The sequence below is a fragment of the Pseudosulfitobacter pseudonitzschiae genome (assembly GCF_002222635.1).
GTDB classification, from domain to species: Bacteria; Pseudomonadota; Alphaproteobacteria; order Rhodobacterales; family Rhodobacteraceae; genus Pseudosulfitobacter; species Pseudosulfitobacter pseudonitzschiae_A.
Genome location: NZ_CP022416.1, coordinates 57672 through 113391 on the forward strand (window position 1 = coordinate 57672; position 55720 = coordinate 113391).

Sequence of the window (55720 nt, forward strand, 5' to 3'; positions counted from 1 at the left end):
ACCGATTGTGGCAAGTTCGACGCCATGACGCAGTTGCGCCCAAAGGCAAAGGCCTGTTCGCCCGCCTGAGTCACGCAGCCGACGATCACGTCGTCCACCGCGGCGGGGTCTATTCCCGAGCGGTCGATCAACGCATTGATAACTTCGCCGCCCATGTCAGCGGGATGCCAGCCTGCCAGCGCGCCATTGCGGCGTCCCCCTGCGGTGCGTGCGGTTGTGACAATATATGCTTCAGCCATTTGGTGTCTCCTGAGAATCCGGTGATGGGGCTCATCTACAAGCGTCCATCGCCTCTTGCGCCAGTGTCAGCAAGCGCGGATAGGCAACAAGTCGCTCCGCCGCATGTGCGGACGAGGCCTGTCCGCGCGCGACGCGCCCCTTAATGCCGTGAAAGATCGCCGCCATCCGGAAAAAGTTGAAGGCGATGTAAAAGTCGTAATTCGGAATGCCCGTGCGCCCGGTGTTGGCGCAATATTCCGCGATGTACTCTGCCTCGGTCGGCAGCGACAGGATCGTGGGGTCCACCCCGCCCAGACCGGCCACGATCTCGGGTGGCATCCGGTACATCAGCGCATGATAGGCGAAATCCGCCAGCGGATGCCCCAGCGTCGAGAGCTCCCAGTCCAGCACCGCCAAAACCCGCGGTTCCGTTGGGTGGAAGATCAGGTTGTCACAGCGGAAATCCCCGTGAACGATAGTGTTTTCGTCACCTTCGGGGATCGCCGCAGGCAACCATTCAATCAGCCGGTCCATGATCGCGTCACGGCCCGCGTCGGTGTCAGCCAGATAGCTTTTCGTCCAGCGCCCGATCTGGCGTTCAAAATAATTGCCCCGACGGCCATAGTCGCCCAAACCAATCGCCTCGGGGTCGTAGGAGTGCAGCTGCGCCAGCACCCGGTTCATTTCCGAGAAATAGGCCGCGCGCTTTGGCGCGGGCACATCGCGGAACCCGGCATCCCAGAAAATCCGCCCCTCGACCATGTCCATGACAAAAAACATCGATCCCACAATGCTTTCGTCAGTACACAGCCCATGCACCTTAGCCACCGGATACCCCTGCGCATGCAACGCGCTCAGCACCCGTGCCTCACGATCCACCGCATGGGCACCCTTGGCCAGTTGCCCCGGCGGTTTGCGCCGCAGGACATAGTCGCCGCTGTCGGCCACCAGCTTGAAGGTCGGGTTGGATTGCCCACCCTTGAACTTGAATAGCTTCACAGGTCCACGGAACCCGGCCACGTTATCCTGAAGCCATTCGGTCAGCCGGTCCATATCAAAGCCATGGTCCGGACCGACCGGATCGACTCCGGCATTGGCGTCTGCGCTTAGGGCATCACTGGAGGCGTCGCTCATGCTTCGTTTGCCTTTCGCCAATCGCGCTTGATCTTTTTCGCCAGGCTCCATTTGTGAACCTCGGTCGGGCCGTCGTAGATGCGGAAGGCGCGGATTTCGCGGAACACCTGTTCGACAATGGTGTCCTGCGTGACCCCCTGCCCGCCCATGACCTGCACACAACGGTCGGCCACACGCATCAGCGCCTCGGAGACGGCCACCTTGGTCATCGAGCTTTCGGCGGTGCCCAGAACGCCGGTGTCCAGGATATCGGCACACCAATAGATCATCAGTTCGGCCTGTTTGAGGTCGATCAGGTTCTCGGCCAGCATAAAGCCGACACCTTCGTGATCGACCAGCGGTTTGCCGAATGCCATGCGACGGTTGGCATAATCGCTGGCGATTTCATTGGCGCGGATGCAGGCCCCCAGCCAGCGCATGCAATGGGTCAGGCGGGCGGGCGACAGGCGCACCTGAGCGTAGTGGAATCCCTCGCCGCTTTGACCCAGCATCTGGCTGGCGGGCACCCGCAGGTTGTCGATGCTGATTACCGCATGACCGCCGGGCATAGAGCTGTCGATGGTGTCCATCACCCGTTCAATGCGGATTGCGGGATCGGGCAGATCGACCAGAAACATGCAGGCCCCATCGTCCGACTTGGCCATGACAATGCCCAAACCGGCCCCTTCCGCCCCGGTGATATAGGTTTTGCGTCCGTTGATGACCCAGTGGTTGCCATCCATCTTGCAGGTGGTCTGCATCATCATCGGATCGGACCCTGCCCCGCCGTCGTCGGCCGGTTCGGTCATGAAAAACGCCGACCGCATTTCGCCGCGCACCATCGGGTCAAGGAACCGTTCTTTCAACTCGGGCGAGGCTTCCTTGCCCAGCAGATACATGTTCCCCTCGTCGGGGGCGGCGACGTTGCAGGCCACCGGCCCCAGCGGCGACAACCCCGACCGGATCAGCACGGCAGCGGTTTCCAGATGGGTCAGGTGGTCGCCGCCCTCAAGGATATGCGGCGTCAACACACCGGCCTCGCGCGCCTTGGCCTTCATCTCGTTGGCCAGTGCGTCGGTGGGGCCGTGCGACGTCTTGCGCGGGTCTTTCTCGTAGGGCGCGATCGTTTCGCGCACAAAGTTCTCCACGCGGTCGGCAATCTCCAGCGCGCGGTCAGTCATGCGGGTGTTGTCGAGGGTAAAGCTCATTTCGGTGCCATTCTGATTGCGCCGTCCAGGCGGATCGTCTCGCCATTCAGCATGATGTTGGTCACGATGCTTTGCACCATGGCAGCAAATTCGGTCGGGTTGCCCAGACGCGGCGGGAACGGCACCTGACGGCCAAGGCTGTCTTGTGCCTCTTGCGGCAGCGACGCCATCAGCGGGGTCAGGAACAGACCCGGTGCGATGGTCATGACACGGATGCCATAACGGGCCAGCTCGCGCGCGACAGGCAGGGTCATTCCGACGATGCCGCCCTTGGACGCAGCATAGGCCGCCTGCCCGATCTGCCCGTCAAATGCCGCGACAGACGCCGTGTTGATAATCACGCCGCGCTCTTCCCCGATGAGGTCGGCGGTGTGCAGGCTGGCTGCAAATTTCGACAGCACATTAAACGACCCGAACAGGTTCACATTCACGATGGACGTGAAATCCTTCAGCGGAATAGCATTCCCCTCGCGGTCGATCACCTTTTTGGGCGGCCCGATGCCCGCGCAGTTCACCAGAATCCGCGCCTTGCCATGCACACCTTCGGCCTCGGCGATGGCCGCTTCAACGTTGCTTTCATCGGTGACATTCACCTTGATAAAAGTGCCGCCGATCTCGGCGGCCTTCGCCTTGCCCAGCTCCTCGTTCAGATCGAAAATCGCGACCTTGGCGCCGACCTGTGCCAGCATGTCGGCGGTTGCACCGCCCAGCCCCGATGCGCCGCCCGTTACGATTGCGGCCTGCCCTTTGATGTCCATATTTTATCCTTTGTCGTTCATGCTGTTGACCGATTGTCTGGCCAACACGCGTCGTTCAATTTGCGTTTGATCAGGTCCGGGGGGAACGCCCCGTGGTTTCAGTCATCTGCGATCGCCCAGCCCCAGCTTGCGCCCGATGATCTCCTTCATGATCTCGGACGTACCCGCATAAATGCGGCTGACCCGTGCCGCACAGTACATCCGCCCGATCTCGTATTCCTCCATAAATCCCGCGCCGCCGTGCAGTTGCAAACAAGCGTCAACGACCTCTCCCTCGATCTCGGAACACAACAGTTTGGCCTGCGCGGCCATATCGGCGGTCAACGCACCTTCCAAATGTTCCTGCGCGCAATGATCGACAAAGGCCCAACCTGCGTCGATCCTGGTTTTCAGTGCCGCCATCTGGAAACGCGAGTTCTGGAAGGTGCCAATCGCCTGCCCAAAGGCCTTGCGTTCGCGGATATAGTCCAGCGTGATGTCAAAAGCGCGCTGCGCATGGGCGATAAACTGGTTAGACCCCACCAGCCGCTCTTCGGCCAGATTCTGCATCATCATGCCAAAGCCCCCCGCAGGTTCGCCCAGCACCGCATCTTTGGGCAGCTTCACGTTGTCGAAATGCAGCTCGGCTGTGTCTTGCGATTTCAGGCCGATCTTTTCCAGCCGACGGCCACGGGTGAACCCCGCTGTGCCGTCCGGCACCAGAAACAGCCCGATGTCGTGGCTGCCCGTTCCGGTGCGCGCCGCGACAATCACCAACCCCGCCAGAATACCATTCGAGATATAGGTTTTCGACCCGTTCAACAGCCAGTGGTCGCCACGATCCTCCGCGCGGGTACGCATACTGGCCAGGTCCGATCCGATATCGGGTTCCGTCATCGCAATCGCCAAAATGGTGTCGCCCGACACCACACCCGGCAGATACCGGCGCTTTTGCGCGTCGGTGCCAAAGCGGTGGATATAGGGGCCGACGATGCGATTGTGCAACGGAATGTACAGACCGTTTTCACGCGCCGCCAACTCCTCAGTCAGCACCATGTCGAACCGGAAATCATCCAGCCCCAGCCCGCCATAAACGGGATCGGCATACATCGCCAAAAACCCTTGCTTGCCTGCCGACGCCCAGACATCGCGCCCGACCATACCGTCACGGCGGAACTCTTCGCTGCGCGGGTACACCTCGGCCTCGGCCCATTTGCGAACCGTGTTGCGGAACATCTCGTGTTCCGGCTCGAATATCCGTCTGCGGATCATGGCATGTCCCCTATCCCTGCCCCGATGCATCCTGGGAAGGGCCTTGTTTCAGTCATTTGCGAACACATCGTCATACTGCTGGCGCAAATCCCGTTTCAGGATCTTGCCGCTGGCGTTCTTGGGCAACTGGTCTGTGATCGCCACGTGTTTGGGCGCCTTGTAGTGGGTTAGGGTCTCGCGGCAGTAGGCGTTTATATCCTCGACCGTGGCCGACGCGCCCGCCTTGAGCACGACAATCGCCGTCACTGCCTCGATCCACTTTGGGTGCGGCACGCCGAACACGGCCACTTCGGCCACGTCAGGGTGACGAAAGATCGCTTCCTCAACCTCGCGGCTGGCGACGTTTTCGCCGCCCGTCTTGATCATGTCTTTCTTGCGGTCGACGATATAAAGATACCCCTCTTCGTCATACCGCCCCAGATCACCGCTGTGGAACCAGCCGTTGCGAAAGGCGGCGGCGGTCTTGTCGGTGTCGTTGTAGTATTCGGAAATCAAATGCGGGCTGCGGTGTACGACTTCGCCCACTTCACCCACGGCGACAGGATGGTCGTTGTCGTCAACCACTCGGGTTTCCACATTCAGCGCAGGACGCCCCGCCGACCCCAGCTTGCGCACCTGATCCTCGGGCCGCAGGATTGTGGCGACGGGGGCCATTTCCGTCTGACCGTAAAAGTTGAACAACCGCATGTTCGGCAGACGCTGCATCAGCTCTTCGATCACTGCGGTCGGCATGATCGACGCACCGTAATAGCCCACGTTCAAACTGCTTAGGTCGCGTTTGTCGAAATCGGGATGGCGCAGCAGCGCAATCCACACGGTAGGCGGGCAGAACAGTTTGGTCACACTATGTTCTTCGATGGCCACCAGCATATCGGCGGGGTCGGCCTTTTCGTGCAGAATAGACGTAACGCCCAAGTACAGATCAGGGCTGAGGAAACAGTCAAGCTGCGCACAGTGAAACAGCGGCAGGCAATGCAGCGACACGGCGTCGCCCGTCATCTCGCCGTCGACGATACAGCTGACATATTGCGCATACAGCGCATCCGACGACAAAAGCGCGCCTTTGGGGCGGGATTCCGTGCCGCTGGTGTACATCATCTGCACAGGATCATCGCCCGCAAGATCGGTCCAGGCTTCGGACGTATCATCATGGTCCAGAATGGCCGCAACCGGTTCCCATCCTTCTGTGACATCAGCGCCCGCGTGGGGAATGACCAGCTTGGGCATATCGCTGTTCATGGACACCAGCGCCGCATCTGCCACAGGGCACAGCGCGTCCTCGGCAATCAGCATCTGCGCGCCGGAGTGGCCAAGGATATAGGCAAAGTCTTCGGCGTTCAGCATGAAGTTCACCGGCGTCGCAATCGCACCCAGCCGCGCCAGCGCAAAGCGCAGAACGACAAAGCTACGGTTGTTGTGAGTGAACAGCGCCACGCGGTCGCCCTTGGCGATGCCGCGCACCTTCAATGCGTTTGCCGCGCGGTCCACAGCTTTGTCCAGTTCGGCAAAGGTGTCGCTTCGGTCGCGAAACACCAGCGCCGTTTTGTTGGGTACGCGCGCAGCCGAGCGCCGCAACAAATCGCCCAGTTGCTGGCTTCGGGCACGACGAACAAGACGTTCATTTCCCATATCAAGGGTCCTTTTATCTGAGGCCACCCGGAGTTTATCCCGCCGGGCTACTACTCTATTGCATCATTTCGGGAAGGGTCAGGATCAGCGCGGGGAACGCGCACAAGATGGCAACCAGAACCAGATCCATGACAAAGAACCACGCCACGCCACGGAAAATGGCCGTCGTGGAGACGAGGTTGCCGACCACGCTTTTGATCACGAACACGTTCATCCCGATGGGCGGCGTAATCATCCCGATCTCAAGCAGCTTGGTCAGCACGATGCCGAACCACAAAAGGCTCCAGCCCGACGCGTCGACCACCGGCAGGATGATCGGCAACGTTAGCAGCATCGCCCCGATCGGCTCAAGAAACATGCCGATCAACAGATAAACACAGACAATACCAAGCATCAAAAGCACCGGGCTGTCTGCGATCGACAGGATGCCCGAAGACAGATAGTTGCCCGCCCCCGACAGCGCCAGAAACCGCGTCAGCAAGCTGGCACCAACTGCAATGATCAGCAGTGCCGCTGTGGTCATCAATGTTTCGCGTGCAGCGGTCAGGAACCTGGACAACGTCATTTCGCCAGTCACCAAAGCCACGATGCAGGCAAGAAACGCGCCTACGGCACCTGCTTCGGTGGGGGTGAATACGCCTCCGAACAGACCTCCAAAAATGCCCAGCATGATCAACAACAGCGGCCATGTTTCGCGCAGCGCAATTATCTTTTCGCGCATCGTGACGCTGGCATCTCGGACCGGTGCCAATTCCGGGTTCAGCTTGACCCGTATCAGCACCACAATCACATATCCCAACGCCGTCAGCAGACCTGCCGACACACCGCCAAGAAACAGGTCGGTAATCGAGATTTGCGCAATCACGCCGTAGAGGATCAGAATAATAGACGGTGGAATCAACGCCCCGATTGTACCGGCCACCGCAACCGTGCCGGTGGCCAGTTCGGGGTGATACTTGTGTTTCATCATCTCCGGAATCGCGATCCGACCCATGGCCGCCGAACACGCGATGGACGACCCCGACACCGCCGCAAAACCGGCCGAGCCAAAGATCGACGCAATTGCCAGACCACCGGGCAAGCCTGCCATCCAGATTCGAGCGGCATTGAACATGCCTTTGGTCAGCTGCGTGTGATAGCTGATAAAGCCCAAGAACAGGAACATCGGGATCGAGGACAAGATCCAACTCGAGGTGAATTGATAGGGCACCAGTCCCATCGCACCCCACGCCACGCGCGGCCCCATAAGTACCCAAAGCCCCCCAAACGAAACTCCGATCAGTGCTATGCCGATCGGCACCCGCGCTGCGATAAGGGCGATCAGCGTCGCCAGGCCGGTCAGGCCAATTCCAACATCACTCATTGATTAATTCAGCGTCCATAACAGTTTCGTTTAGCCCGCTGCGCAGGCCTGTGACGGTCGTGATGACACGGTAGGCGGCAATCAGAACCATCAGGCCCGTGCCGACCGGAATGGCCCAATAGCTTTGCCAGACCTCGATCATCTGCGACCCTTGTTCCATCGTGGCCCCGATATTCGTTTTCTTCACAGCCTCGGTATATCCTGCAATCATCAACGCCGTGATCACGATGACGGTCAGTACGCCCGAAAATACGGAAAATCCGGTCTGGACCCGTTTGGGCATCATATCCGTGACAAATTCCACCGATATATGCGCCTGCTTTTCTTCGGCCACGCCAATGGCGATGAACACAAGGACGATCATGTAATAGTTCGCCACCACCACAATCGTGCCGGGCAGTGGTGCGTTGAAGAAATAGCGTCCGATCACGTCGGCGGTGACGTGCAGCATCATCAGGATAACGCAGATCGTCCCGATCAAGGATGATGCCTTGGCAAGGGACGACAGAAATCTGCCGATCAGAAACATGGATGGACCTCCCGTAGTTGCAGGTTTCGGGCACCGGAACGCTGTCCGGTGCCCGATCTTGTGTCGTTTTGCTGTCGTGGATTACTTGCCGTAGCTGGCGACATCGACTTTCGAGAATATCTCGTCGTAATACAGTTTGGTCAGCGCCTCGCCGCCCTCAACGCCTTTGGTCAGGTCGGACCACTTGACCAGCAGCGTATTCAGCGCATCGGCCGCTTCTGCGCCAGTTTCCAGACCGAACCGCTCTTTGTAGATCGAGGCGATTGCGTCTTTGTCCTTGCTGATGAATTCGCGGTTCATCTGCACCATGTCAGCAGCCGCATCAGTGTATTCGATGCCCATATCCGGGGCGCGTTCCTTACCGGCCCGACCCTCTTCGATATAGACCCAGGTGATATCCGCCATCAGCTTGGCGTTAGCCCGCAGAACCTGGCCTTTGGACTCGTCCGACAGGCTGTTCCATGTCTCCATATTCATGGTGAACGGCACGTTGAACTGCGCCCCCGGCAAACCAACGTAAAGATATTTCACAACGTCAATAAAGCCAAAGTTCACAAAGTCTGCCGTGTTGCTGGCGGTACAGTCCACAACGCCCTGGTTCAGACCCTCAAGCGTTTCATTAACCGACATAGACACAGGCACCGCGCCCACAGTTTCTGCCCACCGCGCCCAATAGGCACCCGCAGCACGAATACGCTTACCCTGAAGATCGGCCACCGATGTTAGCGGCACAACGCACTGCAACACGTAGGAGGTGGTCGAACCCGCGCCCAGATAAACCTGGTTCTGTGCTGCGACCTCGGTCTGGCAGTCCTCACAGTTCAGCATGACGTACTCAGTGATCGCACCGGCAAAAGCGGTCGAGCTCAGCTCGCCTGCGAATTCCTCAAGCTCGACCAGTTCCGAAAACTCGGACAGCATGTTCAGATTGGGATATTCCGCAGGGAAATATGCCGTCAGGTTGGCCGCAGCGTCAGCGATTCCGTCGCGCACACCTGCGTTGACTTCGGCAAAGCTGAGCAGCGACAGCGGGAACACACGCATAGTCACGTCGCCGTTTGTGTATTCCTCTACGGCCTTGGCGTACTCTTCCAACATTTTGGTCGGCGCCGAGTTGGGCGGCCAGCCGCCGGCAAATGTCAGGTCCTGAGCATAAGATGCCCCGGCCATAGCCAACATGGATGCGCTGGTAAGAATTCCTTTGATCGCAGTTTTCATAGTCTCTTTTCCTCCGATTGAGACGTTTCTCTTTCCCGCTTCACCGGCTGGTGAATTGGGCCTCCCTTAACCGAGTGCGCGGGCCTTTTCCCGTCAGGCCGACGCACCCGCCTATGTGTTGAACCGTGGCGCGCGCTTCTCCAGAAACGCCGCCAGCCCTTCGGCAAAATCGGACGTTTCCCCCGCCTGTTTCTGCCAGTCACGCTCGTGCCCAAGCGTGGATTCAAAATCGCTATCGGCGGCGCTCCATGCCGCGCGACGGATCAATGCCAGACTGGAAGAGGGCCCATCGGCAAGACGCTGCGCAATCTCGATTGCCGTGGCTTCAACCGTGCCGTTGTCCACCAACCGCGTGATCAATCCCCAGTCAAACGCTTGTGACGCCGGGATTTTTTCAGCCAGTAACATCATCTCCATAGCCCGCACCCGGCCCACCGCACGGGTAAGCAACCACGTGGCGCCGCCGTCAGGGATCAGTCCGATCCGTGCAAAAGCTTCCAGAAAATACGCGTCCCGCCCTGCGACGATGATATCGCACAACAATGCAATCGACGCGCCCACGCCTGCCGCCGCCCCGCTGACAGCCGACACCAGCGGCACCGGCGAATCACGGATCGCCAGCATCAGCGGATTGTAATCCTGCTCCAGTGTCTCCCCGACATCAAAGTTGGCAATGTCCTCGGGCATGGCAGCCTTCAGATTAGCCCCCGTCGAAAACGCGCGGGCGCTGCCCGCCAACACGATGGCGCGGGCGGTCTTGGCCTCTTGGACCAGCAACTCGTGCAGTTCGCGCGCCATCGCGGGCGTCAGGCTGTTCATCGTTGCGGGATCATTCAGGCGCAGCGTTGTCACAGCACCTGCACGCTCGATCAAAATCTTGTCGGTCATGTTGTGGCCCCCCTGCCCCGCGCCATCTCCCATTCCGGCTCGTCCCACCACGGGAAGTACCCCGGCATGTCGGTCGACACTTTGTCAGGAAACGCAGGCGCGCGTTTTTCCATGAAGCTGGCGACACCTTCCGCCGCGTCCCCCGACCCACCGCGCGCGGCAATCCCGCGACTGTCGATCTGATGCGCCTGCATCGGGTGGGCAGCCCCAGCCATCCGCCACATCATCTGGCGGGTCAGGGCTATTGAAACGGGTGCGGTGTTGTCCGCAATCTCGTGCGCGATCCGGTACGCTTCGGCCAGCAGGTCCTCGGGCTCATGCACCGACCGGACCAGCCCGCCAGCCAATGCCTCGTCCGCACCGAACACCCGACCGGAATAACACCACTCCAACGCTTGCGACATGCCGACAAGACGCGGCAAAAACCACGACGACGCCGCTTCGGGCACGATTCCGCGACGCGCAAAGACAAAGCCAAAGCGCGCCTTGGTCGATGTAATGCGAAGGTCCATCGGCAACTGCATCGTCATCCCGATCCCCACGGCCGGACCATTCACCGCAGCAATCACCGGTTTCAGACAGTTGAACAGGCGCAGCGCCAGAACACCGCCCATGTCGCGGTTGGTCGGATCGTTCCACACCGCAGGGTCGGTCGAGGTAATATCAGGCCGTGCCGAGGTGAACGCATCCGGATCATCCAGATCGACGCCCGCGCAGAACCCGCGCCCCGCACCGGTCACAATGATCGCCCGCACCGCATCATCGGCATCGGCCACATCCAGCGCCGCGATCATCTCTTGCATCATCAGCAGCGTAAAGGCGTTCAGCCGATCGGGCCGGTTCAACGTCAGCAACATGATGCCATCCGCCGTTTCGGTCTTCAGTGTCTGATAGGTCATCTTATCTCCTCCCCCTTCGGTTCGGCGCTACGACAGCGCGCGCGGGTTTAGGGCAATCTCGTCTTCAAGTCCCGCAATCTGTGCCCCGCGCCAAAAGTCCTCAGTGTGCATCCGCATCCATTTCTCTGCGCGGTCGGCATCGCGGTCGCGCATGGCCGCGATGATGTTGGAATGGGCTTCAATCTGGCGTTTGTAGAATTTGGGCGCGTAGGGCGCGATCTGGGCAAAGCCGCGGAATAGCAACAGTGCAATCGGCTCTCGTGCCAGACCCAGCACACGGTTGCGCCCCATATCAGCCAGACGGGTGTGAAAGTCCTCATCAAGGCTGATGGTCCGCTCCATCATACCTTCTGCTGCGATAAACTCGGCGTGCAGCGCCTGCATCCCGTTGATCTCATCCTCGGTCCCGTGTTCTGCCGCGAGACGGGCGGCCAACGGTTCTGTCATCATAGTAACCTCCCACAGCTCGCGGAACGTCACTTTCATCAGCGCCATGGCCCGCCCCGATCGCGTGGTCAGCGGGCCCGCTTGCGGCACAGCAACCTCCAGACGGCGCGGCGACGGACGATGCACCAGCCCGTCACTTTCAAGCTGGCGCAATCCTTCGCGCAACGTCGAGCGTGTCACCCCGAACTGCACTGCCAGCTCTGCCTCGCCGGGCAACTGATCGCCGGGGTTAAGATCACCGCGCATTATTTGCGCCTCTATTTCATCAGCAATCTGCTGATAGGCAAAATGCACCTGAGCGGTTTTCTGTACCTCTTTCATAGCAGCACCCGTCCAGCCGCAAAAACTGAGCTGCCGGGCTTAAAGCCGCGTTGAAGCAAGGAACGAGGTACATTGCAGGTCATGAAAGCCCCATAGTCAGACACTAAGGCACTCTGGTGGTGAAGTATCAAAACTGTCAACTGCTGTAATTTTTGCGTGCAGAAATCAATATATAGTATTGTATTTGCATAAATTGACTATATATTGTTATTCTGACGTAGAGTTTTCAAAATACTTAAGCCGAGAACATTCCGTCCCGTATAGTTTAGCGTCCGACATAAAGCTCGCGACGCAACGGCATTTCATCTTTAGTGCAACAATAGCGGCTTAATCCGATCCGAAACTACAAAGCCTTCTGTCTTCATCGAAAGCAAAGCCTGACGGATTCGCACGCCGACCTGATGTCAGACGACAATCACCACATCCGTTAGGTCCGCATCCACCGCCTGACCGGCGGCCAACACCCGTCGGGCCAGATGTGTCTGCACGGCTTTGTCATGTTGTTGACGCGCCCCATCTGCACGCATAGCCATCTCTCATGATCAGCCAAGTTTCACAGCCTCGCCTGAAGGGATTCCGGTTCCCTCGGTCCATCATTTCCTATGCCATCTGGGCGTACCATCGGTTTGGCCTGAGCCTGCGCGATGTCGAGGATCTGTTGGCCGAACGGGGCGTAATCGTCTCGTATAAAAGCATCCGAGTTTGGTGCCAGCGGTTTGGAACACAGATAGCGGCCAAGATCCGTCGCGATCGCCCGGTTCCTGCCGACAAATGGCATCTGGACGAAGTCGTAATTTCAATTCGAGGGCGAAAACATTGGCTTTGGCGAGCGGTCGACGCAAACGGAGACGTGCTGGAGATACTGCTGCAAAGCCGCAGAAATGCCAACGCCGCCAAGCGTTTTCTGATAGCGATGGGCTGTGCCACGCGTCCTCGTGACGGACAAACTGCGCAGCTATGGCGTGGCTGTCCGTGACCTTTGCCGAAGTGTCGATTATCGCTCGCACAAGGGTTGAACAACCGATCAGAGGCGTCGCATCGACGCACACGACGAAGAGAAAAAATCTTGGGTCGCTTCAAATCCCCACGCCAGGCGCAGCGTTTTCTATCCGTCCACGATCAGTCCGCGACCATCTTCCGTCCAAAGCGCCACCGCCTTTCCGCAGTACCCTACGCCAATCTCGGGCTGACGCGTTCAGCCTGTGGAATAACTATGCGGCTGAAATGGTTGCCTGATCAGGACGCGAATCTTCGTTGCGTGGCGACATAACAACCTGACAAAGCCTGATTTGATGCTGTTCAACCAAAAGCTTGGTCAGACCAATGTCACGTCGCTCGTTGAACGCGTCAGCCGCTTTACAGTGATCCTGAAAAATCCGAACAAACGCACCAAACCGGTGATGGGCAAGATCATGAAAGCGATTAAGGACCTGCCCCTTGCCGCACGCAGGTCCATCACATTTGACCGTGGCACGGAGTTCGTCAGTTGGCCGTATCTACAGTCCGAGACCGGCACGCAAACCTGGTTTTGTGACCCCTCCTCGCCTTGGCAAAAAGGCACGGTCGAGAATACCAATCGTCGCGCCAGACGATGGTTGCCCCGCAAACGCGACATCAGGCTAATGACGGATCACGATATGAAGGTGTTCTGCGACCGCCTCAACAACACGCCCCGAAAGTGCCTCGGATGGAAGACGCCAGCCGAGGTCTTCCGCGAAAAGATATTGGAGGAATTACGATGACACCCCTAACCTGACCCCGACAAGAGCCGCGCTTCAGGTATCGCTCGCAGGAGGTTGTGTGCATCAAAAAAAAACTTGCTACACATTGCCGACTGCGTGTATCAATCTTATTTTTGATGCACACAAACAACACACAGGACAACAGATGGATCCGAAATCGCACTCCCGCGCAGCCCAAGTCGCTTATCAGGACTTGCTGCGCATGCATCTCGACGAGGCGGCCTCGGAGATCGTGGGCAGCATAGAGGAGCGTCATCGTAACGGTCGGATCTACCTCTACGACCGGTTCCGGATCGGAACCGAGATGAAGAGTCGCTACCTCGGCGAGGATAGCCCCCACTTGCGCGATCGCCTGACGCGCGCGGCCGATCTAAAGGCGGAAGCTCAGGAGCGAAAGAAGCGCATGTCGCGCCTCGCCCGCGTCCTGAGGTCTGAAGGGATGATCGGAACCGACCGGGAAACAGGTTCGCTGCTTCTGGCCTTCGCCCGCGCCGGCGTCTTCCGGCTGGGCGGCACGTTAATCGGGACCGGAGCCTACGCGCTCTATCAGGGGGAGCTTGGCGTTCGCTTCGATTCTGACGAGCTTGCCCAGACGGGAGATATCGATTTCGCGAGCTTCGAGCGGCTCTCAGTGGCCCTGGGCGACCGCGTCGAGGAAAAGCCTGGGGATATTCTTCAGACGATGAAATTCGTGCCTGTCCCGGGGGTTTTTGACCGGCAGGTGTGGAAGTGGCGTCAAAGCGGGGGCGAGGCCATGGTCGAGTTCCTGACGCCGGCTTTCGGCGAGGAAGACGTCAAGCCGCTTCCGGCACTGGGCGTAAGCGCTCAATCGCTAAACTACCTCAACTTCCTGATTGCGGAGCCGATGCACGCACTGGCACTCTACCGCTCCGGCGTCCTTGTCCAGATCCCGCGCCCCGAGCGGTACGGGATCCACAAGCTGATCGTGGCCAGTAGGCGGCTTGGCGGCCCGGACGAGGCGAAGGCGCGCAAAGACCGGGCCCAAGCTGAGTTTCTCATCCGCATCCTCGCGGAAGATCGGCCCGACGATCTTGCCGAGGCCTACGAGCACGCGCTGTCTCAGGGCCCCCGATGGCGCGAACGGATCGCCTCAAGCCTCGGACGCATGCCTGCGACAAAGGACCTCCTGCGCGGGCTCTCGTGAGATGTCGGTGAGGGGTGTTGTCACGTTAACTTCCGACCCAGGAAGGTATCCTGATGCTCGGGTGTCAAGCTGCTCGGGTGGCGGCATTCCAGGCGTCAAATGCTTCGAGGCGGTGATATCGGATTGTGAGGGCCGAGCGACGGCTTACAGGAACACAAAAGCAATTCCGAATGGCTGAATGAGTAGCCACGAACCGCTGCAAGCCTCCTGGAGACCGATGTCCTTGCATCGTCCGTTCCCGCTTTCGGAATGGGAGATGGCTGTTTTCGGCACGGTTGTTCAGCCCTTTATGCGACCAATGATCCAGGCCCGGCGCAACCTCTCGCTTGGCAGCACCATACGACCGCAGCTTGTCCGTGATGATCCGCTTGGGAATGAAACCAAGACGCTTTATCAGGCTGCGCAACAGCCGTTTTGCGGCCCGTTTGTCCCGTTTCGGTTGGAGTATTTCGTCCAGCACGACGCCATGCTGATCGACCGCGCGCCAAAGCCAATATTTGCGACCAGAGATTTTCACAACGACTTCATCGAGATGCCAGAAATCACCTGGACGATCCTGGCTTAGTCGCAGGTTTCGAGCGATGACCGGCCCGAACTTAATGACCCAACGCCGGATAGTCTCGTAAGAAACGTCGATCCCGCGCGCAAGCAGCATCTCTCCCACTTCGCGAAGGCTCAAATTGAATCGGACATACAGCCACACCGCGTGGGCAATGATTTGAGGAGGGAATCGGTGACGCTTGTAGCTGATGGAGAATGAATTCATCCCTGCGACCTACGCTCAAACCCAGATACGAGCAACCGATCGAGGGTTAACGTGACAACACCTCAAAGAGGCCTTTGGCCGTGATCGTGTGGTGGTGATCCTGACACCGGCAGAACCGCAATCAGCGGTCGAGGATCTGCGCTTTCTTGGTCAGGCCGCGGTCGAGGTGATGCGGGGGCCGACGCGGGCGCAAGTAGCTTTGCCGCGTCATTGAGCAATGCCGGATTTGGTCAGGCCACGCGCGGCGCTGTAGCACTGGATGACAACAGCGGACCGGCGCCTGCGATCCTGCAATTTGACATTGATACGGTTGCGGGAAACTAGGCGGGCAGGGGCGGAATGGAAAAGTTGCCCATGGGCAATTTCCGCCCTGTTACCCTCAAAATGAAAAAGTTGCCCATGGGCAACTTTTTCTGAACTCAGCTTTTTGTGCGGTCTTCCAACACTCTGTCTAGCGCAACACGCAACGCGTCATTTGAAATATCCGCGTCGAATTCCAGCGTGACCATGCGACCTTTCTTGCGCATGGTCACGCCCTTGTCGCTTGTGCTCCGGCGGAACACCCTTGCATCCACTGCGCGCGGCTTCGGAGCAGGAGCAGGGCGAGCCGCGCTTTTCAGCCGTTTGATCACCTCGAAACCGTCCAGCATCGTTCCACGTCCCTGATCTCGGAACAACGCGCGGGCTTCTTCCATCACCAGCTGAGCCGTTTCAGGGCGGGCCAGCAACGGCTTGAGATCGCGGGCATGGCGTTCCTTGATATCGCGGATCGACGAGAACGCCTTGACCACATCCTCGGGCAATTCCGCCAGCGCCAGATAGCGGGAAAGCCAGGGCGGGCTGACTTCAAGCCGTGCTGCCATCGCCTTTTGTTTGCCGCCATAATAGCGTTTGATCGCGTCAGCATAATCGATGGCACGCTCGTAGTCGGATATATCCTCGCGGTCGCGGTTTTCGATGTCAGCCAGACGAAACGCCTCTTCGTCGGTCACCTCGCGCACATCTACGAGATATTTGAACTGGGTGTAATTGTTGGCCCGCAACCAACTGACCGCAAAGTGACGGCGGGCACCGCAAATCACCTCATAGCCGTCACCCTTGCGCCGTACGATCGCTGGAAACTCCTGACGACCTTGCGCACGAATGCCGTCAATCAAATCGCGGCAATTTTCTTCGGTCAGCAGGTTATAGGCCCGGTTGTGCCGGTCCCACATCACACAATCGGCGGGGTCGACCCAGCGCAGGGTCTTCTCTTCGATCTCGCCGGTAACGTGGTCAGCAATGGTGGTCGACCGTTTTAGAAAACGGCTGCCACGGGCGACCTCTGGCGATGGTTCGGACGACGGTGTCGGGGTATCAAGATTTCCCAGAACGTCGTTGTACAAGGCGTCGTGTTTCTTGCTCATAACAGTCCTTCCTTACGCAGATCGGCGTGGTGGCTGGGCCATGTTTTGCGGATCAACAATTCGATCTCGCGGTTGACGGAATCCAGATAGGCCCGGCAGCGCTTATGTGTCTCTGTGCGGGTCGCAGGACCTGTTATTTCGTAAACTGTACCCAGATCGGCGGCGGCGTTATCGAATTCGGCGCTGTCTTTTAAAACCGCGCTCATCATGTCCATCGGGAACACCGCGTCCATCATCCGTTTGATCGCGGTGTGGGCCGATTTGTTATCGTTCATCTTGGTCGCCAGAATCCGCAGGAACGCATAGTCGCGCGGGCCACCGGCAGCGGCCAGTTCCTTGAGCGTGGCACCCATCATTTTCAGGAAATGCGCGGTGCTGCCAAAGTCGATGTTATTGGGTGGGGCAGGGATCACCAGTGCATCCGCCGCACGCAGAACCGACAGCGACAGCATCCCCAGCGCGGGGGGCGGGTCCATCAGGATCACATCAAACTGATCGCGGATCGTGGCAATGCCGTCGCGCAGCCGGTCCAGCACAAAAGACTGCTCGCGCACCATGCGCGCAGCAAATTCGTATTCGGCATCGTAAAGGCCGAGGTTTGCGGGGATCAGCGCGATACCCGGCCAATAGGTCGCCCGCAGCGCATAGTGCAGTGACGTTGGCCCACCGTGGCGGAAGAAGGGATAAAGTGTATCTTCATCCTCGTCCACGTCTACGTCGGGGTTCAGGCCGAAAACCGATGTGGTGCTGGCTTGACTGTCGCAGTCGATCACGCAAACACGGTAACCTTTCAGCGCCAGATATTGCGCCAGATGGCAAACGACGGTGGATTTGCCGACGCCACCTTTGAAGTTCTGTACCGCCAGCACCAGAGCCTCGTCGCCGTCAGCGCGGTGGGGCAGGGTGCCGAACACCGCCCGCATACGGTTGATGTCGGCCAGTTGATAACCCGTGCGGCGGCCGGTTGCGGAATCTTTTTCGGGTGCGGGCAGGCGGCCATCGTCTTCGGCATCGCGAATGGCCTTTTCACTGCGGCCGACCATTTCGGCGGCGCGGCGCACGGGAAAGCGCAGATCCAACTGTTTTTCGGTGCCGGGGGCGTAAATCCGGTCACGCAGGCGCCCGATCACGGTGTCGGCGCGCCGCGCAAGGTTTTCAAGGTCCTCTAAACGGACGCGGGGAAGGGCTGAGTTGTCCATGACTGCTCGCATATCATTGAGGATGCGTCGAATCATGAACCCTTAGGGCCAGATGGTAAAGTGCGAAGTTTGAGGGAAGTTGCCCAAAATGCCGCAAGCTGGGGGTCTTACTGTCAAAGAGTGGAAGTTTGCATGGAACAAGGGTTAAACGCCGTCATTTTAGAGGGGTTCGGAGACGATGCACCCCATTTGTAAGTTTTGCGTTACTTGAGGGTTCGTTGATCTGTCCCGACACGCAACACCCCTTCAAAATCATACATAAAAAAACCCTGCCTAGTTCTAGATTCTTATAGTTCTTATTCAGGTGTTGTAATCCACTGGAAATGCAGGAAAAACAGGCTCTACACTTACATATCGGGACCGTGGGGCTTACGCTTTGGGGTGGTTCGGCTTACGAATCGGGAAGCGGCGACTTACAGATTGGGGCGGGCTGAAACCTTACGTTTTGGGTGCTGTTCCCAAGGGGTGAAACAGGCCCCGTTTTCTGCAACAATTCCAGTACGATGCGAATCGGAGGGCGGATTTGCGGCGAATCTAAGCTTACGTTTCGGGTGATTTACGAAACCGTCCCGCTATGATAGCTTACACAGTAACAACTACAAAAGTAAGTTTGAGCAGGTAAGTCCAATGGCGAGGGACGCTAAACCCAAACCCGTCCGCACGATCGAGGCGCGGCCCAATGCTGACACGCTGGTCAAACCCGGCGAACTGGTGGACCTTGTCGAGGTGACGCCGCTGACGCTGGCCGACCGGCGTATCTATAACCAGCTTCTGGAGAATGCATGGGATGCCATCGACAAACCGGTAACCCATGTGATCGCCAAGGGTGACTTGCGCGGGTCGCATAATTCCAACGACCGCGTGGGCGAATCCATCGAACGATTGATGGCCTGTATCGTCAAAGTGCGCATCACCCGCGATGGCGCGCCCGCGATCGAACGGGTGCAACTGTTGGGTGGCAACATCGAATCCAGCCGCCGTGACGGGCTGTTCGAATATGAAATTCCCACCCGTCTGCGCAAGATCATCAAGGACAGTACGGTTTTTGCTCGCCTGCAACGGGAGGTGATGTTCGCGCTGTCGTCGAAATACGCGCTGACCCTGTATGAGATGATCCAGAAACGCGGCAAACTGCGGTGGCGGTCGTCGGAACGCTTCAGCCTCGAGGATCTGCGCGGTATTCTTGGGGTGCCAAAGGGCAAGCTAACCTCATGGTCGAACCTCAAGCTGCGGGCGATTGAACCCGCGCTGTTGGAGGTGAATGCGCTGAGCGATTATGTAGTTTCGGTCGAGCCGATCAAGACGGGGAGGCGGGTGACACATGTGGAACTGCGTTGGTGGGCCAAGGATGCCAGCAGCACGGCATCGGCCGAGCGCGAGTTGCAGTTTTCCAAAGTTGGGCGCAAGGTGCGCACCCAAGCCGACACTTTGCCCGCACGGCCCGGATGGTTGGATGCGCGTGGTCAGGCATTGCGGTCCGAAACCTACGAGACCGCGCGGTTGCGGCATCCGGGGTTTGATATTTATCACGTCGAGGGGGAATGGCGCGCATGGTCCAAGGACCGCGCCCCTGCAACAGACCCTGACAAGGCGTTTTTGGCATTTTTCCGAACCTTTGCCGAGCGGAACCCGATTTAAGGTTCTTGCAACAGGACCGTGCAAACCTCGATTTCAACGATCTCTTGGCACAGACCCTGTGGCGGCGGTGTACCGTCAGGTGGTCGGGCGGTCACGTTAAATCCGTTGGTGATGGTGATGTCGGCTGTGTCGCGCAGGGTTTTACTCTGCCCTGCGACTGATTCACCGGCTTGGGCTGTGGCGCGCTGCACATCGCGCATATAGTGCCAGACTTCGATACCGGCGGTATGGGCAAGATATCCGTGGCCGCCATGTTCGAACGCGCCGACCAGACGTCCGGCCACATCGACACGCACAGGGGCGGCGATGTCTTCGGTGTCGAATACAGCGCGAAATGCATTGGCCAGTGCGATGTGGTCGATCGGGCGGCCTTCGGCAACGGCAATGTAGGATTGTAATTCGGCCAGCTTGATTTCCGACATGGCACGAAGGTCGGGATCAAGATCGGTTCGCGCCAGCAGTGCCTGCACCGTTTCGGTGGCGCGGGTCCAGTTGGCGGTGCTGCGAAAATCGTTCACCGCAAAGCTTAGTGCGCGCACTTCGGCCTGCGTGCCCCTTGCGTCAAGGCTTTCCAGCCAACGCTGGGCGGTGGCGCGGCGCGCGGCGGCACCCGCACCGGCGCGGTCAGAATTCACCACCATATCTAGCACGTCGGCCACCATCTGCGCATTGCCTGCATCTGCCACCATGTCTGGGCGCAGGGCAGGGGGGGTGATATCGTGTACCGACAGATAGGTGATGATCTGGTCATACACCGCATCGGTGTCGTCCTGTCCCATACGCCTGCTGATGAGCGCCAACAGTGACAGGGTCGACAGATTGGCGATGCGCACCAGAGGCTCTTCGGCCAGCACGTCGGGCAGGTTCAGGCCGATCAATAAGCTGCGGGCCTGATCCAGATCGCCTGTGTTGAACAGATCGCCCGCGGTCAGCGCCAATGCGGGTTTGGCCAGCCCCTGCAATTCGCCCGCGATCAGACCATGGGTGGCAAAGACGATTACATCGCGATCGGTCAGGTTTATCGCCGCTAACATGGCTTCTGATGTGTCTTCGCCCAGCAACACTTGTGCTTGTCCGTCGGGAAAGGCCGCGGCGATGGCGCGTACCTCGCGGCGGGTACCAAGCAGGGGGGGCAAGCTGGCTGACATCCACGGTGCCGGTGCCTGCCGCGCGCACCACGCCGTCGGCGCTTTGCGTGCCGGTAAAGACCGGATCGCCAATGGCCAGCAGGGTTGTCGTGGGGCGACCGTTGTCAGGCAACGGGGCAAGGCGGCCTGCGTGGACGGCGCGCAGGCTGACAGCCGATGGCATCATGGTGATCGCATGTTGGCGCAACATCCAGCTGGCGCGGCGCAGCATCTCGTGGATTGGGTCTGTGCCCGCTTCGGCGGGGTCGGTCAGCAGGGTTGCGAATGGCAGGCCGATCCAAGATTTGTCCGCGACGATCAAAAGGTGCGGATACTGCGACAGTTCGGCCTGAAACGGTGCAAAAAGCCATTGATAGAGTATTGCAGATAGCCGCGTGTTGAAGGGATGCGTGGGCGCCGCCGTATTGTTATCGTCCAAAGCCCCCGCCGCGCGCAGGGTGCCGCTCAGCCCCATCTGCGCGCGGTACATCTGCACCAGCTCCACCGCGTCGGCCAGCGTTACCGGCAGTCGGTGCCACAGCACATGCTTTTGCGAAATCAGCTAGAGCGTCAGCCAATCCTTGCCCTGATGCATCTGGATCAACGCCTCGTCCGGGGCCAACAGGGCTTGTGCCTCGGTGATGGTCAGCGGATCGGGGGCGACGATGTCCAGATAGCCGGGAACCCCTGTGCCAGAGCCTGATCATTGACCCGCAGGGCCACGTCCAGTTCCTCCAGCCGCTGACGGCGTCGGGTGGGGTCAAGCGCGGGATCGCTGCGTTCTTCGACCAGATCGCGGCGGGCGATGGCCAGTGGCTCCAACCCCTCGGTCTTGGCCGCCAGACGCAGAGCAATCTGTTGCACGGCTTGGGCGGCGTCCGAGTTTTGCACCGTCTGCGCCATCTGGAACATCAGATTGGCGCGTTCCAACGGTGTCAGATCCTGCCGCGCGGACAGCGGCAGGGGCAGCATCAGAACACAGACAAGAAGACAGCGCAGCATGGACACAACTGTTCGCGTCGGCTCCGCAGGGGTCAAGTGACAAATACCGTTGCTTCACCTGTGTCGCCGAACGGGCTAGGCTGCGCTAACCCTTGGGAACAACGCCAATGACATCCGTTCGCCTGCGCCTTTTGATCATTGCCCTTGCGCCTCTGATTGTTCTGATGCCGATGTTGCTGCTGATCGGAATGACGCGGTGGACGGCGGACTATGACAAGGTGCTGATCGCCAATGTGGAAAGCGATCTGAAGATTGCCAGCCAGTACCTTTCGCGGCTTTTGGCAAAGACGGGGGACGAGCTGGGCGCGGTCACGGAATCAGTCGAGTTCAACACATGGCTGGACCGCCCTGCCGCCGATCTGGAACGGTATCTGAAGGACACACAGGTGCGGTTGGGGCTGAATTTTCTGTATTACCTACCTGCTGAGCAGGCCAGACAAGCCGGAAACGACTGGCCGGTGATCGCACAGGCCGCAAGCGGGCAGGGCGGCGCGCAGATTGACGTCATGGCCAATGACACGCTGGCCGCGCTGTCGGACCGGCTGGCGCAGGCGGCAGAAATCCCGATAATCGCTACGCCCGCTGCGGTGCCCACAACCCGTGCGGTTGAAGATCGCGGTATGGTCATTCACGCAGCCAGCCCGATCTCTCTGAACGGGCATCGTGGGGTGCTGGTGGGGGGGATTTTGCTGAACCGGAACCTCGATTTTATTGATACGATCAATGATCTTGTCTATTCTCACGCTGGTGCGGTGGGCGCACGGCAAGGCACGGCGACGCTGTTTCTGGACGATGTGCGTATTTCTACCAACGTGAGGCTATTCGAAGACGTGCGCGCCCTTGGCACGCGGGTGTCGGCAGAGGTGCGCGCAGGCGTTTTGACCGAGGGGCGCACATGGCTGGACCGCGCATTTGTGGTCAATGACTGGTATATTTCGGGCTATCTTCCGATCACCGACAGCTTTGGTGACAGGGTGGGGATGCTTTATGTCGGATTTCTCGAGGCACCGTTCAAGCTGGCCAAGCGCGATGCCTTTCTTTGGATGATGGCGGCCTTTGCCGCTGTGCTGCTGCTGTCTGCGCCGGTGTTTCTGTGGATGGCGCGGGGGATTTTCACACCGTTAGAGCGGATGACACAGGTGATGAAACACGTCGGCCAAGGTGATCTGACTGCACGGATCGGGCCGGTGGGCGCACGTGGCGAGATTGGCGAGGTGGCGCAACATCTGGACTGGCTGCTGGAACAGATACAGGACCGCGACCGCCGATTGCGCGCGTGGAACGAAGAGTTAAACCAGCGGGTGGGCCAGCGCACGGCGGAACTGAGCGAGGCGAACGCCAAGCTCGAGCAGACATTCCGCCAGTTGGTAATGAGCGAAAAGCTGGCCTCGATTGGCGAGATTACGGCAGGCGTGGCACATGAGATCAACAACCCCGTGGCGGTGATCCTTGGTAACGTCGATGTGATCCGCCAGACTCTGGGCGACGGGGCTGCACCCGTGCAGACCGAACTGTTACTGATCGACAAACAAGTGTCGAGGATCGAGGCCATCGTAGGCAAGCTGCTGAAATTCGCAGGCCCGTCCGAGTTTGCGGACCACGAGCAAGAGGTCGATCTGGCCCCCGTGGTGCAGGATTGTCTGGTGCTGGTTGATCATCTGATCAGCCAGCACCAGATCGCAGTCGATTGCCGGTTCGATCCGGTGCCTTTGGTGCGTGTGGACACTGGCGAGATTCAGCAGGTGATCGTCAATCTGGTGGTCAACGCGGTGCAGGCGATGGGCACGGGCGGGCAACTGGATCTGCTTCTGCGCCCTGAACAGCGCGACGGGGCCGCGGGCGTGGCGCTGTCGGTGCGCGATAGCGGGCCAGGTGTGCCCGAGGGGCAGTTGTCGTCCGTCTTTGATCCGTTTTTTACCACCAAACGGGGCGAGGGTACGGGGTTGGGTCTGTCGATCTCGCAGACACTGATCCAGAGGGCTGGCGGCCTGATCACAGTGAGCAACCGCGACGCGCAAGGGGCGGAATTTATGGTGTGGTTGCCTGCGGAATAAGATTTTTCCGCTGCGTCCGATAAGGCAAGATTATTGGACATAATGGAAAGTGGTAAGTGGCGGCGGTTTTCGGGACGTAATGCTCCACAAAGCGCCGCGTCGGAGGCGGTGTCGGAATGTGGCAGGCCAACCCGCCACCATCTCTGGCGATTTGGCCACCTGACCCGAACCGCGCATTTGTGACTGGCAGGAGGACGATCACGAGGCTGGCTGAGGGAGGAATACCAGCTCCTTCCAAATGAATTCTCCCACGCTGTGGACTTTGCTGCCGCGCGTACCAACCTATGAGGCATGATGAATCGCCGCTCATTCCTGCTTGCGACTGCCGCACCGCTTGCGGTGCCGCATGTCCTTCGCGCCCAATCGGATGATCTGGCGGCAGCTGTCCAGAACCTGTCGCAGCTGCATTCCCTTCAGATCCGGCGCGGCAATGACCTGATCTTTGCCAAGGCGCCGCGTGGTCCGGGGCTGGATCGGCCAGCGAACATCAAGTCCTGTTCCAAGAGCATCGTTGCCCTGCTTTTGGGGGTCGCGATCGACCGGGACGAAGTGCGATCAGTGAGCGCTACGATTGGCGAGGTGGCACCCGGCATTCTGCCAGCCGATGCCACGCCCGGTGCGGCCGATATCTCGATGGAGGATCTGGTGACGCTGCGGGCAGGGCTTGAGCGGACCTCGGGCGCGAATTACGGGGCTTGGGTGAATTCGCGCGACTGGCTTTCCGATGCGTTGAGCAGACCGATGGTCGCCGAACCTGGAGGCCGGATGCTGTATTCCACAGGCTCGACCCACATCCTGGGTGCAGCGCTGGCAGAGGCGAACGGACTGAGCCTTTTGGCGCAAGCGCGCGCACGGATCGGCGATCCGATGGGTATGGAGATTCCCGCCTGGACGCGCGACCCGCAGGGCTATTACCTGGGCGGAAATGAGATGGCGCTGCGCCCGACCGCGATGCTGGATATCGCGACGATGGTGCGGGACGGCGGCGCGTTCAATGGAGTGCAGGTTGTGCCGAAGCCCTGGATCGAGGCGTCGCTTCGGCCCCGCGCGCGGTCGCCCTGGTCGGGGCTGTCGTATGGCTATGGCTGGTTCCTGTCCCCTTCGGGCTATGTGCTTGCAAGGGGCTATGGCGGACAGATCATCGCAGCGCATCGCGAGAAGAATCTTGCCGTGGCGATCACGTCCGATCCAACCTTGCCCGCCCGGACAGAAGGGTATTTCGGCGATCTGATGACGTTGCTGGACGAAACGATCCTTGGTCTGGCGTGAGGCCGGATAAAGGAAAGGCCGTACCGTTCGGAACCTCGTGATTGCATTGGGTCGTATCGGCAGACCGTTTCATACGCAGGATCGTATAAATGCGTTATATACGTTTTGGCGTATAAGCGCCATTTACCCGCTATAGCGCATATGGACATTTTATGCGCTGTGGCGTAGTCGGGTCATATGGATGAACTGGCACGCACATCACGGCAACTTGGGAACATCATCTTGCGCGAACGCAAGAAGCGTGGCTGGACGCAGGCGATGCTGGCCGAGCGGGCAGGGCTGAGGCAGGCGACAGTCTCCACAATCGAGATCGGAGAGACCTCGTCAAAGCTGCCATCCATCCTTGCTGTCATGGCGGCATTGGATCTGGAATTGAGGGTTGGTCTGCGCACGAAAGGCAGCGACAAGACCATCGAGGACATCTTCTGATGGGGCGCCTACCGGCCCATGCACCTCTTCGCGTGTACCTGAACAATCGACGGGTCGGGACCCTGATCCGCGAAGCCAACGGCGCAATTGCATTCAAATATGACGACGACTGGCTGCGTTGGGCGCACAGCTTTCCGATTTCGCTGTCACTGCCGTTGCGCGAAACATCCTATAGGGGCGAGCCGGTTTCCGTGGTGTTCGAAAACCTGCTCCCGGATTCCGACAGGCTGCGCCGGCTGGTTGCAGAGCGGGTAGGGGCCCGTGGCACGGATGCATACAGCATGCTTTCGAAAATCGGGCATGACTGCGTGGGCGCCCTGCAATTTGTCGCGGGCGATGGCGATGCGCCCGATGCCAGTGGTGAGATCACGGGGGAAGCGGTAGACGCAGACGCCATCGAAAGGATACTTCAAGGGCTTGGTCGCGCGCCCCTCGGGCTTGCCCCTGATGACGCGTTCCGAATTTCCATCGCCGGAGCCCAGGAAAAGACAGCGCTTTTGTTGAAGGACGGGCAGTGGTTCAAACCCCATGGCACGACCCCCACGACGCACATCATCAAGACGCAGATCGGAGAGCTGCCGGGCGGTATTGATCTGTCGGACAGCGTGGAGAACGAATACTACTGCCTGAAACTGGTCGCGGCATTCGGGTTGGCCACGAACGAGGCCAGGATCGAGACTTTCGGCAGGACAAAGGCGCTTGTCATCGAGCGTTTTGATCGCAGGTGGACCAAGACCGGACGCCTGCTGAGGTTGCCGCAAGAGGATATCTGCCAGGCCCGATCCGTGCCGCCGACGCTTAAATATCAAAACGAGGGCGGGCCAGGGATGGTTGACGTCCTTAACCTGCTTGAAGGCAGCGATACACCGGGCGCGGACCAGGAGACGTTTTTGAAGGCGCAGGTCATTTTCTGGCTCATCGGAGCAACGGATGGCCATGCAAAGAACTTCAGCGTGTTCCTGAGCCCCGGAGGCAGCTACCGGATGACGCCGCTTTATGACATACTGACCGCGCAGCCTGCACTGAACGCGGGCCTTGTCCGGCGCAGCCAGATGAAGATGGCGATGTCCGCAGGCGACAACAGACACTACCGTTTCGATCAGATCCACGGGCGCCATTTCGTGCAGACGGCCATGCGTGCGGGCCTGTCTAGGAAGCGTGCCATGCAGATCATCGAAACAGTTGCAGAGCGGGCCCAGTCCGCGCTGGATGTGACCGCCGCGACCCTGCCTACCGGGTTCCCCGAGGCGCTTGTGGCCAGCGTAGACGATGCCGTCATCCAGCGGTTGCGCGCGTTGGATATGACAGCCGAGCGCACGTAGCATTTCGTCAAATAGCGTGGGGCTGACCTCTGCCCGCGACGTATCCCAATGTGACCGCGGCCAACAGACCGTTGCCCGAAAGAGAGAGGTGGTTCTAGATTTTAGACCAGTTTGCAGCCTTGCTAAGATGGATCAGGGTTTCATTTAGGCTGCCAATCTCATCGGTTCTGTTTGGCTCGCATAGGTTTCATCTGGGGTCAATATACCGTGCGTCGAGTGAGGCCGTTCAGCGGTAAGCGCGGGCTGATCACCCATCGGTTGGCGTCTTGACTGTGTTTGGATGGTAGTCAGCGGTCAGTCTATCAGCTTTGCGTCTTCCGCGCGTTTGATCGTGTCCAAGACGCTTCTGAGGGTACCGATTGCGCCGAAAGTTTCGTGCTTTGTCATGTTTTCGTTGCGCTCGAATACGTCCATGCCTTGGGTCAAGAGCGCCATGATTTGTGCTTCACCGATGGCGTTCATGCGCATTGCTTCGACGATGATGGTTTCCATAACCATCTGCTGCGCCGCGACCTGTCCCGCGATCACCTCGATGCTGCGCTCGACGTCCTTGATCTTGCTCATGAGTGCCGCGCCTCGTCTGGTTTGAAGTTCCATGGCAGGAGGTTTTGGATATCTTCCTGCATATGTCCATTCAGTATCTTTTCCAGGACGTGTTCGAGATAGGCCTGCGGGTTGATGCCGTTCAGTTTGCAGGTGCCGACCAGCGATGCCATGCGGGCCCAAGTGACCGCGCCGTCGTCATTGCCTGCGAAGAGTGCATTTTTCCTCGTGAGAGGAATCGGTCTGATCGCATTCTCGACAGCGTTCGTATCCATCTCGATGCGGCCATCGTCCAGGAACCGGATCAGGCCAGCCCATCGTTTGAGGCCGTATCTGATGTGGCGCGCAAGGTCTGAGCTTGACGATAGCATGTCAAGTTGCGCCTCCAGCCACGGACGCAAGGCGTCTACGATGGGCTTGGAGAGCTTTTGCCTGATGGCGCGCCGGACGTCGGGGTCTTTGCCGCGGATGTCAGCCTCGATCCGGTAGAGCTGCCTGATGCGTTCCTTCATTTCGGTGCAGATTGGGGACGCTGTCGTGCGGCTGTATTCGACGAAACGGCGTCGCCAATGGGTCCAGCAGTAGGTGATGCCCCACGGCTGGTTTGTCTTCTTCGGATCACCCAGGGCATCGTATCCGGCATAGCCATCCACGGTCAGGGAGCCGCCCTTGAAGCCGGTGAAGATCTTCTTTGCAGTCTCTGCGCTGCGACTTCTCGAGTGCTGGAACACCACGATGGGTGGGTCGCCGCCGCCCCACCCGCGCTGGTCGCGAACCACAGCCCAAAGATAGTCCTTGCGGGTTTTGCCGGTGCGCGGAGCCAGGACAGGTACCGTGGTTTCGTCTGCAAAAAGCCGGTCACTGGCTTTCAATTCGCCTATCATGGCGTCGATGATGGGGGCCAGCTGGAAGGCGATACGGCCTGCCCAGTTTGCAAGCATGGTGCGGTCGATTTCGATGCCGTCGCGTCGCCAGATTTCGGCTTGGCGATAAAACGGAAGATGATCGCAAAACTTCGCGACCACGGAATGGACAGCGAACCGGTTCGTGCCCAGACCGCGCGGGACCAGAAACTCCGGTGCCGGTGCCTGCGCGTGGGATTTCCCATCGCATGTGCGGCACATGTACTTGGGGCGCACGGTGACAAGGACGCGGAACTGGGCGGGCACGACGTCGAGGCGTTGGGTGCGGTCTTCCCCGACCTTCACCATCTCGCCACACCCACATGGGCAGAGTGTACTGTCGGGTTCGATCACCTCTTCAACACGTTTGAGATGGTCCGGCAAGTTGCCTTTGTTCCGCTTGGCTGAAGAGCGCTTTCGTGATGCCTTTCCCAGTGCCTTGTTGGCTGCATCGGCCGCCGCCGCCAACTGCCCCTCGGCAACCTCGCAGTCTTCCGTGAAGAGGTTGCGTTGATCCGGGTCACCCCTTTCGGAACTTACTCCAAACCGCGCGTGCCTCGCCTGAGCAAGCATACGTTCCAGGCGCGCGTTGGCTTCTTCAGACGCTGCCAAGAGCGCCCTTGCGGTGGCAAGTTGGCGCTCTAGCTCGGCAACGTATTCAGGGTCGATGGCGGCAGCAGAAGACATGGCGTTTCATACACCGCCATGTCCTCTCGCGCCGCCGAAATCGCCGCCATGAGTCACCCTGCCGCAGGCTATCCTGCCAGCCTGGGTTGCCGCCGACGCTCGGCCCGAACCGCCTTCCAGTCCAGCCCTTCAAACAGCGCCGAGAACTGCGCAGGGGTAAGCTTGATCACCCCATCCGCTGGCCGGGGCCAGTGGAATTGGCCGCCTTCAAGGTGCTTGTAGATCAATACCAAACCAGTCTGATCCCAAACAAGGATTTTGATCCTGTCACCCCGCTTTGATCTGAAGACAAACACCGCCCCGCTGTAGGGATCACGCCCGAGAACCGTTTGGATCACCAGTGACAAACCCGCATGCCCCTTGCGAAAATCCACAGGCCGCGTCGCCAGATAAACGTGGTACTTGCCGCCGGGCAGGATCATGACGCCGCCCTGAGCGCGGCAATGACGCGGCCAAGGTGCTCGGGATCGAAACCGGTCGGAACCAACATCCGAACACCATCGATCTCCAGAACAATCGTCCCGGGCCCGTCAGGCGGCATGTGCCCGCCATCCCCTCCGCCCGCCTCAACGACGACCGGTACCAGACCCAGCATGTCGTCATCCGGCATCGCAAGAACACCGTCCCGCGCCGCCCGCCGCCAAGAATGGAGTTGAGGCGCTGAGACCCCATGCTTGCGCGCAACATCCGCCACCGAGACACCGTCGCGGTAGCTTTCCAGAACAATCTCAGCCTTCACTTGTTCCGGCCATCGACGCCGACCACTCGGCCCAGTCACAACATCGATACGCCCTGCGTATCCTTCTTCGACACTGTGAGAAGTTACGTAATTTTGCACTGTATCATCCATTGGAACCCTCCTTGTTCGGATGGGCTCTTCTCAGATGACAAACTTCAAACGTCTACGAGGGCGGTAACGCGGCGCTTACCGAGGTCCGGACTTCTTCTCTGGTCAGATAGTCGATCAGCCTAGCGTCTGTCTGCTTGGTCGACATGGCCCGGATCATCATCGCCTGTTCAAGGCATACCGGGTGGCGATGTTCGACGAAACGGAAGTACAATTTGATCGCCGCCAGCCGCGCATTGCGGGACCGGACGGAATTTGCCCGCCCTTCCTCAATATGTTTGAAGAATACATAAGGTGTTTGATCGAGTCAGATTTGCCTTTGCTAAAAAATCAATTGCCACATCTACGCAAATGCCCCACGTTATAAGCAGATATCAATTTATAGCTTAAAAACCGAAGACAGAAATGAGGAATCTATGGGAAAGCGCGATGAACTGATTAATCGGTATATGGACGATCTGAAAACCAAGTGTGGTGTCATACCGGACTTGGATCTACTTACCAAAGTCACGATCGGCTGCGGCCCGTCAATCTATAATCCTGATGCGGCGACAGTGGCCGCAAGTGATTCTTCAGAACTTGAGACGGTCAAAAACAACTTCCTGATCAAAAAACTGGGTCTTTCGGACGGATCCGAACTCATGAACGCAATCAATTCCATCGTCGACATCTACGGACGCTCTGAGCGTAACAAATTCCGACCGGTTGTTTACTATCTTCTAGTGAAGCATTTCAGCAAGGAAAAAATCTACGCTTGAACGAGGTTTAAAGTAATCCAAACGAACCGGTACATACTCTGTGCTAAACCCATGAGAGGAACCCAACCATGGAAACCATCCTTCCAATTATCATTCAGACAGTGACCGGTATTGTCGGTGGTCAAGCCGCCGGAGCGGCGTTGAAGAACGTCGCCATGGGACAACTTCCTAAACTCCTAAGTGGAGCAATCGGTGGAGTCGCTGGTGGCTCGCTTGTCGGCGGCCTGCTTGGCGGTTCTGTGGGTGCTGACCCGGCGGATGGCATTGCCATGGGTGGATTGCTTGGTGACATTATCGGTGGCGGCGCTGGCGGCGCAATCCTGACTGGGATTGTCGGTATTGTAATGAAGAATCTCGACCGTTAATTTAGGTGCAGCAGATCATGTCCTACCTTCCGCACCGGGGGTGTTGTCACGTTAACTCGCCGAGTTTGCAAGTTGGCATGCGGATCGTTGATCAATGGGCATTTGCCGCGGATTTCCACGTCTCCAATGCTTCGAGCCGATGGTTGCGGATGGTGAGAGCGGACCGATGGCGGGCTGGGACAGAGAAGAAATTACGGGTTGCGGACTGCATAGAGACGAAGCGCTGCAGTCCACCCGGTGATCGGAAGCCCTGCATTTATCGCTCTCGTTTTCGAGAAGGCAGATGGCTGTTCTCTGCACGGTTATTGAGCCTTTGTGGGACCACTGATCAAGTCTCGGTGCGACCAGGCGTTGGCGGCACCATAGGATCGCGATTTGTCCCTAATGATCCTTTTGGGCACGAAACCCAGCGTTTTATCAGCTTGACCAAAAGCCGCTTTGCGGCGCGCTTGTCTCGCCTCGATTGGAGGATCTCCTCCAGGGGGCCGAACTTGAAGGTCCAGCGTCGGATCGTTTCATACGAAACGTCCACGCCACGTTCCAGCATCAGCTCCTCGACCTCGCGCAGGCTCAAGTTGAAACGGCCGTAGAGCCAGACAACATGAGCATTGATCTGGGGCGGAAACCAAGTGGCGCTTGCAGTTGATATTCAATGCCTGCATCGACACCGCCTACGCCCAGATTCATGAACCATCAACCTCAGGCCCGTTAACGTGACAACACCTGCGCATGCACGGCCGGGCAATGGGTGGGTCGTTGGAAGACCGTCATCGGGCCGAAGCTAAAGGCGCGCGGTTTTGAGAATCAGAAAACGGAGGTTAGGATTGGTGTCTGCGTGCTGACCCGGATGACTGAACCTGGTCGCCCTGGTTTCGAACGCACCGCCTGAATTCCGTCTCGGGCAGGGCGCATTCCAAATTGGAGTCGATCTGTGAAACACGACCGTCAAAGACCCTATCTCCCGACTTCCATATAGAGCTGTTGCGCGCCCGTAGGCAAAACGCCTCGCTGTTCAAGCAACATCACACAGCGCAAGGCAAGGTCGAAAGAACTGTAGCAGTGATGCGCTATCAACGCCAAATGCTTAAGCTGCTCGTCATCAAACTGGTTCGGCTGTGAAAAATTACGCACATAGACTATATCTGCCTCAAGTAGCTGATTCAGAGCCTTTCTGGGCGTGTTGTCCACAACGCAGGGCGCAATAGGCCACTTTTTGATCGCTGCAAAGCAATGCGGCATAAACCCCTGCTTGCGCAGTTCGACGTCAATTTCACCCATCCCCGGCTGGTCCTTGTAAAGCGTTACAAAGGACACTTCGACCTGAATGACCACTGACTGCGCCAATTTGGACTTGCCCGACTGGAACACGGCGAGTTCACCACCCTGAATGTCAATTTTAAGGAAATCCAGCGCACCGATTTCCGCGACATCATCGAGCTTACGCGTGGGCATCTTCACCCGCTCTACAACCTCGCCAAACGGAGCGAGAACTTCGAACAAACTCAATGTTGCGGGGTCGGGTTCAAACAGACTTGTCATACCGGACGCGCGGCAGATTTTCAGCGTATGCGTATTGCCGTCCCCGATTGCATAGGGAAGGTATCGTTCATTGTCGCTCTTTTCACGCTGCAACCTTGCCAGTGCTTGTTCTTGTGGTTCAAACCCCGTGACACGACACAAACCCGCGTCCAACATGGGCTTGTAGGGAGGCGAGCCATCAATGGGATTGGCGCCAATATCAACGACTTCTGTGAGGCGTGCAGGCTTTAGCATATCATGCAAACTGTGGCTCATACTTCGAATGTTCTCCCAAATTGCCTTTTATTTTGGTAGAGGGGTTGCCTGAAACCGCAAACAGATCAAGGGATTTTTGCCCGGGGGTGGCGGTCACTGGGTAATCTCCCCATTTTTAATGGGGATGGATTCAGGCGGCGGTTTTCAGTTTTATTGTAGGTGTGATGCCGCCGATGCTCATGTCGGGTCGCTCGTTGTTGTAAGTCCATAGCCATTCAGATGCCTGATTCTGTGCTTCCTTGATCGTTTCGAAGATATATTGGCTGAGCCATTCACCCCGAACCGAACGGTTGTAGCGCTCGATATAGGCGTTCTGCTGAGGCTTTCCGGGTTGGATGTATGCCAAAGAACGCCCTGCTTTTCGGCCCATTCCATGAGCTTTCCGCTGACGTATTCGGGTCCGTAACACGAATGGTTTTTGGTTTCCCACGCCATTCGATGATCTGGTTCAGGCTGCCCACGGCGGATGTCACGTCGCTGGACAATACGCTGGTGCCGAAAATCGAGAAACAGGGGTATTTCGCGTGCACATAATGATTAGGATAAGCGGTCGACTATTTGTCGCGCAGCCGATACGGCAGCACGCGCGGCCAGATCAACGTCAAGTGTTTCTAGTGCCACGACGCCCACCGAGCATTCCAGCATTGTAAGCCCATCTGTCGGGAGGTGTGCCGCACTCGATACGCCAATAGCACCCTTGTGAAGTTGTCCGCGCGTCACGCTATATCCATGCTCGCGAGCAAACAGGATGTCATCACTTTCATTTTCAGCCTCAGGGCGCAGTGCCAGGATCGCGATGCCGGCGGCGCCACGTTGCAGGGGGTGGCGAGTGCCGACGCGGTAGTGAATGGCGATTGCTGCTTCGCGCGGTTCGGCTGTCAGGGCCACCACGCACTCGTCACACTCGGCTATTGAAAGAAAGGCCGTCGCGCCGCTTTGTTCGGCAAGATCCTGCAAGATCGGTCGCGCCGTTTCGCGAAGCCCGTCCAAAGTGCGAGAACCGAGCATGTAGGCGCTAGTCCCCAATGTGATACGCCCGTCTTCTGCGCGACGCACCATGGCGTGATCCGTCAGCGTCGCGACGATACGGTACGCCACTGCCCGGTGCAGCCTAAGCCGCTCTGCCAGGTCACCGACCTTTAGCCCGCCCGGTGTGCGAGCGATCAAAAGTAGCGCTTCGATGCCCCGTTCGAGTGTTTTCAATCGGCCTGCCGTCATAATTACGCGTTTCCTGTGTGTGTTTGGTGCAGCAATAGGTCATCTTTTACGGCAATTCGCAAGGATGTGTCCCGTTATTTGCAACAAATGTTCGGTAATAGAGATTGAAGGTCCGTTATTGGTCAGATACAAGGTGGATGAACATTCCGATCGAGTGGAGGCGACGAAATGGCAGTGACCCCCCCGAATTCTGCGAGCGAAGCCTGTCCGCTTTCCGATGAAACCACAGCACAGCAAAATGGCTGCCCGGTATCTGATCCGGCCGCGATGGCACGGGATTTTGACGCATTCCAAGGTGCCTACCAAGTCGACCCGGCCGAGGCACTGCGCTGGTCGCGCGATCAGTTGCCCGTCTTCTACGCGCCGAAGCTCGGATATTGGGTGGTCACGCGCTACGATGACATCAAGGCGGTCTTTCGCGACAATATCCTGTTTTCGCCCAAAAACGTCCTTGAAAAGATCACGCCCGCCACGGACGCGGCGATGACGGTTCTGAAAAGCTATGGTTACGCGATGAACCGGACCATGGTGAACGAGGACGAGCCCGCGCATATGGAACGGCGGCGGGTGCTCATGGGTCATTTCCTGCCGGAAAATCTGGAAAAGCAGCAAGAGATGGTCCGCCGCCTGACGCGCCAGAAGGTTGATGAATTCATCGACAGCGGCCGCGTCGATCTTGTTGAGGCCATGCTATACGAAGTTCCGTTGCTGGTGGCCTTGCATTTTCTCGGCGTGCCCGAGGACGAGATCGAGACACTGCGGACGTTCTCGCTTGCGCATTCGGTGAACACCTGGGGCAAGCCTTCGGACGAAAAGCAGGTCGAGGTCGCGCATGATGTCGGGCGTTTCTGGCAATATGCGGGGCAGGTCATCGAAAGGATGCGTGAGGAAAAAGACGGCCAGGGCTGGATGCATCACACCATTCGGATGAACGCTGAGATGCCCGACGTGGTGACCGACAGCTATGTGCATTCGATGATGATGGCGATAATCGTGGCCGCACATGAAACGACGTCGCTGGCGTCTACCAACATGTTCAAGACGCTGCTGGCGCATCGCGACGCCTGGGAAGACATCTGCTCTGATCCGTCCCTGATTCCGAACGCGGTCGAAGAGTGTCTGCGCTACGCGGGATCAATCATGGCATGGCGTCGCCAGACCACCGCCGCGACTACGCTGAACGGCGTCGATCTGCCGGAAGGGGCAAAGCTGCTGATCGTGCAGGCGTCGGGCAATCAGGACGAACGGCATTTCGAAGATGGTGACAGCTTTGATATCTACCGCGACAACGCTGTCGATCACCTGACCTTCGGCTATGGTGCGCATCAGTGCATGGGCAAGAATATCGGACGCATGGAAATGCGTATTTTCCTGGAAGAGATGACCCGCAGGCTGCCCCATCTGAAGCTGGCCGAGCAGGACTATTCCTATCTGCCGAACACGTCCTTCCGAGGGCCGGATCATCTTTGGGTCGAATGGGACACTGCGCATACCCCGGAAAAGATCTTGTCCGAAGCCCGGCGCGCGAAACATGAATTCGCCGTCGGCGCACCTGCGCGGCGCGACATTGCCCGCAAGATCAGAGTGACCGAAACCCGCAGCGAGGCCGAGGGTATTCTGGGCCTGACCATCGAAGACGCGCAGGGAAGAACATTGCCCAACTGGAGCGCGGGAGCCCACATCGAGCTGTGCGTCGGCGACTACGATCGCAAATATTCGCTTTGCGGTGACCCAGAACGCGGCACCTATCAGGTTGCGATCTTGTGCGAGAATCAGGGTCGCGGCGGTTCTCGTCACATTCACAAAACCCTGAAAAACGGTGCCGAGATCAAGATGCGCGGGCCCTCCAACCTGTTCCGGCTAGATGAAGGTGCTGCACATTATGTTCTGATTGCCGGAGGGATCGGGGTGACGCCGATCCTCGCAATGGCGGACCGGCTTAAGACTTTGGGCAAGAGTTACGAGTTGCACTATGCTGGCCGTTCCAAACGCACGATGGCGTTTCTGAATAGGGTCTCACGGGACCACGGACCGGTTCTGTCGCTCTATGCCGATGACGAAGGCAGGATAATGGACCTAGCAACGATGGTCGCCGCAGTTCCGGAAGGCGGGCAGATTTACGCGTGCGGTCCGCACGGGTTGCTGAACGCGCTAGAGAATTTGACCGATGGTCTGCCGCAGGACACCTATCATTTCGAGCATTTCAGCACGGGAATCTCGGGACTGGACCCTGCAAATGAGTCCTCGTTCGAGGCTGAATTGACCGATTCCGGCATGGTGCTTCAAGTGGCGGCCGATGCGACGCTGCTGGACGCCATCCTTGCCGCAGGAATCGACGTCGCTTGTGATTGCCGCGAAGGTCTCTGTGGGTCCTGCGAGGTGGAAGTGATTGAAGGCGAAATCGACCACCGTGACATGGTGTTGACGCGAAATGAGCGTGCGCAGAGCAACCGGATGATGAGCTGTTGCTCGCGCGCCAAAAACGGCGCGCGGATCAAGCTTGCACTCTGACTATTCCACAACATTGACCCCAAGGGAGGACTATCATGTCGACAAAAACCAAACTCATGACGGCCGTCGCACTGACCACCGCATTGACCGCACCGGCGGCCAGTGCCGAAACCACGCTGAAGGTAAGCCACTATCTGCCTGCGGTGCATGGCATCCATACCGATTTTATCGAACCTTGGACGCAACAGGTGACCGAATGCACAAACGGTGAAGTCCAGTTCGAGATATTCCCGGCGGGCACGCAAATGGGCAACGTCGCGCGGCAACAAGAACAGGTTATGGCCGGTGTCGTTGACATCGCGCATGGCTTGCACGGCATTCCGCGCGGTCGGTTTCCCGCGACATCGCTGATCGACATGCCGTTTCTGACCGACGATGCAGGTGCCGCCAGCTATGCGTTGTGGGAGCTTTTCCCCGAATACCTGTCTGACGAATACAATGGCCTTAAAGTATTGGCGCTGCATGCCCACAATGGCGGTGTGTTGCACACCAATGAAAAGAAGGTCGAAACCATCGAGGACATGAAGGGGTTGCGTATTCGCACCCCAAGTCCTGCCGTATCCGAGATGCTTTCATTCCTGGGGGCCGATCCGCAGGGGCTTCCGCCGGGCGAAGTTTATGAAAGCCTGCAGCGTGGCGTGATCGACGGCACGGTTTTCCCATGGGATCCGGTCAAAAGCTTTGGTCTGAACGAAGTGCTGAACTACCATCTTGAACTTGGTGCCTACACCGTGTCGTTCTTCTTCGTCATGAACGAGCGGTCTTACGAAGGTCTGAGTGAAGAGGCGCAGGCCTGCGTCGATAAGTATTCCGGGGGCGATCTGGTGGCCAAATTCGGCGACTGGTGGGACATGTGGGATGCGCCGGGTCGTCAGGATGCTATCGACGCCGGTCACCAAATCACCGAACTTTCGGATGAGCAGCGTGCGCAGTGGGAAGAAACCCTGCAGCCGATGATGGATGCATATTTGCAATCGGTCAAAGACGCGGGTGTGGACAATGCCGAAGAGATCTATCTGGCGATGCAAGACAAGATTGCCGAATACGAAGCCGCGCAGCAGGACTGATCTGTTCGGACAAATGACCAAGGCCCCGGCACGCGAACGTGTCGGGGCCTTACTGTGAGGGAGGGTATGGATTTGGGACAACTTGCAAAGCTGGCGCGCGGATTGATCAATGCATTCGCCATGCTGGGCGTCATCGCCTACGGGGCTGCGGCGCTTGTCACCGTGGCGGATATCATCGGGCGCCGTTTTGGGCTTCCTGTCGAGGGCGTCGTCGATCTGGTGCAGCTGTTTGTGGTGACCGGCGCGTGGCTGGTCCTGCCGTTTGCCTTTCTCACTGCTGCGCACGTCAGCGTCGATTTCGTGCTTGATCTCTTGCCACATGCGTTCGTAGTGCCGCTGAAAATCCTGGGTACCGTCCTGTCCCTGGGGCTTCTGGGGCTTATGCTGCAACAGGGATATACGACGTTTCTTACCCGGACCATGTTCGGTGACACCTCGCAACAATTGGGCATTCCGATCGCATGGTACTGGTACCCGCTGCTTGTCGGCATGACCGTTTCCCTTCTGGCTGTCCTGCTTGAACTGGGCGCATCGCTGAAACAGGAGAGGCAATCATGAGTGATCCGGTTCTCGGGCTTCTGGGCTTTGCTGCGGCGCTTTCGCTGATCGCCTTTGGTGTGCCGGTCGCGATTTCGATGGGGGTTATCGGGGCCCTTGGCTATTGGTACATGAACGGCTGGATGGGCGTTTCGTATATTCTCGGGTCAAGCCCGTTTGAGTCGATCTTTCCCTATTCTTTCTCGGTCATTCCGTTGTTCGTGATGATGGGGGTCTTTGCCTCGCACGCGGGGTTGTCGCGGGCCCTGTTCAATACCATCAACGCGTTCATCGGACACCGCAAGGGCGGGCTGGCTATAACAACAGTGGCTGCCAGCGCCTTTTTTGGGGCGATCTGCGGCTCGTCACTGGCCACGGTCGCCACCATCGGACGTGTTGCCTTGCCCGAGATGAAGCGGCACGGCTACGATGCGTCCCTGTCCACGGCGACGGTTGCTGCGGGCGGCACGTTGGGCGTTCTCATCCCGCCTTCGATCCTTTTGGTCATCTATGGCCTTCTGACCCAAAGCTCGATCGGCCAGTTGTTTATCGGCGCCCTGATACCGGGCATTCTGGGCGCTGTGCTTTATGCAGTTGCCGTGATGGTCCGGGTGCGTCTGAAACCCGAAATCGCGCCTCGGTCGCCCCGCCAGGGGTGGTCGGAACGGCTGCGCAATTTGGGACAGGTCTGGCAGGTGGTGCTTCTTTTCGCACTTGTGATTGGCGGTATCTACCTTGGTTGGTTTTCACCGACCGAAGCGGCAGCGGTCGGTGCGGTCGGTGCATTCGTGCTGGCGCTTTTTTCCCAAACATTGAACCGCGAGACGCTGAAGGCCTCCATCCACGAGACTGCAGGTCTGACGGGCATGATCTTCTTCATTCTGATCGGTGCTGCTTTATTCAACTTCTTCCTAGAGAACACGGGCCTGCCGCAGTTCATCATTGCCCAGATTGAGGGGGCTGGCATGAGCCCCACTGCGGTGATGATCCTGATCCTTGTGTTCTATATAGTTTTGGGTTGTTTCATGGACGCGATGTCGATGATCTTGCTCACCGTCCCGTTGCTTGCCCCGATCGCGCTGGAACTTGAATTCGATCTGATCTGGTTCGGGATAGTTATCGTCACAGTGGCCGAGATCGGGTTGATCACACCGCCGATTGGGATGAACTTGTTCATCGTTCAGGCTGCCGCGCGGGATGTTCCGCAAAGCACGGTCATTCGGGGGATCTTGCCTTTCATCCTTGCGGATGTGGTGCGCCTTGCGCTTCTCGTGGCGTTCCCCGCGCTGGTGTTGTGGCTGCCCGGGCAGGCATTCTGACAATATTGGAAAGGCTTTCAGGCAGCGATGCCGAGTCAACGTTCAGATGCGAAAGGCGCGGTGCGGGTCGAAACACGGAGCTGTCGATTGCGGATTGAGCAGAGATCTGTGAGCAGCTCTGGACCGCATCGACCTTCGCTGCGAATAGTGTGAAGGTCCGCCTGCAGGACGGACGCGCGTTCCTTGAGCTGGCTGGAGGCCGTGACATCGACGGCCTTCATTTTGACGAGATCACAGCCGCGCAGCTTACTGCTGATGGCCAGACAAAAGCGTGGTAGATCGCGATGGTTGTCGGCCAACTCAAGCCGACCCCTGATTGCCTTGACATGTTTAGACTTCAATGGCCTTTTTGAGCCAACGATGCGCCCCTTGTTCCAAGCGAGGTGAATTGCGCAAACGGCCGGTTAGCTTGGTGTTTGCACGGCATTTCATCCGAACCGCTATACCGCTCGCTTATCCTTGAGAGCAAGTGTGTACTCCCGCAACCAAGCCATGAAAGCGCCGGTGTTGGAGAAGTGATCCTTCATATCTTCAAGCGCCAGTGGCTTACTTATGACAGGTGACTGCGGTTTATTAAGTGAATGTACTACTTCGTGCAAAAGCAGCCCCTGACGCATCGTCGCGGAGACCAGATTGGCAAGCAGATAAAATCGTGAATTCTGGCCTGGGAAATAAATTGGCAGCACAGTCGCGCCCGAGCGCTGGATCATTTTTGCAGTAAATGGGTTCCACTGGCTCTCGACTGCTGGACCGAACCAGGTTTTCGAGGAGGCAACCTCCCCAGCTGGGAAAAGAATTATTACGCCGCCTGATTTGAGGTGCTCCATTGCCTTTTTGCGCATCAAAAGGCTTTCGTTAAAGCTGTCTTCTTCATGCGGAAACGGTACGGGCAGCATAAACTGGCCGATCTCTTTGATGCCGGAGATAAGTGACCGGGTGAGGATCAGAAAATCGCTCCGTTTACGTCCAACCAGCTCAGCCATTACCATGCCATCTACCATTCCATGGGGATGGTTGGCGACGACGATGAGCGGTCCAGTTGTGGGTATGTTGTCAATCTGCTCATCCGGCGTAAGCAAATTTATCCCCATGAACCGGAGGGTCTGACTGAAGAATAAGAGCCCTTCTTGGACACCTGCGCGTTCAAATTTTCGGATCAAGCGTAACAACGTTATTTTTCCCGTCATCCATTCTATTGAACGTATGGCAAAGATTTTTTTCGGATCGGAAAAAGTCGTTGCATAAGACAGTTTGCGTTTGTCGTATGGCACGTTCTTTTTGGGCTCGATCTGCTGCCCGGGCAGCGATGTATCCCGACTGCTTTCTAGCACATTCTCACCCTATTTTATGGCATACCGTCAGACATCTTTTCAGAAATTCTCATCCAAGCGTCCAGTAACAAACACTGCTAACCCATAGCCGAGTTTTTTGACTGCAGAAACACCTCCCTGAACACAAAAAGCAGACTTTCTCCACGAAGCATGTTGAGTGGCAACCACCTTGCACTGCCTCAAAGCCTTCGGCGAGTGCATCGCAGCGAAGGACTCCGGTATTCGCAACGTTGCCACTGTTGCTCGTTACGGTTGTGAGTTTTCGGTTTTCCGCCGAAGCAGGTGGTTCGGTGGAGGTGAAAAGCGCAGTCACGCGGGTGCGCCATACAGGCAGACATTGTTGCGTTTTCTCAGCCCGCCGATTGTCCTGCATGGTGACAAGCCACGACGGCGTCGCGGGTTCCGTTGCCCTTCAGCGCAGGGGTTTTCACGCTGCAAATCTCTGTGGCGATTGGGCAGCGGGTGTGAAAGCGGCAGCCTTTGGGCGGATTGATCGGCGAGGGCAGGTCACCCTTGGGGGTGATGCGCTTGCGGTTGCGCTCGACGCGGGGATCGGCGCGAGGGATGGCCGATATCAGCGCCTGCGTATAGGGGTGCTGTGGATTGGCAAATAGCGCCTCGACAGGGGCAAGCTCCACGATACGGCCCAGATACATCACCGCCACACGGTGCGATATGTGGCGCACCACGCCCAGATCGTGGGCGATAAACAGATAGGCGATGCCAAGTTCGCGTTGCAGGTCTTCCAGCAGGTTCAGCACGCCCGCCTGAATGGACACATCCAGCGCCGAGACAGGTTCGTCCAGCACGATCAGTTTAGGGTTCAGCGACAGCGCGCGCGCGATTCCGATGCGCTGGCGCTGGCCGCCGGACAGTTCGTGGGGATAGCTTGTGGCCAGATCACGGGGCAGGCGGACCATATCGAGCAGTTCGGCGATGCGGGTCTTCAACTCGGCGTGAGGCAGATTGGCAAGGCGCAGCCCCTCGGCCAAAATTTGTTCGACGGTCATGCGTGGATGAAGCGAGCCCATAGGGTCCTGAAACACGATCTGCATGTCGCAACGCAACTGGCGCAACGCGGTTTTGTCAGCAGCGGTCACGCTTTGCCCTGCCAGCGTCACCTGACCCGAGCTGGGTTCGATCAACCGCAGGATCGACCGACCGAGGGTGGATTTGCCACAGCCGGATTCCCCGACAAGGCCAAAGGTTTCACCCGGTGCAATGTCAAAGGATATGCCCGATACCGCCTGCACCGCTCCAACCTTGCCGCCCAGAAGGCCGCCGCTGAGGGGAAATTCCTTGGTCAGGTCGCGCACGCTGAGAACGGGGGCCGGGGGGATCACCGGGATCACGGGGGCAATGCTGTCGTTCATCGTGATACCTTTGCCTTGGCGCCCAGCAGGGGAAAGTGGCAGGCATAGTCGGTGGCGTGGCCGATGGTGAGTGCAGGGTCTTGAGTGTGACACAACGCTTGCGCCTGTGGGCAGCGCGGGTGGAACGCGCAGCCGTCGGGCCGGTTGGCGATCGAGGGCGGGGTGCCTTCGATCTGCTGCAACGTGCCGGTACCGTCGATGGTGGGCACCGCGCCGATCAGGCCGCTGGTGTACGGGTGCGCTGTTTCGTAGAACAGCGGATCAATCGGTCCGCTCTCGACAATCCTGCCACCGTACATGACGGCGATCTTGTCCGCGATGCCCGCGACCACACCAAGATCATGGGTGATCAGCACCATGCCCACCCCCAGATCGCGGCGCAGGTCGCGCAGCAGATCGAGGATTTGCGCCTGCACCGTCACATCCAGCGCCGTGGTCGGTTCGTCCGCGATCAGCAGTTGCGGATTGTTGGCCAGCGCCATCGCGATCATTGCACGCTGGCGCATGCCGCCGGAAAACTCGTGCGGATACTGGCGGACCCGCTTTTCAGGCTGCGGAATGGCCACGCGTTCGAATAGCCGCTCGGCCTCTTTCAACGCATTGCGACGGGATATGGTGCGGTCATGCAGCAATATGGCTTCGGCGATCTGGTCACCGATGCGCAGAACGGGATTGAAGGCGGACAGTGGATCCTGAAAAATACAGCCGATGGATTTGCCGCGGATCTTCTGGATGCGCGAAGCGGGCATGCCGATCAGCTCCTGTCCGTTGAACCGCGCACTGCCCGAGACCTGCGCGCCGTGGGGTAACAGTTGCAGCAGCGCCATCATGGCGATGGATTTGCCCGACCCGCTTTCTCCGACCACGCCCAGCACTTCGCCCGGATCCAGTGAAAAATCGACGCCGCGCAGGCCCTCGGCCCAGAAACCGTAGCTGTCGGAAAACGAAATCCGTAGGTCCTTGAGCTCGAGCAGGGGCGTTGTCATGTCGACCTCCGGTCAAATAGGTCGCGCAGGCCGTCGCCCAGAAAGGAAGTGGCCAGCACCACCGACAGGATCGCCATGCCGGGGCCGAAGGCGATCCACCAGTCGTAGAACCGCGTGGCCCCTTCGGAAATCATGCTGCCCCATTCGGGCGCGGGGGGCGTGGCGCCCAGCCCGATGAACGACAGCGATGCTGCCAGCAGGACGACCTGCCCGAAATCCATCGTCGCGTTGATCAGCGTGGGCGTCCAGCACAGGGGCATGACGTGTACACGCAACACCCGCAAGCTGGAGGCTCCGCCTGCGATGGCGGCCTCGACGTGCTCGCGTTCTTTCACTTCCAGCACTTGGCCGCGCATCAGCCGCGCATAAATCGGCCACCAGACGATGACCATCGCAATGGAGGCATTGGCCAGCCCTGGCCCCAGCATCGCCGCAACGGACATCGCCAGAAGGATCGGCGGGAAGGACACGGTTACATCGACCAGCCGCATGATGATGCTGTCCCACCAGCCACCGAAATAGCCCGCAAGCGCCCCCAGAAGCGAACCGATGGCCACGGCACTGGCCACGACGACAACGGCGATCGGGATCGACCAGATGCTGCCATGCAGGGTACGTGACAGGACATCACGGCCCAGGGCATCGGTGCCCAGCCAGTGATCGCCCGAGGGGGGTTGCAAGCGTCGTCCCACCATAGCCAGTGGGTCGGCGATGGGCCAGAACTGGATGGTCAGCAACGTCACGACCCAGAACAGCAGAATCATCGCTCCGATCTTGGCGGTCAGGGGCAGCTTGCGCGACACCTGGCGAAAGGATTTCAGCAACCGCTGGCTGACGGGTGCGATGACGACGGGAGGGGAGGAGACGTGGGTCATGCGTTCACCTTGATGCGCGGGTTGGCCCAGGCGTAGGCGATGTCGGTCAGCAGGTTGGCCAGCAGAAAGGCGACAGAGCCCACGATGGTCACGCCGCCAATCGCCGGATAATCCAGTGAGGCCGCCGCGCGCACCGCGTAAGAGCCGATGCCCGGCCAGGAAAAGATCGCCTCGGTCAGAACCGCGCCGGTGATCAGATAGGCAAAGGTAAAGCCAAGGATCGTCAGTAGCGGGATCATCGCGTTGGGCAGGGCGTGTTTGACCAGCACCACACGCTCGGGCGCGCCTTTGGCCCGCGCGGTGCGGGCATAGTCCAGCGACATGCCCTCGACCAGTGACGAGCGCACAAGACGCGTGATGATGCCCGTGACCGACCAGCCCAGCACAAAGGCAGGCAACGCCAGATGCGACAGGGCCTGAACAAAAAGTGGCAGATCGCCGGCGATCAGCGCGTCGATGGTGTAAAAGCCGGTGAAATGTTCGGGCGGCGCCACACGCGGTGGCAGTCGGCCTGTGCCGGGCACCACTGACAGGCGCACAGACAACAGGTAAAGCAGGATCAAACCGGACCAGAAGATTGGCAGCGATGATCCGATCAGCGCAAACACCCGCGCAAGGCTGTCAAAGACAGATCCGCGAAACCGCGCGGATAGCAGCCCCAGCGACAGGCCCATCACCGTGCCGAACACCATCGCCACGATCACCAGTTCCAGCGTGGCGGGCAGGCGCTCTGCAATGTCCTGCGCGACGGGGCGGCGGGTGGCGAAGGATGCCCCCAGATCACCCTGCACCAGATTACCGAGATAGCGCACGTAGCGGACGGGCAGGGGCTGATCCAGCCCCCATTCGGCCTTCACCGTGGCTACAATTTCGGGATTGTTCATCATCCGTTCAGGGACAAGGGCGGCCAACGGATCGCCCTTGGTCATTTGCGTCAGAAGGAAGGAGACACTCGCCACCCCAAGCAGCAGCAATGGAATGGAAATCAGCCGTCTCAGGATATAGGCGAGCATCACTTCACTTCCTTGAGATTTCAGCCAGCGGAAGGTTACAGCAAGCCGAGTAGCGCACGCCTTCGATGTCATTGCGATAGGCAAGCACAAGATTGGGCGAGACCAGCGGCAGAATGATCGCATCCTCCATCATTTCCTCGCCGAGTTGCTGATAAATCGCCGCAGCTTCTTCGGGCGACGATGCCAGCGCCTTGGCGTACAGGTCTGCCTCGGCCGGGTTCACCACCAGTTCGGGGGTGTCCAGACCGGCACGGACCGTCCAGGGAAAGCCTTCGATCATGCCGAAATACTGCACATATTGCGCGGTGCCGTAATAGTCAGGCGCATAGTAAACCGCCGTGACCGGCCATTCACCTGCGCCCAGCTCGTCCCGCCAGACTGCCCATGTCAGGGGTTTCAGCTCCAGTTCGACACCGACAGCTGCGAAATCCTGTTGCAGCTTTTGCATCATGATGTTGAATTCAACCCCGTAGACGTTGTCGTTGGGATAGCCTGCGACCAGCTTCAGATCGGCCGCCCCGGCGGCGGCCAGCATCTCTTTGGCCGTTTCGACATCCTGCGCACGCGGCGTCAGACCTGCGGTGCCCGGAAAGCCGTTGGGAATGGGCGCGGCTTGCTTGGCGCCACTGCCGCCCACGGTAAAGTCCAGCATTCCGTCATAGTCGATGGCCAGCGCTAGCGCCTGACGCACTTGCGGAGTCAAAACCTCGGCCATGCCTTTGGCGCCTGGGATAAAGCCGATGTAGACAAAGTTATAGGACGGAACGACCTCGGTGGTGACATCCTCCGAGCGGATCGAGCGGGCCGTATCGGGGTCAATCTGCATGGCGATGTCGACCTGACCGGTTTCAAGCGCCTGCGCTTGGCTGACCGCATCCTGAATTTGGGTGACGACGATTTCGCTGAATGCAGGTGCTTCGCCCCAATAGGCGTCGTTGCGCGACAGACGCAGTTCCGCTTCGGGTGTGTAGGCCTTCAGCGCGTAGGGTCCGGACCCCAGCGAGTTCGACAGGAACCACTGTTCGGACTTGTCGGTCTCGGGGGCGTCTTCGCCTGCGGTCGCCCCTTCCGCCATCGCGGCCTCGGCGTTGATCACGCCGGTGTAGGACGACGAGATTTTGTTGAGGAATTCAGAGCTGGGCGCGTCCAGCGTGAATTTGACCGTTTTCGCATCCACAGCTTCGGCGTTGATCAAGCCGTCCATCAGGAACGATGGCGACCCTTTTAGGTTTTTCAGGCGGTTGATGCTCCACACCACGTCCGACGCTTCGACGGGCGAGCCGTCGGCAAAAGTCGCGTCCTTTAGGTGAAAGGTGAACTCGGTGAAAGTGTCGTTGGTTTTCCACGACTCTGCCAAGTTCGGCACCAGCGTTTCGTTGTCGGGGCCAAGTGTGATCAGCGTCTCGTACACTGCCGTCAGGTAAAATTGGCACGTGTCACAAAAGGCGCGCGCCGGATCGAGAGAGTTCACATCCATAGAGCGCGCGATCACCAAAGTGTCGGTGTCCTGGGCCGTCGCCGGTGCTGCGATGAAGGCTGATCCGGCCAGTAAAAGGGCGGCCACCCCTTGTTTTAGTCTGAACTGTATCATGGTTGGTTTCCCTGTTGGCGCTTGTTTTGCGCGCTCACGCATCAATAAGGGCCGTCAAAGCAGCAGACGGTTTCAGTGATGCGCGGCTTCGCTTGATATCCTCGAATGCGGCGCCGGTCGCTTCAAGGGTCAGCGCGATGTCCGAGCGGGTCATCGCGGCATTCATGAACATATTATGATAGGGTGAGAGGTAGACGCCTCGTTTCAGTGCAGCCTGACAAAAGCCATAGCCGATGCGAAAATCGGGATCGTCCTCGAACAGGACCATCGGCAGGGTGACGGGGCCGGTCTGACGCAGGCCAAAGCCGTTGCTTACGGCCTGTTCTGCCAACCCCTTGCGGAAGCTCTGGCCAATCACGGTCATGTGTTCTAGATAGTCGGTTTCGCGGATCAGCCGCATGGTTTCCAGCGCGGCGGCCATGGGCACAGCGGCAAACCAATACGAGCCGGTGACAAATATCTTTGTTGCGGCTTCGCGGGCGCGGTCGTTGCCCAGCAGCGCCGATATCGGTTGGCCGTTGCCCAGAACCTTGCCCCATGCAGACAGGTCCGGCCGTACACCCACCGTTTCCCAAGAGCAGTCGCGGCACATGCGAAAGCCTGCGCGCACGTCGTCGACAACCAGCAGTGCGTCATACTCGTCGGCAATGCGACGGGCAGCCTGCGCATATTCGCGGTCGGGCATGGACTGATCCGTGAATGTATCGTGGCGGAAAGGGGCAGCAAAGATACCTGCGAGATCGTTGCCCGCTTCGTTTGCGGCGTCTTCAAGGGCTTGCGTGTCGTTGTAGTCGAAGTAAATCAGGTGCGCGCGGTCTTCGGGCAGGACGCCGCCCGGACGGGGTGTGTTCCATGGCATGGCGCCGTGATAGGCATTCTTCGCCACCAGCACTTTGCGTTTGCCACGATAGGCCCGCGCTATCATCAGTGCCATCATCGTGGCATCGCCGCCATTTTTGCAGAACATTGCCCAGTCGGCGTGCGAGATCATGCCAACCATTGCCTCCGCCAGATCCACGATCAGCGGGGAAGGGCCGGTCGCCGCGTCGATGCTGGTCTGTTGCGCCGATATGGCCCGGGCGATGTCGGGGTGGTGATAGCCCATCAGATTGGGGCCATAGGCGCACATATAGTCGATGTATTGATTGCCGTCTGCATCGGTGATCCGTGTGCCCTCGGCCTTGGTGAAAAACTGCGGAAAGCCGTCCGGCATCAACGCGGTCGACTGGTGGCCGTACATGCCTCCGGGGATCACTTGCGCCGCACGTTCGCGCAGGGCGCGGTCTTGAGAGTTGTTAGCCATGTCTGCTTCCTCGCTGATGTGCCTCGACGGTAGGTGCGGGATTTTTTTCTGGCAATATAAAATTCGAATAATCCTTCAATTTCTTCCGTGGCAACGGTCGGCGGGTAGGGCGTGCGGCGAAAATTTCCTCTCTATAATATCGAAAACTATCCATTTTTTTCACACATACTGAACGGGAGCCAATCTACGTCAAAGTATTAATGAGGGTAAAATCGACTAAAATTGAGGCAAAGCGCCCACAGCGATTGTCTCGAGACCAGCCGGTTCTTGCGAGAATCATCTAAAAAGACCTTGTTCGAATCTGTGTCAAGGGACATGGGGCAGGCTGCTTCTGATCCGCCGGGTCGGGACAAATCCGCATAAACATTGTACTCACAACTGTGTCGGGTCTAGATACATCTCACATCGAAGGAGTGAGGGGGCTGATGGAACAGAAGGTAGAAATCGACGGAAAGCCCCGAAAGTTGCGAAAGCGGGGCATCAAGCGGCTGGAGACGCTTCTGGATGCAACGGCCAGGTTGTTGGAGACGCGTCTAGATGACAACATTAGTTTGGCCGAGATCGCGGCAGAGGCCGACATTCCCCTGGCCTCCGTCTATCACTTTCTGCCCAACAGGAACGCGGCGTTTGTCATGCTGGCCGAACGATATAACACGGAAATGTCTAGGCGCGTCACCGATGAAATCATCCCGCTGCCCAAGAAATGGCAGGACATTCTGGCGTTTCGCCAGCAGCAGGGCGCGCTGTACTTGAACAGCAACCCAGCCGCGCAGCGTTTGTTTTTGGGTGCCGGTGTCAGCGTCGAGGTGCGCAACACCGATCTGAACGGCAACGCCGCGTTGGCCAAATCCTATGCGTGCCTCTTCGGCAGCTATTTCGAGATTGAAACATCGGAATTTCTCGAAAACCTTATGGCGACTTCGATTGCATTGATGGACGGCATCTGGGCGTTGTCCTACAGCCGCCATGGCAAGATCACAGATGAGTTCGTGGCGGAATCAACCTTGGCCTGCACCGCCTATCTGCGCTGTTACTTGCCTGAGTTTCTACCCAAACGCCGTGAGCAGGGGCCGTAGAGGGCGCAAATGTCGGGTCTGTTATCCAGTATGTAGTGGAAGAAAATTTGACTAAAATGAGATTCTATGGTGAGTTTTTAAATTTTTCCCATATTTAACCAAATAAAAATTGACTAAAGTCCATGCCTTGTTCCACGCTCAAGCTGACTGGCGCGGCACTGCGCTTGCACCCTGCACAGGCAAAGGACCCGCTATGAACATTTCCGACTGGATCAACGCACTGAACACATCCATGGTATCAAACGATCCCTCTGCTGTAGGCGCGCTGTTCACCGATGGTGGTTTCTGGCGCGATTTCCTGGCGCTGGGTTGGACCTTGCAAACCCTTGAAGGGCGCGCGCAGATCGAAAAATTTGTTGCACAAACCGCAAAAGGTGCGGAATTTCGGGCCGATTCACTGGCCGACGCGGACGCCACCGAAGGGTTCATTTTGTTCCAGACCAAACAAGGGCGCGGACGCGGGTTCGTCCGTCTCGAAGATGGGAAATGTCTGACGCTGCTGACCGTTCTGGAAGAGTTGAAAGGCCACCCCCTGCCATTGCGGGAACGCCGCCGCTCCGGTCTGATGGCGGAGCCGGACAAGGGCAACTGGAAAGAACAATTTGCCGCCAAAACCGATGCCTATGCCGCCGGTGATGACCCCTATGTGCTAATTGTTGGCGGCGGGCAGGGCGGTCTGGCGTTGGGCGCGCGGTTAGAGATGCAGGGCGTACCTTATCTGATCATCGACAAGCACCCCAAGGTCGGGGATCAATGGCGCTCGCGGTACAAGGCGCTGACGTTGCACGATCCGGTCTGGTACGACCACATGCCCTATATGCCGTTTCCCGACTTCTGGCCGGTGTTCACCCCCAAGGACAAGATGGGCGACTGGTTGGAAAGCTACGCGCACGCGCTTGAACTGGCTATCTGGACCAACACGGAATGCCACAAGGCCGAGCGTGCAGAAGACGGCACATGGCGCGTGACCGTGGACCGTGACGGACAGGAACTGACCCTGCGCCCGACCCATCTGGTGATGGCGGTCGGCAACGCCGGTTTTCCGCGCGTGCCCGAGTTCGAAGGGCAGGACGACTTTGCCGGGACGCAGTTACATTCAAGCCAGTACAAAACCGGCGAAGGTTTGCAAGGCAAGCGGGTGATCATTGTAGGGGCCAACAACAGCGCCCATGATATCGCCGCCGATCTGGTGCAAAACGGGGCGCAGCCGGTGATGATCCAACGGTCGTCCACCCTCATAGTCCAGCAATCGACTGTCACCGATGTGCTGCTGAAACCGGTGTTCTCGCAAGACGCGGTAGACCGTGGCATCTCCACTGATCTGGCCGACCTGTTGCTGGCCTCGACCCCGCTGCGGTTGCAAGAGCGTGCCAGCAAGCTGACCTGGGAGAACATCCGCAAGTCTGAAGCCGCGTTTTACGATCGCTTGGCGGCAACGGGGTTTAAGCTGGACTTCGGCGAAGACGGCACGGGGATGATGAAATACCAGCGGTCGGCTTCGGGCTACTACTTTGATGTGGGCGCCTGCGAAATGATCATGGACGGTCGCATCGGCATCCGGTCAGGGGTGAATATCGCCCGACTTTTGTCTGACGGGGTCGAACTGGACACGGGCGAGGTGATCCCTGCCGACATGATCGTCTATGCCACCGGTTTCGGCTCGATGGAGGAATGGGTGGCACGTCTGATCGACGCAGACACGGCAAAGCGGGTCGGAAAATGCTGGGGCTATGGCTCTGGTACAAAGGGCGATGCGGGACCATGGGAGGGCGAGTTGCGCAACATGTGGAAGCCCACAGCCGTTGAGGGACTTTGGTTCATGGGTGGCAATCTTGCGCAGGCACGGTTTTATTCCAACCTTGTCGCGTTGCAACTGAAGGCGCGGTTCGAAGGACTGTTGGTCGAGGTGGTCGAGCGCTAGCAACTTTGTTTATTTGGCGCGCAGAATCTGCCAAGGCGTGCCAGTTTTGATGGCATTGCCAACTTGTTTGGCGTCTCGCGGCTGTCTAAACGTTTGCGATGCGCATTCCATTCTCCTTGCCTCGCCTGAAAGGTTATTGCTTCCCGCGCGAGATCGTCGCCTATACGGTCTGGGTCTACTACCGTTTCGCGCTCAGCACGGCAGATGTCGAGGACTTACTCGCAGAACGGGGAGTGACAGTCAGACGAAAGACCGTCCGGAAATGGGTAAACCGCTTTGGGTGTCATTTCGCCGATTGTAGCAAGCGCGATAGGCCTCCGGCGGCCGACAAATGGCATCTGGACGAAGTTGTCATCCCGATCAACGGATGCAAATATTGGCTCAGGCGAGCGTTGGATGCGAACGAGGACGTGCTGGATATCCTCGTGCAACCTCAACGCAATGCCACGGCAGCGCGACGTTTCCTTAAAGCGTCCGACGCAAAACTTGAATCAAAAGGGATTCCCTTGATGCTTCAACTGTGATTCATCCAGTTTGGGAGGATGGATCATGTCAGCACCTTTGCCAGATGCGCTACGGGCGCGGTTCCAGAAGTTGATTGAAGAAGGGTTTAGCGGGCGCGCGGCGGCGTTGCGGTTGAAGCTGTCCCCTGCGACAGGAGCGCGTTGGGGGTTTGCGATCCGGCGAACTGGACAAGCAAAAGCCGCACCCCAGGGCCGCCCCCGCGGCAAAGGTAAGCTTGATCCGCATCGGTCGTTTCTCGTCGAACTGATAGAGCAGGACGGCGACATAACCATGCCTGAACTGGCCGGTGCTCTGTCGGATGCAACCGGCGTACAGGCGCACCCTGATGCGATTGGCCGATTTCTGCGCAAGCTTGGCTTTACGTACAAAAAAAGACGCTGGTCGCCACCGAGCGCCGCCGCGCACGTGTAAAGAAACAACGTGAAGACTGGTTCATCCATCGTCTGCCAGCCGTTTCGGCTAAGCCAGACCATGTTGTGTTCATTGACGAAACTTCGGTCAAAACCAACCTGACCCGACAGCGCGGATGGTCGCAGCGCGGCGAACGCCTCGTCATGGATGCCCCTTTCGGCAGTTGGGGCACACAGACCTTCATCGCGGGTCTCAGTGCCGATGCCTTGCTCGCGCCATGGGTCATCAAAGGCGCGATGGATGGCGAAGCCTTTGCCGCCTACGTCGAACAAGTGCTGGTGCCAGAGCTGGAACCAGGCACTGTTGTCATCCTGGACAATCTTGCCACGCACAAGAATGCCGCCGCTGCCAAAGCCATGCGCGAAGCCGGATGCTGGTTCCTGTTCCTGCCGCCCTACAGCCCCGACCTGAACCCAATTGAAATGGCGTTCTCCAAACTCAAAGCACACCTGCGCAGGATCGGCGCTCGAACATTCACAGATATGTTCCACGCCCTCACAGAAATCTGCGATCTATTCTCGCCAGAAGAATGCTGGAACTACTTTAAGGCTGCCGGATATGTCTCAGGTTAAAAGTCGGCTGCTTTAAGCGACTGGTAGTTCGGTTCGGCGAGCCCCGGATCATCGTGACGGACAAGCTGCGCAGCTATTTCAAGCCGATCCGCGAGCTTACGCCGAACGCGGACCATCGCGCGCACAAGGGTTTGAACAACCGTATTGAGGGCTCGCACAGGCCGACTCGAAGGCGCGAGAAAGTGATGGGCCGGTTCAAATCGCCCCGGCATGCATAGAGATTTCTCGCTGCGCATGATCAGATCAAATCCGTCTTTCGCCCACGCCGATATCAACTCCCCGCCATCTCATACCGCCACACCAGGGCCGATGCTTTCTACCTCTGGAATTCCTATGCTGTCGAAATGACCGCTTGAAACCCTGGCGCTTCAAACTTCTTAATCACGCAAAAACAAGTTGGCGAAGCCAAGGAAACCATTGGTCTAACGGTAATCACCACTAATTTTAGGGGGGATTCCCGAGGCACGCCCCAACTCAACGGCAAGGTAGAACGGTCGCACCGCTCTGACGGGCAGGAATTCTATCAGCTGCTTAGCTACAAAGGCGATGTCGATCTCGAAGCCAAACTGGACGAATGGGAGCGCTTCTACAACTTCCACAGGCCGTACGGCGTGCACAACGGAAAGACACCTTACGAAGCTCTCAGAGAAAAGCTATAATCAACAGAAGGGAAGTCTCGCGAGTAACCGCACCTTACACGATCAAAAGCATACGGTCCGGCAAGTTGACAATGCAAAGCAATCGCCGTCATATCTTGGGACATTCAGACTTTCCATTTGAGGTTGCATCACGAACCCGCAACATCTTCACATTTCACCGGACACTTGATCGCATGGAAGACAACGCACAGCCCCCCTCACAATTTGAAATGCGCCAGTATCTGACTTATCGGCTGGCCAAACTGCAAAACGCATTGAATGTGCAGGCGGCACGGATGCTTTCGGCACACAGCAACCTTATCCTGACCGAATGGCGCGTCTTGTTCATTCTTCACACCATTTCCACAGCCACGATGAGCATGATCGTTCAGGAAAGCCGTCTGGATAAGGCGCAGATTAGCCGCGCGGTCAAAGCGCTGGTGGAAAAGGGCTATGTCTCCACTGTTCAGGACGAAAACGACCAGCGCCGCCATTTGATTAGCGCCACACCTGAGGGCCGCGAGCTGAAGGACAGATTGCTGCCGGCGATGATGCGCCGTCAGCAGGCGCTGACCGATGGCTTGCAAAAGGACGAGGTCGAGAGCTTTTTCAGGGTTATTCAACAGCTTGAAGAAGTCGCCCTGCGTCGCGAATTCTAGAGACACCAACACGGGGCCTGATGCGCCATTGCGGTGGTCGTGGCCAAAGAGGGCGGTGGCGGGCGGTTGATCAATACGGCGTCATTCTTGAGGAGATCCTCCAATCGAGGCGAGACAAGCGCGCCGCAAAGCGGCTTTGGAGCGTGAAGGCATGAAATCATGCCCCTTCCGGATGAATGCCGGGCCACCCGCAGCCAAATGGCGGCGGGTGTCTTGTTTTGACGACAGAACCGTTATGTGCCCTCGCCACCACTGTGGTTGCGACCTATGGCGGCAGGTTATCCGCGCTGCGCGTCAACGGACCATGGACCGGGGCCCGCGGCAGCAAGATATAGAAATCCAAAACAGTAAAGTGCGGCCAGTTCGCCACCGTTCAGTAAGGGAAAGAACCCCTGTGGCAGATGGGCAATGAAGTAGGCGACAGCGGTCATGCCGCTCAGGATAAACGCTGACAGACGAGAGAACAGCCCAATCACCAGTAACAGACCAAAGACCAGTTCGATTATTCCTGCAATTCCCGCTGGTGTGCTCAGGGCAATGTCGCTCATTGGACTTGCCGGGAAACCCAAGATCTTGGTGGTTCCGTGTTGCAGTAGCAACAAGCCGGACATGATCCGAAAAACTGACAAGAGTTGCGGCTGAAAGGGAATTAGAAAGGTCATGTTATAGTCCTCACAGTTTATCCACGATGTGTGGCAAGACGTATTTCAAGTCTTCCGCAACTTTGCAGTTCTGTCCACCGTCATCAGGCCGGCTTGCTATTCAGATGCGGCTGCGTTGCTCAAACGCCATCGTGCCGGTAAAGGTGAGGTGGTTAGGTCGCATCAATCATCATTGTATTCTTCTCGCCGTGCAGGACGGCCAGACCCGCCATCATCCGCACGGAGATACCTTTCTCGCTCTAACGCTTCCACCGGCTGTAGAGCGTCTTGTGGGGGCCATAGGCGGAAGGAGCGTCACGCCAGCGCAAGCCATGACGATTAATAAAGATTATGCCGCTCAGCACACGCCTGTCATCAACCGGGGGCTTTCCGTGCGACCTCGGAAAGAAGGATTTCAGACGCGCCATCTGCGCGTCGGTCAGCCAGAAAAGATCACTCATGTCGCCGCTCCGTTTTAAAAGCCGTGAATCACGCACCGCGGAGGAAATCAGTGGGTCCTGACCCTTCTGCATCTCCAGTTTGCTATATTGTCCCCGCCAGCGGCCTTGGCCGAGGTTGCTGACGGGGCGGTGTATGGCGTCTGAGCCTTGTGGCACTAACCACGTTTGCTAGCGAGCCAGCACCGTCTCTCTTCAGCATCTCGAACAGTTGCATGTGGCCAGATCGAACCACGGATCAGAAGGAAGAGAACATGGATACGGTAACACAAGCTGCGATCATCGGCATAGATATCAGCCGTGATTGGTTAAACGTTCATTGCTTGCCAGGAGGCAACCGCGCGCGTTTCCCGAACAAAGTCAAAGGCCACGAGCAAGTCGCTCAACTCGTTTTCGAGCTGAGTGCGCTAGGCCTTGTTGAAGGTTTTTGACCGTCTCTTGACAGCCTACATTTGCTGCGAAGCACAAATCTTGCAATATGGACTCGTTCGAAACCTTCGTCGCGATCCGCACGAAGGTTCGGTCTTCCATTTTTGGGTCAGTGTTGTGACGTGAAGGTCAAAACTATCTGACGCTCAACAACACGGCGATCACACTGGCAGGGGGGATTCGGGGCTTGCCCGAACGCCCCCTGCATCCCAGGGCCGCGCCAAGAGCGCGTCCGTTTAGGGGACCGCCGGTCATGCTTTGTTGGGGCGCAAATCGGCTTGGAGCCAACGATCGAAGAAAGCGCCGCTTAGCTTGAGAATTGGTTGAAAGCTCTGCGCGACGACAAGCGGTTTATTTTCAAAGCGTCCAGCGCCGCACAGAAGGCAAAAGATTTTGTGCTTGAAAGCG

At 58.3% G+C, this 55720-nt stretch carries 50 protein-coding genes and 12 pseudogenes (2 of these 62 only partly in view); 25 read left to right on the forward strand and 37 right to left on the reverse strand.

What is annotated here, in order from left to right; genetic code table 11:
• The 13 genes from SULPSESMR1_RS17850 to SULPSESMR1_RS25745 form a co-directional block, all read right to left on the reverse strand.
• On the reverse strand, positions 1-239 hold the beginning of the coding sequence (locus SULPSESMR1_RS17850; protein ID WP_089422444.1) for an acetyl-CoA C-acetyltransferase. 922 nt of this gene lie to the left of the window's left edge; the window shows 239 of its 1161 coding nt (coding positions 1-239); it begins with the start codon at positions 237-239; its stop codon lies beyond the left edge, outside the window.
• A gap of 31 nt (positions 240-270) precedes the next feature.
• Positions 271-1353: a phosphotransferase gene (locus SULPSESMR1_RS17855; RefSeq protein WP_089422445.1), complete on the reverse strand. Its 1083-nt coding sequence runs from the start codon at positions 1351-1353 to the stop codon at positions 271-273.
• The gene (locus SULPSESMR1_RS17860; protein ID WP_205387930.1) at positions 1350-2540 is read right to left on the reverse strand and encodes an acyl-CoA dehydrogenase family protein; all 1191 of its coding nucleotides are present in this window, start codon (positions 2538-2540) and stop codon (positions 1350-1352) included. Before SULPSESMR1_RS17860 ends, SULPSESMR1_RS17855 begins: the two co-directional genes overlap by 4 nt.
• On the reverse strand, positions 2537-3298 hold the full coding sequence (locus tag SULPSESMR1_RS17865; RefSeq protein ID WP_089422446.1) for an SDR family NAD(P)-dependent oxidoreductase: 762 nt from the start codon (positions 3296-3298) through the stop codon (positions 2537-2539). Before SULPSESMR1_RS17865 ends, SULPSESMR1_RS17860 begins: the two co-directional genes overlap by 4 nt.
• 102 nt (positions 3299-3400) lie before the next feature.
• Positions 3401-4549, reverse strand: coding sequence for an acyl-CoA dehydrogenase family protein (locus SULPSESMR1_RS17870; RefSeq protein WP_198362906.1), 1149 nt, complete (start codon positions 4547-4549; stop codon positions 3401-3403).
• A gap of 48 nt (positions 4550-4597) precedes the next feature.
• Positions 4598-6178 (reverse strand): fatty acyl-CoA synthetase, encoded by a 1581-nt coding sequence (locus tag SULPSESMR1_RS17875; protein WP_089422447.1) that lies wholly within the window; start codon positions 6176-6178, stop codon positions 4598-4600.
• 55 nt (positions 6179-6233) lie between these two features.
• Positions 6234-7541 (reverse strand): TRAP transporter large permease, encoded by a 1308-nt coding sequence (locus SULPSESMR1_RS17880; protein ID WP_089422448.1) that lies wholly within the window; start codon positions 7539-7541, stop codon positions 6234-6236.
• Positions 7534-8070, reverse strand: coding sequence for a TRAP transporter small permease (locus SULPSESMR1_RS17885; RefSeq protein ID WP_089422449.1), 537 nt, complete (start codon positions 8068-8070; stop codon positions 7534-7536). Before SULPSESMR1_RS17885 ends, SULPSESMR1_RS17880 begins: the two co-directional genes overlap by 8 nt.
• Before the next feature lie 81 nt (positions 8071-8151).
• On the reverse strand, positions 8152-9288 hold the full coding sequence (locus tag SULPSESMR1_RS17890; protein WP_089422450.1) for a C4-dicarboxylate TRAP transporter substrate-binding protein: 1137 nt from the start codon (positions 9286-9288) through the stop codon (positions 8152-8154).
• A gap of 111 nt (positions 9289-9399) precedes the next feature.
• Positions 9400-10176 (reverse strand): enoyl-CoA hydratase-related protein, encoded by a 777-nt coding sequence (locus SULPSESMR1_RS17895; protein ID WP_089422451.1) that lies wholly within the window; start codon positions 10174-10176, stop codon positions 9400-9402.
• Complete coding sequence (locus SULPSESMR1_RS17900) at positions 10173-11075, reverse strand: crotonase/enoyl-CoA hydratase family protein (protein ID WP_089422452.1); 903 nt, start codon at positions 11073-11075, stop codon at positions 10173-10175. The genes SULPSESMR1_RS17895 and SULPSESMR1_RS17900 overlap by 4 nt, the downstream gene beginning before the upstream one ends.
• A gap of 27 nt (positions 11076-11102) precedes the next feature.
• Positions 11103-11843: a FadR/GntR family transcriptional regulator gene (locus SULPSESMR1_RS17905; protein ID WP_089422453.1), complete on the reverse strand. Its 741-nt coding sequence runs from the start codon at positions 11841-11843 to the stop codon at positions 11103-11105.
• 404 nt (positions 11844-12247) lie between these two features.
• Positions 12248-12370 (reverse strand): hypothetical protein, encoded by a 123-nt coding sequence (locus SULPSESMR1_RS25745; protein WP_275888340.1) that lies wholly within the window; start codon positions 12368-12370, stop codon positions 12248-12250.
• Positions 12371-12381: 11 nt separating this feature from the next.
• On the opposite strand from SULPSESMR1_RS25745, the pseudogene SULPSESMR1_RS17910 reads away from it, so the two are divergent.
• The 3 genes and pseudogenes from SULPSESMR1_RS17910 to SULPSESMR1_RS17920 all read left to right on the forward strand — a co-directional run bounded on the left by SULPSESMR1_RS17910 (position 12382) and on the right by SULPSESMR1_RS17920 (position 14750).
• Positions 12382-13079, forward strand: a pseudogene (locus tag SULPSESMR1_RS17910) (IS6 family transposase).
• A gap of 50 nt (positions 13080-13129) precedes the next feature.
• A pseudogene (locus tag SULPSESMR1_RS17915) lies at positions 13130-13585 on the forward strand (IS30 family transposase); the annotation flags it as partial.
• Positions 13586-13730: 145 nt separating this feature from the next.
• The gene (locus SULPSESMR1_RS17920) at positions 13731-14750 is read left to right on the forward strand and encodes a nucleotidyltransferase family protein (protein ID WP_089422454.1); all 1020 of its coding nucleotides are present in this window, start codon (positions 13731-13733) and stop codon (positions 14748-14750) included.
• 64 nt (positions 14751-14814) lie between these two features.
• Here the strand turns inward: SULPSESMR1_RS17920 and SULPSESMR1_RS17925 are convergent, their stop codons facing one another.
• The 3 genes from SULPSESMR1_RS17925 to SULPSESMR1_RS17935 form a co-directional block, all read right to left on the reverse strand.
• Positions 14815-15516 (reverse strand): IS6 family transposase, encoded by a 702-nt coding sequence (locus tag SULPSESMR1_RS17925; protein ID WP_089422455.1) that lies wholly within the window; start codon positions 15514-15516, stop codon positions 14815-14817.
• Between the two features lie 419 nt (positions 15517-15935).
• On the reverse strand, positions 15936-16922 hold the full coding sequence (locus SULPSESMR1_RS17930) for a ParB/RepB/Spo0J family partition protein (RefSeq protein WP_089422456.1): 987 nt from the start codon (positions 16920-16922) through the stop codon (positions 15936-15938).
• Positions 16919-18121, reverse strand: coding sequence for an AAA family ATPase (locus SULPSESMR1_RS17935; RefSeq protein ID WP_089422457.1), 1203 nt, complete (start codon positions 18119-18121; stop codon positions 16919-16921). The genes SULPSESMR1_RS17930 and SULPSESMR1_RS17935 overlap by 4 nt, the downstream gene beginning before the upstream one ends.
• Before the next feature lie 627 nt (positions 18122-18748).
• Between SULPSESMR1_RS17935 and SULPSESMR1_RS17940 the strand changes: the two genes are divergently transcribed.
• Entirely contained in the window at positions 18749-19759 is a 1011-nt protein-coding gene (locus tag SULPSESMR1_RS17940) for a replication initiation protein (protein ID WP_089422458.1), read from the forward strand.
• Here the strand turns inward: SULPSESMR1_RS17940 and SULPSESMR1_RS17945 are convergent.
• From SULPSESMR1_RS17945 to SULPSESMR1_RS17955, 3 genes and pseudogenes are all read right to left on the reverse strand, one after another.
• Positions 19756-20895 (reverse strand): CHAT domain-containing protein, encoded by a 1140-nt coding sequence (locus SULPSESMR1_RS17945; RefSeq protein WP_157729042.1) that lies wholly within the window; start codon positions 20893-20895, stop codon positions 19756-19758. The two genes, SULPSESMR1_RS17940 and SULPSESMR1_RS17945, sit on opposite strands and share 4 nt — an antisense overlap.
• 118 nt (positions 20896-21013) lie before the next feature.
• Positions 21014-21376, reverse strand: a pseudogene (locus SULPSESMR1_RS25855) (CHAT domain-containing protein); the annotation flags it as partial.
• Positions 21377-21531: 155 nt separating this feature from the next.
• The gene (locus tag SULPSESMR1_RS17955; protein WP_089422461.1) at positions 21532-21888 is read right to left on the reverse strand and encodes a hypothetical protein; all 357 of its coding nucleotides are present in this window, start codon (positions 21886-21888) and stop codon (positions 21532-21534) included.
• 107 nt (positions 21889-21995) lie between these two features.
• Between SULPSESMR1_RS17955 and SULPSESMR1_RS17960 the strand changes: the two genes are divergently transcribed.
• The 4 genes from SULPSESMR1_RS17960 to SULPSESMR1_RS17975 all read left to right on the forward strand — a co-directional run bounded on the left by SULPSESMR1_RS17960 (position 21996) and on the right by SULPSESMR1_RS17975 (position 26962).
• A complete protein-coding gene (locus tag SULPSESMR1_RS17960) occupies positions 21996-23942 on the forward strand; it encodes a sensor histidine kinase (RefSeq protein WP_089422462.1) in 1947 nt (648 codons plus the stop codon).
• Between the two features lie 291 nt (positions 23943-24233).
• Entirely contained in the window at positions 24234-25211 is a 978-nt protein-coding gene (locus tag SULPSESMR1_RS17965) for a serine hydrolase domain-containing protein (RefSeq protein WP_089422463.1), read from the forward strand.
• Positions 25212-25388: 177 nt separating this feature from the next.
• The gene (locus SULPSESMR1_RS17970) at positions 25389-25640 is read left to right on the forward strand and encodes a helix-turn-helix domain-containing protein (protein ID WP_089422464.1); all 252 of its coding nucleotides are present in this window, start codon (positions 25389-25391) and stop codon (positions 25638-25640) included.
• Positions 25640-26962 carry a type II toxin-antitoxin system HipA family toxin gene (locus SULPSESMR1_RS17975; RefSeq protein ID WP_089422465.1) on the forward strand — a complete coding sequence of 441 codons (1323 nt, stop codon included), beginning with the start codon at positions 25640-25642 and terminating at the stop codon, positions 26960-26962. Before SULPSESMR1_RS17970 ends, SULPSESMR1_RS17975 begins: the two co-directional genes overlap by 1 nt.
• Before the next feature lie 294 nt (positions 26963-27256).
• On the opposite strand, the gene SULPSESMR1_RS17980 is transcribed toward SULPSESMR1_RS17975, so the two are convergent.
• The 4 genes from SULPSESMR1_RS17980 to tnpA all read right to left on the reverse strand — a co-directional run bounded on the left by SULPSESMR1_RS17980 (position 27257) and on the right by tnpA (position 29944).
• Entirely contained in the window at positions 27257-27526 is a 270-nt protein-coding gene (locus SULPSESMR1_RS17980) for a hypothetical protein (RefSeq protein ID WP_089422466.1), read from the reverse strand.
• Positions 27523-29094 (reverse strand): IS66 family transposase, encoded by a 1572-nt coding sequence (gene tnpC / locus SULPSESMR1_RS17985; RefSeq protein ID WP_089422467.1) that lies wholly within the window; start codon positions 29092-29094, stop codon positions 27523-27525. The genes SULPSESMR1_RS17980 and tnpC overlap by 4 nt, the downstream gene beginning before the upstream one ends.
• A 68-nt stretch (positions 29095-29162) precedes the next feature.
• Positions 29163-29516, reverse strand: a complete 354-nt coding sequence (tnpB, locus tag SULPSESMR1_RS17990; protein ID WP_089422468.1) for an IS66 family insertion sequence element accessory protein TnpB — start codon at positions 29514-29516, stop codon at positions 29163-29165.
• On the reverse strand, positions 29513-29944 hold the full coding sequence (tnpA, locus tag SULPSESMR1_RS17995; RefSeq protein ID WP_089422469.1) for an IS66-like element accessory protein TnpA: 432 nt from the start codon (positions 29942-29944) through the stop codon (positions 29513-29515). The genes tnpB and tnpA overlap by 4 nt, the downstream gene beginning before the upstream one ends.
• Before the next feature lie 413 nt (positions 29945-30357).
• Here tnpA and SULPSESMR1_RS18005 point away from each other — a divergent pair, with 413 nt between their 5' ends.
• Positions 30358-30699 (forward strand): DUF2853 family protein, encoded by a 342-nt coding sequence (locus SULPSESMR1_RS18005; protein ID WP_089422470.1) that lies wholly within the window; start codon positions 30358-30360, stop codon positions 30697-30699.
• 68 nt (positions 30700-30767) lie between these two features.
• Complete coding sequence (locus SULPSESMR1_RS18010) at positions 30768-31064, forward strand: hypothetical protein (RefSeq protein ID WP_089422471.1); 297 nt, start codon at positions 30768-30770, stop codon at positions 31062-31064.
• Positions 31065-31155: 91 nt separating this feature from the next.
• On the opposite strand, the pseudogene SULPSESMR1_RS18015 reads toward SULPSESMR1_RS18010, so the two are convergent.
• Positions 31156-31713, reverse strand: a pseudogene (locus SULPSESMR1_RS18015) (IS6 family transposase).
• A 99-nt stretch (positions 31714-31812) separates the two neighbouring features.
• Between SULPSESMR1_RS18015 and SULPSESMR1_RS25515 the strand changes: the two are divergent.
• Positions 31813-31953, forward strand: a pseudogene (locus SULPSESMR1_RS25515) (IS5 family transposase); the annotation flags it as partial.
• Between the two features lie 65 nt (positions 31954-32018).
• On the opposite strand, the gene SULPSESMR1_RS18020 reads toward SULPSESMR1_RS25515, so the two are convergent.
• From SULPSESMR1_RS18020 to SULPSESMR1_RS18030, 3 genes and pseudogenes are all read right to left on the reverse strand, one after another.
• Positions 32019-32858 carry an FkbM family methyltransferase gene (locus SULPSESMR1_RS18020; RefSeq protein WP_089422472.1) on the reverse strand — a complete coding sequence of 280 codons (840 nt, stop codon included), beginning with the start codon at positions 32856-32858 and terminating at the stop codon, positions 32019-32021.
• 130 nt (positions 32859-32988) lie between these two features.
• A pseudogene (locus SULPSESMR1_RS18025) lies at positions 32989-33319 on the reverse strand (integrase core domain-containing protein); the annotation flags it as partial.
• 76 nt (positions 33320-33395) lie between these two features.
• Positions 33396-34076, reverse strand: a complete 681-nt coding sequence (locus SULPSESMR1_RS18030; RefSeq protein ID WP_089422473.1) for an IclR family transcriptional regulator — start codon at positions 34074-34076, stop codon at positions 33396-33398.
• Positions 34077-34244: 168 nt separating this feature from the next.
• Between SULPSESMR1_RS18030 and SULPSESMR1_RS18035 the strand changes: the two genes are divergently transcribed.
• The 4 genes from SULPSESMR1_RS18035 to SULPSESMR1_RS18050 all read left to right on the forward strand — a co-directional run bounded on the left by SULPSESMR1_RS18035 (position 34245) and on the right by SULPSESMR1_RS18050 (position 39510).
• Entirely contained in the window at positions 34245-36587 is a 2343-nt protein-coding gene (locus tag SULPSESMR1_RS18035; protein ID WP_089422474.1) for a cytochrome P450/oxidoreductase, read from the forward strand.
• A gap of 35 nt (positions 36588-36622) precedes the next feature.
• Positions 36623-37654: a TRAP transporter substrate-binding protein gene (locus SULPSESMR1_RS18040; protein ID WP_198362907.1), complete on the forward strand. Its 1032-nt coding sequence runs from the start codon at positions 36623-36625 to the stop codon at positions 37652-37654.
• Between the two features lie 66 nt (positions 37655-37720).
• Positions 37721-38212, forward strand: coding sequence for a TRAP transporter small permease (locus tag SULPSESMR1_RS18045; RefSeq protein ID WP_089422475.1), 492 nt, complete (start codon positions 37721-37723; stop codon positions 38210-38212).
• Positions 38209-39510: a TRAP transporter large permease gene (locus tag SULPSESMR1_RS18050; protein ID WP_089422476.1), complete on the forward strand. Its 1302-nt coding sequence runs from the start codon at positions 38209-38211 to the stop codon at positions 39508-39510. The genes SULPSESMR1_RS18045 and SULPSESMR1_RS18050 overlap by 4 nt, the downstream gene beginning before the upstream one ends.
• A gap of 158 nt (positions 39511-39668) precedes the next feature.
• Here the strand turns inward: SULPSESMR1_RS18050 and SULPSESMR1_RS25960 are convergent.
• The 8 genes and pseudogenes from SULPSESMR1_RS25960 to SULPSESMR1_RS18090 form a co-directional block, all read right to left on the reverse strand.
• A pseudogene (locus SULPSESMR1_RS25960) lies at positions 39669-39899 on the reverse strand (integrase); the annotation flags it as partial.
• 51 nt (positions 39900-39950) lie between these two features.
• Complete coding sequence (locus SULPSESMR1_RS18060; RefSeq protein ID WP_089422477.1) at positions 39951-40841, reverse strand: lysophospholipid acyltransferase family protein; 891 nt, start codon at positions 40839-40841, stop codon at positions 39951-39953.
• Between the two features lie 350 nt (positions 40842-41191).
• On the reverse strand, positions 41192-42214 hold the full coding sequence (locus tag SULPSESMR1_RS18065; protein ID WP_089422478.1) for an ABC transporter ATP-binding protein: 1023 nt from the start codon (positions 42212-42214) through the stop codon (positions 41192-41194).
• Entirely contained in the window at positions 42211-43200 is a 990-nt protein-coding gene (locus SULPSESMR1_RS18070) for an ABC transporter ATP-binding protein (RefSeq protein ID WP_089422479.1), read from the reverse strand. The genes SULPSESMR1_RS18065 and SULPSESMR1_RS18070 overlap by 4 nt, the downstream gene beginning before the upstream one ends.
• Complete coding sequence (locus SULPSESMR1_RS18075; RefSeq protein ID WP_089422745.1) at positions 43197-43964, reverse strand: ABC transporter permease; 768 nt, start codon at positions 43962-43964, stop codon at positions 43197-43199. The genes SULPSESMR1_RS18070 and SULPSESMR1_RS18075 overlap by 4 nt, the downstream gene beginning before the upstream one ends.
• Positions 43965-44071: 107 nt before the next feature.
• Entirely contained in the window at positions 44072-45088 is a 1017-nt protein-coding gene (locus tag SULPSESMR1_RS18080) for an ABC transporter permease (protein ID WP_089422480.1), read from the reverse strand.
• Between the two features lie 4 nt (positions 45089-45092).
• Positions 45093-46679: an ABC transporter substrate-binding protein gene (locus SULPSESMR1_RS18085; protein WP_089422481.1), complete on the reverse strand. Its 1587-nt coding sequence runs from the start codon at positions 46677-46679 to the stop codon at positions 45093-45095.
• A 34-nt stretch (positions 46680-46713) separates the two neighbouring features.
• Positions 46714-47982, reverse strand: coding sequence for an aminotransferase class III-fold pyridoxal phosphate-dependent enzyme (locus tag SULPSESMR1_RS18090; protein ID WP_089422482.1), 1269 nt, complete (start codon positions 47980-47982; stop codon positions 46714-46716).
• 425 nt (positions 47983-48407) lie between these two features.
• Between SULPSESMR1_RS18090 and SULPSESMR1_RS18095 the strand changes: the two genes are divergently transcribed.
• The 8 genes and pseudogenes from SULPSESMR1_RS18095 to SULPSESMR1_RS25520 all read left to right on the forward strand — a co-directional run.
• Positions 48408-49058, forward strand: coding sequence for a TetR/AcrR family transcriptional regulator (locus tag SULPSESMR1_RS18095; RefSeq protein ID WP_089422483.1), 651 nt, complete (start codon positions 48408-48410; stop codon positions 49056-49058).
• Between the two features lie 193 nt (positions 49059-49251).
• Positions 49252-50979 carry a flavin-containing monooxygenase gene (locus tag SULPSESMR1_RS18100; protein ID WP_089422484.1) on the forward strand — a complete coding sequence of 576 codons (1728 nt, stop codon included), beginning with the start codon at positions 49252-49254 and terminating at the stop codon, positions 50977-50979.
• A gap of 98 nt (positions 50980-51077) precedes the next feature.
• Positions 51078-51446 (forward strand): annotated as a pseudogene (locus tag SULPSESMR1_RS18105) (IS6 family transposase); the annotation flags it as partial.
• A gap of 82 nt (positions 51447-51528) precedes the next feature.
• Positions 51529-52487, forward strand: a protein-coding gene (locus SULPSESMR1_RS18110; protein ID WP_089422485.1) for an IS630 family transposase whose coding sequence is annotated in 2 segments (ribosomal slippage) — positions 51529-51870 and positions 51873-52487 — 957 coding nt in all. Because the reading frame shifts where the segments join, the coding sequence is not laid out codon by codon here.
• A gap of 17 nt (positions 52488-52504) precedes the next feature.
• Positions 52505-52843 (forward strand): annotated as a pseudogene (locus SULPSESMR1_RS18115) (DDE-type integrase/transposase/recombinase); the annotation flags it as partial.
• Positions 52844-52945: 102 nt separating this feature from the next.
• Positions 52946-53146: pseudogene (locus tag SULPSESMR1_RS18120) on the forward strand (integrase core domain-containing protein); the annotation flags it as partial.
• 173 nt (positions 53147-53319) lie between these two features.
• The gene (locus SULPSESMR1_RS25010; RefSeq protein WP_157729043.1) at positions 53320-53784 is read left to right on the forward strand and encodes a MarR family winged helix-turn-helix transcriptional regulator; all 465 of its coding nucleotides are present in this window, start codon (positions 53320-53322) and stop codon (positions 53782-53784) included.
• A gap of 56 nt (positions 53785-53840) precedes the next feature.
• A pseudogene (locus tag SULPSESMR1_RS25520) lies at positions 53841-53921 on the forward strand (IS6 family transposase); the annotation flags it as partial.
• Positions 53922-54062: 141 nt separating this feature from the next.
• Here SULPSESMR1_RS25520 and SULPSESMR1_RS18130 read toward each other — a convergent pair.
• Positions 54063-54446: a DoxX family protein gene (locus SULPSESMR1_RS18130; protein WP_089422487.1), complete on the reverse strand. Its 384-nt coding sequence runs from the start codon at positions 54444-54446 to the stop codon at positions 54063-54065.
• A gap of 155 nt (positions 54447-54601) precedes the next feature.
• A pseudogene (locus tag SULPSESMR1_RS18135) lies at positions 54602-54886 on the reverse strand (transposase); the annotation flags it as partial.
• A gap of 251 nt (positions 54887-55137) precedes the next feature.
• Here SULPSESMR1_RS18135 and SULPSESMR1_RS25020 point away from each other — a divergent pair.
• On the forward strand, positions 55138-55314 hold the full coding sequence (locus SULPSESMR1_RS25020) for a hypothetical protein (protein WP_157729044.1): 177 nt from the start codon (positions 55138-55140) through the stop codon (positions 55312-55314).
• A gap of 321 nt (positions 55315-55635) precedes the next feature.
• Positions 55636-55720 carry the 5' portion of a hypothetical protein gene (locus SULPSESMR1_RS25750; RefSeq protein WP_284107861.1) on the forward strand. Its footprint extends 41 nt past the window's final position, so 85 of the gene's 126 nt are visible here — the first part of the coding sequence; the start codon lies at positions 55636-55638; its stop codon lies beyond the right edge, outside the window.

Coding starts and splice junctions, on each gene's coding strand:
- SULPSESMR1_RS18035 (WP_089422474.1), top strand. CDS start 34,245: ATGGCAGTGACCCCCCCGAATTCTGCGAGCGAAGCCTGTCCGCTTTCC.
- SULPSESMR1_RS17940 (WP_089422458.1), top strand. CDS start 18,749: ATGGCGAGGGACGCTAAACCCAAACCCGTCCGCACGATCGAGGCGCGG.
- SULPSESMR1_RS18075 (WP_089422745.1), bottom strand. CDS start 43,964: ATGATTCTGCTGTTCTGGGTCGTGACGTTGCTGACCATCCAGTTCTGG.
- SULPSESMR1_RS18050 (WP_089422476.1), top strand. CDS start 38,209: ATGAGTGATCCGGTTCTCGGGCTTCTGGGCTTTGCTGCGGCGCTTTCG.
- SULPSESMR1_RS17880 (WP_089422448.1), bottom strand. CDS start 7,541: ATGAGTGATGTTGGAATTGGCCTGACCGGCCTGGCGACGCTGATCGCC.
- SULPSESMR1_RS18085 (WP_089422481.1), bottom strand. CDS start 46,679: ATGATACAGTTCAGACTAAAACAAGGGGTGGCCGCCCTTTTACTGGCC.
- SULPSESMR1_RS17890 (WP_089422450.1), bottom strand. CDS start 9,288: ATGAAAACTGCGATCAAAGGAATTCTTACCAGCGCATCCATGTTGGCT.
- SULPSESMR1_RS17955 (WP_089422461.1), bottom strand. CDS start 21,888: ATGCTGCGCTGTCTTCTTGTCTGTGTTCTGATGCTGCCCCTGCCGCTG.
- SULPSESMR1_RS18030 (WP_089422473.1), bottom strand. CDS start 34,076: ATGACGGCAGGCCGATTGAAAACACTCGAACGGGGCATCGAAGCGCTA.
- SULPSESMR1_RS17925 (WP_089422455.1), bottom strand. CDS start 15,516: ATGAATTCATTCTCCATCAGCTACAAGCGTCACCGATTCCCTCCTCAA.
- SULPSESMR1_RS17965 (WP_089422463.1), top strand. CDS start 24,234: ATGATGAATCGCCGCTCATTCCTGCTTGCGACTGCCGCACCGCTTGCG.
- SULPSESMR1_RS17960 (WP_089422462.1), top strand. CDS start 21,996: ATGACATCCGTTCGCCTGCGCCTTTTGATCATTGCCCTTGCGCCTCTG.
- SULPSESMR1_RS17865 (WP_089422446.1), bottom strand. CDS start 3,298: ATGGACATCAAAGGGCAGGCCGCAATCGTAACGGGCGGCGCATCGGGG.
- SULPSESMR1_RS17935 (WP_089422457.1), bottom strand. CDS start 18,121: ATGGACAACTCAGCCCTTCCCCGCGTCCGTTTAGAGGACCTTGAAAAC.
- SULPSESMR1_RS18090 (WP_089422482.1), bottom strand. CDS start 47,982: ATGGCTAACAACTCTCAAGACCGCGCCCTGCGCGAACGTGCGGCGCAA.
- SULPSESMR1_RS18130 (WP_089422487.1), bottom strand. CDS start 54,446: ATGACCTTTCTAATTCCCTTTCAGCCGCAACTCTTGTCAGTTTTTCGG.
- tnpC (WP_089422467.1), bottom strand. CDS start 29,094: ATGTCTTCTGCTGCCGCCATCGACCCTGAATACGTTGCCGAGCTAGAG.
- SULPSESMR1_RS17980 (WP_089422466.1), bottom strand. CDS start 27,526: ATGAGCAAGATCAAGGACGTCGAGCGCAGCATCGAGGTGATCGCGGGA.
- SULPSESMR1_RS18005 (WP_089422470.1), top strand. CDS start 30,358: ATGGGAAAGCGCGATGAACTGATTAATCGGTATATGGACGATCTGAAA.
- SULPSESMR1_RS18065 (WP_089422478.1), bottom strand. CDS start 42,214: ATGAACGACAGCATTGCCCCCGTGATCCCGGTGATCCCCCCGGCCCCC.
- SULPSESMR1_RS17855 (WP_089422445.1), bottom strand. CDS start 1,353: ATGAGCGACGCCTCCAGTGATGCCCTAAGCGCAGACGCCAATGCCGGA.
- SULPSESMR1_RS17885 (WP_089422449.1), bottom strand. CDS start 8,070: ATGTTTCTGATCGGCAGATTTCTGTCGTCCCTTGCCAAGGCATCATCC.
- SULPSESMR1_RS18045 (WP_089422475.1), top strand. CDS start 37,721: ATGGATTTGGGACAACTTGCAAAGCTGGCGCGCGGATTGATCAATGCA.
- SULPSESMR1_RS25020 (WP_157729044.1), top strand. CDS start 55,138: ATGGATACGGTAACACAAGCTGCGATCATCGGCATAGATATCAGCCGT.
- SULPSESMR1_RS25745 (WP_275888340.1), bottom strand. CDS start 12,370: ATGCGTGCAGATGGGGCGCGTCAACAACATGACAAAGCCGTGCAGACA.
- SULPSESMR1_RS18010 (WP_089422471.1), top strand. CDS start 30,768: ATGGAAACCATCCTTCCAATTATCATTCAGACAGTGACCGGTATTGTC.
- SULPSESMR1_RS17900 (WP_089422452.1), bottom strand. CDS start 11,075: ATGACCTATCAGACACTGAAGACCGAAACGGCGGATGGCATCATGTTG.
- SULPSESMR1_RS17920 (WP_089422454.1), top strand. CDS start 13,731: ATGGATCCGAAATCGCACTCCCGCGCAGCCCAAGTCGCTTATCAGGAC.
- SULPSESMR1_RS17875 (WP_089422447.1), bottom strand. CDS start 6,178: ATGGGAAATGAACGTCTTGTTCGTCGTGCCCGAAGCCAGCAACTGGGC.
- SULPSESMR1_RS17975 (WP_089422465.1), top strand. CDS start 25,640: ATGGGGCGCCTACCGGCCCATGCACCTCTTCGCGTGTACCTGAACAAT.
- SULPSESMR1_RS17970 (WP_089422464.1), top strand. CDS start 25,389: ATGGATGAACTGGCACGCACATCACGGCAACTTGGGAACATCATCTTG.
- SULPSESMR1_RS18020 (WP_089422472.1), bottom strand. CDS start 32,858: ATGAGCCACAGTTTGCATGATATGCTAAAGCCTGCACGCCTCACAGAA.
- tnpB (WP_089422468.1), bottom strand. CDS start 29,516: ATGATCCTGCCCGGCGGCAAGTACCACGTTTATCTGGCGACGCGGCCT.
- SULPSESMR1_RS25010 (WP_157729043.1), top strand. CDS start 53,320: ATGGAAGACAACGCACAGCCCCCCTCACAATTTGAAATGCGCCAGTAT.
- SULPSESMR1_RS17905 (WP_089422453.1), bottom strand. CDS start 11,843: ATGAAAGAGGTACAGAAAACCGCTCAGGTGCATTTTGCCTATCAGCAG.
- SULPSESMR1_RS18095 (WP_089422483.1), top strand. CDS start 48,408: ATGGAACAGAAGGTAGAAATCGACGGAAAGCCCCGAAAGTTGCGAAAG.
- SULPSESMR1_RS18080 (WP_089422480.1), bottom strand. CDS start 45,088: ATGCTCGCCTATATCCTGAGACGGCTGATTTCCATTCCATTGCTGCTG.
- SULPSESMR1_RS18040 (WP_198362907.1), top strand. CDS start 36,623: ATGTCGACAAAAACCAAACTCATGACGGCCGTCGCACTGACCACCGCA.
- SULPSESMR1_RS17870 (WP_198362906.1), bottom strand. CDS start 4,549: ATGATCCGCAGACGGATATTCGAGCCGGAACACGAGATGTTCCGCAAC.
- SULPSESMR1_RS17860 (WP_205387930.1), bottom strand. CDS start 2,540: ATGAGCTTTACCCTCGACAACACCCGCATGACTGACCGCGCGCTGGAG.
- SULPSESMR1_RS17930 (WP_089422456.1), bottom strand. CDS start 16,922: ATGAGCAAGAAACACGACGCCTTGTACAACGACGTTCTGGGAAATCTT.
- tnpA (WP_089422469.1), bottom strand. CDS start 29,944: ATGGATGATACAGTGCAAAATTACGTAACTTCTCACAGTGTCGAAGAA.
- SULPSESMR1_RS17895 (WP_089422451.1), bottom strand. CDS start 10,176: ATGACCGACAAGATTTTGATCGAGCGTGCAGGTGCTGTGACAACGCTG.
- SULPSESMR1_RS18100 (WP_089422484.1), top strand. CDS start 49,252: ATGAACATTTCCGACTGGATCAACGCACTGAACACATCCATGGTATCA.
- SULPSESMR1_RS18070 (WP_089422479.1), bottom strand. CDS start 43,200: ATGACAACGCCCCTGCTCGAGCTCAAGGACCTACGGATTTCGTTTTCC.